Origin of the sequence: Streptococcus parasanguinis (genome assembly GCF_019929185.1) — a bacterium.
Classification (GTDB): domain Bacteria; phylum Bacillota; class Bacilli; order Lactobacillales; family Streptococcaceae; genus Streptococcus; species Streptococcus parasanguinis_O.
On sequence record NZ_JAHZPC010000007.1, the window covers coordinates 1 to 57671 of the forward strand.

At 39.8% G+C, this 57671-nt stretch carries 52 protein-coding genes (1 of these 52 running past the window's edge); 14 read left to right on the forward strand and 38 right to left on the reverse strand.

Features of this window, described 5'->3' with window-relative positions; all coding sequences use genetic code 11:
• Positions 1-77 precede the first annotated feature (77 nt).
• The 5 genes from nrdI to malQ form a co-directional block, all read right to left on the reverse strand.
• Positions 78-533, reverse strand: coding sequence for a class Ib ribonucleoside-diphosphate reductase assembly flavoprotein NrdI (nrdI, locus tag K1I56_RS05640; protein WP_045760033.1), 456 nt, complete (start codon positions 531-533; stop codon positions 78-80).
• Positions 534-594: 61 nt separating this feature from the next.
• A complete protein-coding gene (locus K1I56_RS05645) occupies positions 595-1110 on the reverse strand; it encodes an ABC transporter permease (protein WP_024055259.1) in 516 nt (171 codons plus the stop codon).
• A 426-nt stretch (positions 1111-1536) separates the two neighbouring features.
• A complete protein-coding gene (locus K1I56_RS05650) occupies positions 1537-5280 on the reverse strand; it encodes a GbpC/Spa domain-containing protein (protein ID WP_223325491.1) in 3744 nt (1247 codons plus the stop codon).
• 688 nt (positions 5281-5968) lie between these two features.
• Positions 5969-8227, reverse strand: a complete 2259-nt coding sequence (gene glgP, locus K1I56_RS05655; RefSeq protein WP_223325492.1) for a glycogen/starch/alpha-glucan family phosphorylase — start codon at positions 8225-8227, stop codon at positions 5969-5971.
• Positions 8228-8270: 43 nt separating this feature from the next.
• A complete protein-coding gene (malQ, locus tag K1I56_RS05660; protein WP_223325493.1) occupies positions 8271-9800 on the reverse strand; it encodes a 4-alpha-glucanotransferase in 1530 nt (509 codons plus the stop codon).
• A 447-nt stretch (positions 9801-10247) separates the two neighbouring features.
• Between malQ and K1I56_RS05665 the strand changes: the two genes are divergently transcribed.
• From K1I56_RS05665 to pulA, 6 genes are all read left to right on the forward strand, one after another.
• Entirely contained in the window at positions 10248-11504 is a 1257-nt protein-coding gene (locus tag K1I56_RS05665) for an extracellular solute-binding protein (RefSeq protein WP_023919928.1), read from the forward strand.
• A 127-nt stretch (positions 11505-11631) separates the two neighbouring features.
• Positions 11632-12927: a sugar ABC transporter permease gene (locus K1I56_RS05670; protein ID WP_223325494.1), complete on the forward strand. Its 1296-nt coding sequence runs from the start codon at positions 11632-11634 to the stop codon at positions 12925-12927.
• 1 nt (position 12928) lies between these two features.
• Positions 12929-13771, forward strand: coding sequence for a sugar ABC transporter permease (locus K1I56_RS05675; protein ID WP_031574714.1), 843 nt, complete (start codon positions 12929-12931; stop codon positions 13769-13771).
• Positions 13772-13914: 143 nt separating this feature from the next.
• Entirely contained in the window at positions 13915-14727 is an 813-nt protein-coding gene (locus tag K1I56_RS05680; protein ID WP_223325495.1) for a DUF1189 family protein, read from the forward strand.
• Between the two features lie 11 nt (positions 14728-14738).
• Positions 14739-15722 carry a LacI family DNA-binding transcriptional regulator gene (locus K1I56_RS05685; protein WP_223325496.1) on the forward strand — a complete coding sequence of 328 codons (984 nt, stop codon included), beginning with the start codon at positions 14739-14741 and terminating at the stop codon, positions 15720-15722.
• Between the two features lie 8 nt (positions 15723-15730).
• A complete protein-coding gene (gene pulA, locus K1I56_RS05690; protein ID WP_223325497.1) occupies positions 15731-17806 on the forward strand; it encodes a type I pullulanase in 2076 nt (691 codons plus the stop codon).
• Between the two features lie 29 nt (positions 17807-17835).
• Here the strand turns inward: pulA and K1I56_RS05695 are convergent, their stop codons facing one another.
• The 11 genes from K1I56_RS05695 to K1I56_RS05745 all read right to left on the reverse strand — a co-directional run bounded on the left by K1I56_RS05695 (position 17836) and on the right by K1I56_RS05745 (position 28624).
• Positions 17836-18777, reverse strand: coding sequence for a YitT family protein (locus K1I56_RS05695; RefSeq protein WP_021154122.1), 942 nt, complete (start codon positions 18775-18777; stop codon positions 17836-17838).
• Positions 18778-18852: 75 nt separating this feature from the next.
• Positions 18853-20607: an aspartate--tRNA ligase gene (aspS, locus tag K1I56_RS05700; protein WP_223325498.1), complete on the reverse strand. Its 1755-nt coding sequence runs from the start codon at positions 20605-20607 to the stop codon at positions 18853-18855.
• Positions 20608-20704: 97 nt separating this feature from the next.
• On the reverse strand, positions 20705-20932 hold the full coding sequence (locus K1I56_RS05705) for a hypothetical protein (RefSeq protein WP_223325499.1): 228 nt from the start codon (positions 20930-20932) through the stop codon (positions 20705-20707).
• A 252-nt stretch (positions 20933-21184) separates the two neighbouring features.
• Entirely contained in the window at positions 21185-22453 is a 1269-nt protein-coding gene (dltD, locus tag K1I56_RS05710) for a D-alanyl-lipoteichoic acid biosynthesis protein DltD (protein ID WP_223325500.1), read from the reverse strand.
• A complete protein-coding gene (gene dltC / locus K1I56_RS05715) occupies positions 22446-22685 on the reverse strand; it encodes a D-alanine--poly(phosphoribitol) ligase subunit DltC (RefSeq protein WP_024055455.1) in 240 nt (79 codons plus the stop codon). Before dltC ends, dltD begins: the two co-directional genes overlap by 8 nt.
• A 14-nt stretch (positions 22686-22699) precedes the next feature.
• Positions 22700-23953 carry a D-alanyl-lipoteichoic acid biosynthesis protein DltB gene (dltB, locus tag K1I56_RS05720; RefSeq protein ID WP_070664966.1) on the reverse strand — a complete coding sequence of 418 codons (1254 nt, stop codon included), beginning with the start codon at positions 23951-23953 and terminating at the stop codon, positions 22700-22702.
• A complete protein-coding gene (dltA, locus tag K1I56_RS05725; RefSeq protein WP_223325501.1) occupies positions 23950-25500 on the reverse strand; it encodes a D-alanine--poly(phosphoribitol) ligase subunit DltA in 1551 nt (516 codons plus the stop codon). Before dltA ends, dltB begins: the two co-directional genes overlap by 4 nt.
• Before the next feature lie 18 nt (positions 25501-25518).
• A complete protein-coding gene (locus tag K1I56_RS05730) occupies positions 25519-25647 on the reverse strand; it encodes a teichoic acid D-Ala incorporation-associated protein DltX (RefSeq protein ID WP_003002102.1) in 129 nt (42 codons plus the stop codon).
• A 169-nt stretch (positions 25648-25816) separates the two neighbouring features.
• The gene (locus K1I56_RS05735) at positions 25817-27076 is read right to left on the reverse strand and encodes a S41 family peptidase (RefSeq protein ID WP_223325502.1); all 1260 of its coding nucleotides are present in this window, start codon (positions 27074-27076) and stop codon (positions 25817-25819) included.
• A 92-nt stretch (positions 27077-27168) separates the two neighbouring features.
• Entirely contained in the window at positions 27169-27852 is a 684-nt protein-coding gene (locus K1I56_RS05740; RefSeq protein WP_223325503.1) for a DUF4956 domain-containing protein, read from the reverse strand.
• Positions 27845-28624 (reverse strand): polyphosphate polymerase domain-containing protein, encoded by a 780-nt coding sequence (locus tag K1I56_RS05745; RefSeq protein WP_049475077.1) that lies wholly within the window; start codon positions 28622-28624, stop codon positions 27845-27847. Before K1I56_RS05745 ends, K1I56_RS05740 begins: the two co-directional genes overlap by 8 nt.
• Positions 28625-28838: 214 nt before the next feature.
• Here K1I56_RS05745 and K1I56_RS05750 point away from each other — a divergent pair, with 214 nt between their 5' ends.
• Positions 28839-30086, forward strand: a complete 1248-nt coding sequence (locus K1I56_RS05750; RefSeq protein ID WP_223325504.1) for a carbohydrate-binding domain-containing protein — start codon at positions 28839-28841, stop codon at positions 30084-30086.
• An 89-nt stretch (positions 30087-30175) separates the two neighbouring features.
• Positions 30176-30859, forward strand: a complete 684-nt coding sequence (locus tag K1I56_RS05755) for a DUF4947 domain-containing protein (protein WP_049495738.1) — start codon at positions 30176-30178, stop codon at positions 30857-30859.
• An 86-nt stretch (positions 30860-30945) separates the two neighbouring features.
• On the opposite strand, the gene K1I56_RS05760 is transcribed toward K1I56_RS05755, so the two are convergent.
• Entirely contained in the window at positions 30946-33741 is a 2796-nt protein-coding gene (locus K1I56_RS05760) for a YhgE/Pip domain-containing protein (protein WP_223325505.1), read from the reverse strand.
• 133 nt (positions 33742-33874) lie between these two features.
• On the opposite strand from K1I56_RS05760, the gene K1I56_RS05765 reads away from it, so the two are divergent.
• Positions 33875-34408, forward strand: coding sequence for a TetR/AcrR family transcriptional regulator (locus tag K1I56_RS05765; protein ID WP_003001962.1), 534 nt, complete (start codon positions 33875-33877; stop codon positions 34406-34408).
• A 201-nt stretch (positions 34409-34609) separates the two neighbouring features.
• Here K1I56_RS05765 and rpsD read toward each other — a convergent pair whose 3' ends face one another.
• From rpsD to apf, 13 genes are all read right to left on the reverse strand, one after another.
• Complete coding sequence (rpsD, locus tag K1I56_RS05770; protein WP_003002210.1) at positions 34610-35221, reverse strand: 30S ribosomal protein S4; 612 nt, start codon at positions 35219-35221, stop codon at positions 34610-34612.
• Between the two features lie 205 nt (positions 35222-35426).
• Positions 35427-36158: an ABC transporter ATP-binding protein gene (locus K1I56_RS05775; protein WP_223325506.1), complete on the reverse strand. Its 732-nt coding sequence runs from the start codon at positions 36156-36158 to the stop codon at positions 35427-35429.
• Entirely contained in the window at positions 36151-37146 is a 996-nt protein-coding gene (locus K1I56_RS05780) for an ABC transporter substrate-binding protein (RefSeq protein ID WP_223325507.1), read from the reverse strand. Before K1I56_RS05780 ends, K1I56_RS05775 begins: the two co-directional genes overlap by 8 nt.
• A 56-nt stretch (positions 37147-37202) precedes the next feature.
• On the reverse strand, positions 37203-37961 hold the full coding sequence (locus K1I56_RS05785; protein ID WP_223325508.1) for an ABC transporter permease: 759 nt from the start codon (positions 37959-37961) through the stop codon (positions 37203-37205).
• A 210-nt stretch (positions 37962-38171) separates the two neighbouring features.
• Positions 38172-38444 carry a Veg family protein gene (locus tag K1I56_RS05790; RefSeq protein ID WP_003009183.1) on the reverse strand — a complete coding sequence of 91 codons (273 nt, stop codon included), beginning with the start codon at positions 38442-38444 and terminating at the stop codon, positions 38172-38174.
• A 1-nt stretch (position 38445) separates the two neighbouring features.
• Positions 38446-39804, reverse strand: a complete 1359-nt coding sequence (dnaB, locus tag K1I56_RS05795) for a replicative DNA helicase (RefSeq protein ID WP_223325509.1) — start codon at positions 39802-39804, stop codon at positions 38446-38448.
• A gap of 25 nt (positions 39805-39829) precedes the next feature.
• A complete protein-coding gene (gene rplI, locus K1I56_RS05800; protein ID WP_049498739.1) occupies positions 39830-40282 on the reverse strand; it encodes a 50S ribosomal protein L9 in 453 nt (150 codons plus the stop codon).
• On the reverse strand, positions 40279-42255 hold the full coding sequence (locus K1I56_RS05805) for a GGDEF domain-containing protein (RefSeq protein ID WP_486387769.1): 1977 nt from the start codon (positions 42253-42255) through the stop codon (positions 40279-40281). The genes rplI and K1I56_RS05805 overlap by 4 nt, the downstream gene beginning before the upstream one ends.
• A 198-nt stretch (positions 42256-42453) precedes the next feature.
• The gene (gene mnmG, locus K1I56_RS05810; RefSeq protein ID WP_223325511.1) at positions 42454-44364 is read right to left on the reverse strand and encodes a tRNA uridine-5-carboxymethylaminomethyl(34) synthesis enzyme MnmG; all 1911 of its coding nucleotides are present in this window, start codon (positions 44362-44364) and stop codon (positions 42454-42456) included.
• A gap of 8 nt (positions 44365-44372) precedes the next feature.
• Complete coding sequence (locus K1I56_RS05815) at positions 44373-44828, reverse strand: NUDIX hydrolase (protein WP_021154145.1); 456 nt, start codon at positions 44826-44828, stop codon at positions 44373-44375.
• 146 nt (positions 44829-44974) lie between these two features.
• Positions 44975-45397, reverse strand: coding sequence for an SseB family protein (locus tag K1I56_RS05820; RefSeq protein WP_049471774.1), 423 nt, complete (start codon positions 45395-45397; stop codon positions 44975-44977).
• 21 nt (positions 45398-45418) lie between these two features.
• Positions 45419-46540, reverse strand: a complete 1122-nt coding sequence (mnmA, locus tag K1I56_RS05825; RefSeq protein ID WP_049492732.1) for a tRNA 2-thiouridine(34) synthase MnmA — start codon at positions 46538-46540, stop codon at positions 45419-45421.
• A gap of 204 nt (positions 46541-46744) precedes the next feature.
• Positions 46745-47287, reverse strand: coding sequence for an aggregation-promoting factor (gene apf, locus K1I56_RS05830; protein WP_223325512.1), 543 nt, complete (start codon positions 47285-47287; stop codon positions 46745-46747).
• 228 nt (positions 47288-47515) lie between these two features.
• Here apf and sdaAB point away from each other — a divergent pair, with 228 nt between their 5' ends.
• Genes sdaAB through K1I56_RS05845 form a run of 3 tightly spaced genes read left to right on the forward strand, consistent with a single transcriptional unit; the run spans position 47516 to position 49700 of the window.
• The gene (gene sdaAB, locus K1I56_RS05835) at positions 47516-48187 is read left to right on the forward strand and encodes an L-serine ammonia-lyase, iron-sulfur-dependent subunit beta (protein WP_003002135.1); all 672 of its coding nucleotides are present in this window, start codon (positions 47516-47518) and stop codon (positions 48185-48187) included.
• A 9-nt stretch (positions 48188-48196) separates the two neighbouring features.
• The gene (gene sdaAA, locus K1I56_RS05840) at positions 48197-49069 is read left to right on the forward strand and encodes an L-serine ammonia-lyase, iron-sulfur-dependent, subunit alpha (RefSeq protein WP_223325513.1); all 873 of its coding nucleotides are present in this window, start codon (positions 48197-48199) and stop codon (positions 49067-49069) included.
• A gap of 1 nt (position 49070) precedes the next feature.
• Entirely contained in the window at positions 49071-49700 is a 630-nt protein-coding gene (locus K1I56_RS05845) for an HAD hydrolase-like protein (protein ID WP_201087700.1), read from the forward strand.
• A gap of 24 nt (positions 49701-49724) precedes the next feature.
• Here the strand turns inward: K1I56_RS05845 and K1I56_RS05850 are convergent, their stop codons facing one another.
• The 8 genes from K1I56_RS05850 to yfmF all read right to left on the reverse strand — a co-directional run bounded on the left by K1I56_RS05850 (position 49725) and on the right by yfmF (position 56510).
• Positions 49725-50375: a LysM peptidoglycan-binding domain-containing protein gene (locus K1I56_RS05850; RefSeq protein WP_003002250.1), complete on the reverse strand. Its 651-nt coding sequence runs from the start codon at positions 50373-50375 to the stop codon at positions 49725-49727.
• A gap of 157 nt (positions 50376-50532) precedes the next feature.
• Positions 50533-51330: an energy-coupling factor transporter transmembrane component T family protein gene (locus K1I56_RS05855; protein ID WP_024054768.1), complete on the reverse strand. Its 798-nt coding sequence runs from the start codon at positions 51328-51330 to the stop codon at positions 50533-50535.
• The gene (locus K1I56_RS05860; RefSeq protein WP_021154152.1) at positions 51323-52165 is read right to left on the reverse strand and encodes an energy-coupling factor transporter ATPase; all 843 of its coding nucleotides are present in this window, start codon (positions 52163-52165) and stop codon (positions 51323-51325) included. The genes K1I56_RS05855 and K1I56_RS05860 overlap by 8 nt, the downstream gene beginning before the upstream one ends.
• Positions 52150-52974, reverse strand: coding sequence for an energy-coupling factor ABC transporter ATP-binding protein (locus tag K1I56_RS05865; RefSeq protein ID WP_070587638.1), 825 nt, complete (start codon positions 52972-52974; stop codon positions 52150-52152). The genes K1I56_RS05860 and K1I56_RS05865 overlap by 16 nt, the downstream gene beginning before the upstream one ends.
• Positions 52975-53514, reverse strand: coding sequence for a CDP-diacylglycerol--glycerol-3-phosphate 3-phosphatidyltransferase (gene pgsA / locus K1I56_RS05870; RefSeq protein WP_223325514.1), 540 nt, complete (start codon positions 53512-53514; stop codon positions 52975-52977).
• A 31-nt stretch (positions 53515-53545) separates the two neighbouring features.
• Positions 53546-53953: a helix-turn-helix domain-containing protein gene (locus K1I56_RS05875; protein ID WP_003002050.1), complete on the reverse strand. Its 408-nt coding sequence runs from the start codon at positions 53951-53953 to the stop codon at positions 53546-53548.
• A 26-nt stretch (positions 53954-53979) separates the two neighbouring features.
• Positions 53980-55254, reverse strand: a complete 1275-nt coding sequence (gene yfmH, locus K1I56_RS05880; RefSeq protein WP_223325515.1) for an EF-P 5-aminopentanol modification-associated protein YfmH — start codon at positions 55252-55254, stop codon at positions 53980-53982.
• Between the two features lie 8 nt (positions 55255-55262).
• Positions 55263-56510 (reverse strand): EF-P 5-aminopentanol modification-associated protein YfmF, encoded by a 1248-nt coding sequence (gene yfmF / locus K1I56_RS05885; protein ID WP_003002080.1) that lies wholly within the window; start codon positions 56508-56510, stop codon positions 55263-55265.
• Between the two features lie 155 nt (positions 56511-56665).
• On the opposite strand from yfmF, the gene yaaA reads away from it, so the two are divergent.
• Both yaaA and recF read left to right on the forward strand, forming a co-directional pair.
• The gene (yaaA, locus tag K1I56_RS05890; protein ID WP_024054765.1) at positions 56666-57028 is read left to right on the forward strand and encodes a S4 domain-containing protein YaaA; all 363 of its coding nucleotides are present in this window, start codon (positions 56666-56668) and stop codon (positions 57026-57028) included.
• Positions 57028-57671 carry the 5' portion of a DNA replication/repair protein RecF gene (gene recF / locus K1I56_RS05895; RefSeq protein ID WP_031574793.1) on the forward strand. It continues 451 nt past the right edge of the window, so 644 of the gene's 1095 nt are visible here — the first part of the coding sequence; its start codon is at positions 57028-57030; its stop codon lies off the right edge, out of view. Before yaaA ends, recF begins: the two co-directional genes overlap by 1 nt.

Sequence of the window (57671 nt, forward strand, 5' to 3'; positions counted from 1 at the left end):
CCTACTCAACTGTGCGGAGGTGGGACGACGAAATCGAATTCTAACGAATTACCGATTTCTGTCCCACTCTCTTTATTTTAAAGATGATACAAATCTTCTACAATAGCGGCTACTTTTTTAATATCTCCCAACATCCCCCGCATTTCAAAATCGGCTAACATAGGGAAACCAAAGCGTTGGCTGTATTGCTTAGCGGTTAAACAATATTGATTGTTAAAATTCCGATTGCCTGATCCAACCACTCCTAAGCACTTACTGGCATTGTCTCCATAAGCAATAAAATCCGCGACATCTGTCGTCAAAATTTCCACATCGCCATTGTCAACACCATTTCCACCCTCCAAATAGGTTGGCAAAAAAGTGATAAAAGGGTTGGTCATTTCAAAGAAGGGCTGGCCCTCTTTGACCAGGTCTTTCACATGCACTTTCTCGATTTCAAGTCCGGGATGAGCTTCCAGCAAATAGTCACTTAAGCGACGGACAAAACTCTCTGTATTTCCACTCAGACTAATATAAACAAAGGATACTTTCATCTTTTTTCTCCAATCAAGAAGCTCTCTTATCCTCTAAGAGAGCTCCCTTTAAACTTATCTATTATGCCCTAGCTTGAGCTTTTCTCAAACGCAAGGTTTTATACAAAACAATTCCAAGGAAGAGAAGGGATAAAGCAGTCAAGAGTAACAAAGCAATGGACGAAGATGCCAGATATCGTTGGCGAAGCGCTGAGTTTGAAAAACTAGCTAATAGTGGACGCCCTGCAAAATAATTATAGCAAGAGAAGGCTTGACTTAACAAAATCTGTCCCATATAAGTATAATGAGCTGTTAACAGATCCTGCTTCATAAAGAGAAAATAGAAAGTTGCCAGCAAAGCAATCAGAATCAGGGAAACAAATAAAAAGGTTAGTGGAGACTGATTGAGTTGGGCTGATTTCTCATAATATGTCACATAGTCAGCCTTGTCTTGAGCCGTTGTTAAACCAAGTTGTTTAGCAAAATCATCTGTCAACTCAAAACTCTTTGAAGCTCCAAAGGTTGAAACAGCTGAAGTCAGGGTTCCAACCGTAGAGAAAAATAACAGGATATAAAGATAGATAGGTTTCTTTTTCATACAAACTCCTTTTCATTTCTTACACCCTATTATATCGCGATACAGATAGAAAGGCAAGCGCCTCAAAACCGTGGAAGCACTTGCCTGATCACTGATACGTTCAAATGAAATTCATTTGGAAAAGTAATGTGTGCAAAAGATGAAAAGCCATCGCAACTGTATCATTGGAATGATTAGAGATATAACGGAGTCCTATAAACTTTCATTCGAACACCACCAGTATACCTCATTCTCTTCTTCTTGTGTCATCCATTTCTATTCTGCTTCATTTCGACACGATTTGGTCTATAAAAGCCATTTCCTCTCCTTATCCAAAAACTATTCTGTTCTATTTCTCAACTATTTGGTCATCACTCCATCAAAAAAGCCAGAAGGACTTGCCTTCTGACTTTCTTTATTTAGATGAATGAACGAAAGAAACAAGAATTAATCTTCTTTTTTCTTGCGTGCAAGACCCAATCCAAGCAATCCAGCCATCGCACCTGCAAGAACAGCTGCAGTTGAGCTTTCTGTACCTGTATTTGGAAGCGCAGGTGTTTGTGGTTGCGCAGGTTGTACAGGCTGTTCCGGAACTTCAGGAGTTGGTTCGGTTGGAACCTCTGGAGTTGGTGGAACGATTGGTGTAGGTGGAACAATTGGTGTTGGTGGGTTGTATGGAGTTGGTGGAGTTGGAGGAACTGGTGTTGGTGGGGTTGGAATATCTGTTTCCGTTACCACTTTATTCTTATGCCATTTCACTTCAGCTGATTGAGGTTCCTCAGTTTTAGGGATTGTTTTGTATTTTGGTTGCTCAGGGGCTTTTGGTTCAATTGGAGAAACTGGAGAAACCGGTGCGACTGGTGTTGGTGGAGTCGGTTCTTTAATTTTTTCAATTTCCTCCTTCACCGGTTTAACTGGCGCCACTGGAGATACCGGATTCAATGGAGTAGGCAATGTTGGTTTTTCTTCATTTAATTTTGGCTCTACTGGAGCAACTGGAGCAACTGGGGCTGGCGGAATGACAAATGAACCTGGATTTTTTGGAAGACCAACATTTGAGTTGATTGCGAACCAATAAACAGTAGGTTGTCCAGCAGCATTAGCACCTTTAGCAGTAAAGACTAGGTGACCATCAGACATCTTCAAGCCTGCTCCACCGTAGTAGAGGTATGGAGAAGATGGATCATCCCAACCACGAAGAGTCGCTGAAGATTCCCCATTAAAGACGGCACCATGTTCAACGTATTGGTTATCTCTTTCAGATGTTACCTCTTTAGTAGCAGAATCATAAGAAACACTTGAGTTTGGAATTTTAATGTATTTATTATTTCCAATATTTACAGACTCTTGGTGCTCCACATTTTCAAATTTCTTCTTAGGCGTGAAAGTAATTTGACCTGTAGTGGCATCTACTTTGTATGAGCCAAGAACATCATCCTTACCTTCAAAAGTAAATTCTTCTGTACCAATAGAATGACCATTTCCTCCACCCGAAGTATTAACAGATGTTGCATCAATCACAGTTTCTTCACTAACTGCGAATTCGCTGCCATTCCATGTTGCTTTTTGTGCCACAATCTTGATTGGATTTTCAGCAGAGATTGTCACATCAGCCGTACCAAAGTCTGCTTTTCCATTTTTAACAACAACCGCATTGTTTTCAATGCTCATTGATGAACCATCTGCATATGGGTTCCAAGTTCCACGAACGGTATTCCCATTTTTGTCTTTAGCTTCTACTGTAAGGGTACGAGGTTTATCCCCACTATCTACATATGAAGCACCTGTCCAGTGGTTGAGGGAGTTCAACGCTACAATCGCATTGTGTTGGGTCAAATCAAACTTATTGCCATTACCGTCATAAAATTCAACATCAACAGCAACCTTAACAGGTTTGTCTTGATCATCTGTTGAAGCACCGACTGTTAGTGTTACAGTTGGGTCATTACTTACTGCTGCAATTCCCTTCCCATCCTTTGATGGGAGACTCAAAATCTCATAGCGGTAAATCACGCGCTTAATTGGATGCATATCCGTATTTTCACGCATACTGGACTGATTCAAGTTATCATAAGTAACGACAAATTTGTCGCCTTCTTTAACTTGAATGTACTCAGTTTTATTATTCTCCCAAGGACTAGTCGCTACAATATCTGAAGCTGTCAATTCATTGGAATCATACTGATGCACATTGCTTTTATTCAAGCGTTCTTGAGCTTCACGAGTGAGGTAAGTACTGATGCCGTCGATAGTATGAGTTGCACCGTCTTCACGTTGGAAGGTCAAATCTTGAGCAGTTTCAACATCTTTCAGTTCTTGGAAACCATTGTCATTCATATATTTTTCATACGCTTCTTTAGCATCTTTGTATTGAGCCAAAGCTGTTTCTAAACTTGCAAGTTTAGCTTGATAAAGTTTTGCATATTGTTCATTCACAGCATCATAACTTGATTTTGCTTTATCATAAGCTGCTTTTACAGCCACAAACTCAATTTCGTTTGAAGCGTACTTAGCTTTTGCTTCCTCAAATGCTTTCTTATCTTCCTCATACTGAGATTTAGTATTTTTATATAAATTTTTTGCAGCTGTTAAATCTTTTGCTTTTTTTGTAAGTTCCTTAGTAGGTTTTCCGTCTTTGTCTTTTTCTACTTCTTTTTCTTCATCTTCTTCAATCGTATTACTTTCTACAATATTAACTGTTGCATTTTTGTAGATTGCTTTAATTTCTTTTTCGAATTTGTTAAATTTGTTTACTACTGTATCGTATTCAGTTTTAGCTTTAGCATAAGAAGTTGCAGCCGTATCATATTCTAATTTATCTTTTGCATACTGTTCTTGTGCTTTTTGATAATCTGATACCGCCTTATTATATTCTTCAGTAGCTTTGTTATATTTCGCCATTTCTGAATCATACTGTGTTTTTGCAATATCATAACTTGATTTTGCTACATCGTATGCTGTTTTAGTTGAATCATAACTAGCCTTGGCTGTTTCATATGATGTTTTCTTATCATTATAATTTTCAGCATCTACATCATATTTTGCTTTTGCAGTTTCATATGCTGATTTCTCTGCTTCATATTTAGCTTTCAGCGCAGCATATTCCGCCGAATCTGTCCCACCAGTAGATGTTGCAACATTATAAGCCACTAGAGCAGTATCGTATGCTGTCTTAGCTTCATTATATGCTGCTAGATCTTGTTGGTATTGTTTTTCAGCTGCAGTATATTCTTTAGTTTGTTGATCGAATTTATTCTCAGCAGCTGCTTGAGCAAGTTTATTTTTTTCAAACTCTGCTTTTTTAGATTCGTATGATTCTAATTCCTTATCATATTGAGCTTTAGCTACATTATACTGAGCAAGAGCGGCATCGTAAGAAGTTTTTGCAGTATTGTACGATGCTGTTGCATCGGTAAAACTCAACTCATTATCAGCATATTTTGCTGCATCTGTTTCATATTTAGCTTTACTAGTTTCATAAGTTGCTTTTGCAGCTTCGTATTGCTCCTTAACTAGTTTATAGGAATCAGAGTCTTTACTTGAAGTTGAAGTAGAAGCTGCTTTATATGCTGCTAAAGCTTCTTCATATGCTTTTTGGGATTCTGCGTAAGAAGCTTTTGCTTTTTCATATTCAGCTTTTTGAGCCTGATATGCCAATAAATCATTCTGGTATTCAGTATTAGCTTGATCGTAGTCAGCCTTTGCTTTAGCATTTTCAGCTTCTACTTGCTTTTGTTTAGCTAATTTTGCTTCATACTCAGCTTTGGCCTTTTTGTAGTTTTCAACGACTGTATTGATTTCAGCTGTTTGAGCTTTGTTATCTGCTTCTGCTGCTGCGATAGATGGTTGGATTTTTTCAGCCTCTTCTGTAACGGTCACACCTTCTGTAGCTGCATCTGCTTTTGCTTTCTCAAGTTCTGGTGATTCTACATAAGTAGTCGTAACTGTTTTATTTCCTTCTGTAACACTTGTAGATGTCAACTTAGAACTTGTTGCAACAGCTGCATCGCTTGTTGCTGTATCCGTAGTAGTTGCTTCAGTTGCAGGCGCTGTTGTCTCATCTGCTTTCACTTCTGCTCCGTAGGTATTAACAGTAGCCAATCCAGCGATGGCTAATGAAACAACACCGACTGATAACTTACGAATTGAAAATTTTTCCTGCTTCGAAACATGTTCACGATAGCTTTTCATTTTCAAAACTCTCCTTTTTATGTTTAAAAAAATCTCACTGTAGAGGCAAAAATATGCTACTTTCAGTTAAATCTATTGTATCACAATCAACCATTTTAAAATATTTGTTGATTTAATTTTTTATTTTACTTTAAAGATATAACAACTTGAAACGCCAAACTTTCAAGTTCTTCTTCATCTTTTAGTTGAAAATATATGTAAACAGACTTGAAAAAACCTTTATTTTCAAAGGTTTTCAGGCCGCTTTCTCTTTTTATAAATTTCACCGGAAGACTTTTTAAGGGGAAGTATTTTTTTATACTAATAGATTAGATTTGACCTACAAAACAAAAAATTATGTAACATTTTCCCTTTTTAGGTCCGTAAAATTCAAAAAAACAACAAATTTTAAGGAATCAGCCATTGCTTGAAACCCCTTACCTAAACCTTAGTTAGAGCTATTTTTTGGGGACGGTTATTCCCTTTTATTTCGAAAAACGGGCACATCGTTTTTTCTTTTTCGATGTCTCCTTCACTTTATTTCAGAAAGCAACATGAAAATCAAGGGCAAATTGAAAGAAAATCTCCTCCCACACTCATGCACCATCTGTAGCTACGCTCCTCCCAATCTCTAGTCCTTTCCAATTTCCTCCCCCAATTCTATAAAAAAAGACCAGGGTCCTAAGAACCTTGGTCTAATAACTAGTGATTAGTTTAAGTGCCAGATGTCTTCGTTATACTGAGCGATCGTACGGTCAGATGAGAAGAATCCTGCTTTAGCAATGTTAACGATGACTTGATCCAACCATGCATCACGGTCTTCGTAGTCAGCCAACATGCGTTCTTTGGTGACAATGTAGTCTTCCAAGTCAAGAAGAGTCATGAACCAGTCTTTGTTGATCAATTCATTGTGAAGACGAGTCAAGCGTTCTTTGTCCCCAACAGCAAGAACGGCATCGCTGATAATGAAGTCCACCAATGGTTTGATAGCTTCACGTTCATAGAAGTCCGCTGATTTGTATGCTGATTTCTCATATAGATCGATTACAGTTTCTGAATCTTCACCGAAGATGTAGATGTTGTCACGTCCAACCAATTCAGCGATTTCCACGTTTGCTCCATCCATAGTACCAAGTGTCAACGCACCATTCAACATGAATTTCATATTACCAGTACCTGAAGCTTCCTTAGAAGCAAGGGAGATTTGCTCAGAAATATCGCTAGCTGGGATCAAGTAGCTTGCAGCAGTTACGTTGTAGTTTTCTACCATAACAACTTGCAAGTGTGGAGCTACCGCTGGATCGTTTGCAATCACTTCAGACAAGCATAGGATCAAGTGGATGATATCTTGTGCAATGGTGTAGGCAGGAGCTGCTTTACCACCAAAGAGAACAGTGATTGGACGAGCAGGGATATTTCCAGCTTTGATGTCCAAGTATTTGTGGATCACATACAAAGCGTTCATTTGTTGACGTTTGTATTCGTGAAGACGTTTGATTTGGGTATCAAAGATAGAATTTGGATTGATTTCCACACCTTGATGGTCTTTCAAGAAACGAGCCAATTTGCGTTTGTTGTGAGACTTGATGTTTTCCAATTTGGCTTTGACTGCATCTTTATCTTCATAAGAAAGAAGGTCTTCCAATTTAGATGCGTCATGGTGCCAGTCACGTCCGAGGATATCATCCAAGTAGTGTGACAAGGTTGGGTTAGCATGCATGAGCCAACGACGGAATGTGATACCGTTTGTTTTGTTGTTGAATTTTTCAGGGTAAATGTCGTAGAAGGCTTTCAACTCAGAATTCTTCAAGATTTCTGTATGGAGAGCTGCAACCCCGTTTACACTGTATCCGTAGTGGATATCCATGTGGGCCATGTGTACGCGATCATTCTCATCAATGATTTGAACAGCTGGATCTTTGTATTCAGCGCGAACACGGCGGTCCAATTCTTCAATGATTGGTACCAAGTGAGGAACCACTTCTTGCAAGAATTCAAGTGGCCATTTTTCAAGGGCTTCCGCAAGGATTGTATGGTTAGTGTAAGCCGTCATGCTACGAACGATAGAGATGGCTTCATCCATTCCAATACCACGTTCTGTCAAAAGACGGATCAATTCAGGGATGACCATTGATGGGTGAGTATCGTTGATTTGTACAACAGCATAGTCAGCAAGGTCATGCAAGTTGCTTCCTTTTTCGATGGCTTCGTCGATGATCAATTGTGCACCATTTGATACCATGAAGTATTGTTGGAAGATACGGAGCAATTCCCCTTGACGGTTACTATCATCTGGGTACAAGAAGAGGGTCAAGTTGCGAGCGATATCTGTCTTGTCAAAGTTAATACCATCTTCAATAATAGATGAATCAACTGAATCCAAGTCGAACAAACGCAAACGGTTCTTGGTATCAATCTTGTAACCAGGGACGTCGATATCATAAAGGGTAGAAGTCAATGTGAAGTGTGCAAATGGCACTTTGTAGCTACGACTTGAACGAACGAGCCAGCTTTGGTCAGTCAACCATGCGTTTGGAATTGTTTCTTGTTGGTTGTTTTTAAATACTTGTTGGAACAAACCAAAGTGGTAGTTCAAACCAACCCCATCCCCTGTCAAACCAAGGCTTGAGATAGAGTCGATAAAGCAGGCTGCCAAACGTCCCAAACCACCGTTACCAAGTGATGGTTCCAATTCCACTTCTTCTACTTCGATCAAGTCTTTACCAGCATCTGACAATTCTTTTTTAACATCGTCGTAAAGACCCAAGTTGATCAAGTTGTTAGACAAGAGTTTACCAATCAAGAACTCAGCTGAGATATAGTAAACTTTTTTCTTACCAGTATTTAATTTCTTTTGGGCACTTGCTTGCTTGGTGTAATTTAGCAAGGCAATGTACAATTCTTCATTTGAACATTCTGCAATTGTTTTTTGGTGATGATCAATCACATATTTTTGTAATGATTCCATGTTTTAAAGTCTCCTTTGTTTCAACAATTTTAATAGGGAAAGATTATTTTTCTGCTTTCTTAACTTCTTTTTTCAAATCTTTGTTTTCACGACGATAGATCGTAGTGAAATCAAGCAATTCTTGCTCGACAGCTGGAGTCAATTGATCCGCTGTCATCCGCCATGACCAGTTACCACCAAGAGTTGATGGGAAGTTCATCCGAGCTGAACCATCCAACTCAAGCAAGTCTTGCATCGTAGCAATCGCCATGAAGCTGACGGAAGCAAAGACGGTACGAAGCATAGCATGTGGAACAGATTCATACTCTTTCCGGTTGGTATAACGAGCAAGGTACTCACGAGTTGGATCGTCGATTTCATTGCGGTACCATCCAAGAACTGTGTTGTTATCATGTGTTCCAGTGTACATCACAGAGTTGTTTGGTGCCAAGTGAGGGCTATCGATACTTTCATCGTCAGGATTGAAGGCGAATTGAAGAATCTTCATTCCTGGGAAGCCAGTACGTTCGCGAAGCTCAATGACTTCATCCGTCATAAAGCCAAGGTCCTCAGCGATGATGTTCAAATCACCGAGCTCTTCCTTCACGGCTGCAAAGAGTTTGTAGCCAGGACCTTTGACCCATTTACCTGGTGCTGCAGTTTCAGAACCAGCAGGGATTTCCCAGTATGATTCGAAACCACGGAAGTGGTCGATCCGAACGATGTCATAGATCTTGAAGCTTTCACGCAAGCGTTCAATCCACCATTGGTAGCCATCTTTGTCCATTGCTTCCCAGTCATAGATTGGGTTCCCCCAAAGTTGACCAGTTGCTGAGAACTCATCTGGCGGGCATCCTGCAATGCAAGTTGCTTTTCCGTTTTCATCTGTTTTGAAGAGATGAGGATTAGCCCACATGTCGCTTGAATCTTCTGCTACATAGATTGGCATATCTCCCACAATTTCAATGTGGTGGTCGTTAGCATAAGCTTTCAAGGCCAACCATTGTTGGAAGAAGAAGAATTGAGTCACACGATGGTAAGTCAATTTATCAGCCAATTCTTCACGGTATTTAGCCAAAGCTTTTGGCTCACGCGCACGAATAGCTGCATCTGGCCACTCTGTCCAAGCTTTCAAATCAAAGTGTTCTTTAATAGCCATGTATTCTGTGAAGAGCTCCAACCAAGAAGCATTGGCTTCACAAAATTCTTGGAATTCTTTTTGATCACTTGATTTTAAGAAATTCGCAACTGCTTTTTCAAGCAAGGGACGACGTTGTTCGAAAACCTTTGCATAATCCACTTGAGTAGGATCTTGACCAAAGTCCACTCCTTTAAGGTCTGCTTCTGTCAACAAACCTTGTTCGATCAAAAGATCGAAATCAATAAAATGAGTGTTCCCAGCAAAAGCTGAGAAAGATTGGTATGGAGAATCTCCATAACTGGTTGTACCAAGCGGCAAGATTTGCCAGTAACGTTGCTTGGTCCGAACGAGGAAATCAACAAAATCATATGCTGATTGTCCGAATGATCCGATTCCGTATTGTCCAGGAAGGGAAGAAATGTGCATCAAAACACCACTTTGACGTTTTTTCATGGGTTACCACCTCTTTTTATTTCTTTGAAGCCTGCGATTCGGTGCACGGTATGGGTATCGTTGCAGAGTCGTATCCAGCTCTCAAGCGGCTCTACTCTTTGTTAAAATCGAACAGGCGCAACTCAGTTTACGCAATTTTTGCGAAAACGTTTGCGTACCATGTCATTATAAACTTTTTCCATATTTTCTGCAAGGGGTTTCTTAAAAACTTTTTAACTTTTTTCAGAATGTCCTCACCCCCCTAGTGTATTCTTTCCTTTGCCTAATGTCAACAAATTTAATGTATTTTATAGAAGAAAGTTCGGAATTAAAATATTTTTAAAAAATTTTCTCAAAATCACTTGCAAACGTTTTCGCCTTGTGATATACTTAAGTCGTTTTAGGAAAACGTTTGTCTAAAACGGTTTCTAATTATTATCTTTTTTTATTCTTTAGGAGGAATAAATCATGAAACGTACAATTTTACGTAGTGCTGCTGTACTTGGTACAGTTGGTTTTGCCGGCTTCTTACTTGCTGCTTGTAGCAATAACTCATCAGGTTCTTCTGAGGCAAGTAAAGAAATCAACGTCTATGTAGACAAAGGCTACAAATCTTATGTTGAAGAAGCTGCAAAAGCTTTTGAAAAAGAAAATGGCGTAAAAATTAACATCAAGACTGGTGATGCTCTTGGTGGATTGGATAACCTTTCTCTTGATAACCAATCTAAAAAAGCTCCAGACGTTATGATGGCACCATACGACCGTGTAGGTGGTCTTGGTAGCGATGGTCAATTGGCTGAAGTGACATTAAACAAAGATAGCCATACAGATAAAACAACTGAAGCTCTTGTAACAAACGGTGGTAAAGTTTACGGTGCACCTGCTGTCATCGAAACATTGGTTCTCTACTATAACAAAGATCTTGTAAGCGAAGCTCCAAAAACATTTGGTGATCTTGAAAATCTTGCAAAAGATAGCAAGTACGACTTCGCTAGCGAACCTGGTAAAACAACTGCCTTCTTAGCTGACTGGACAAACTTCTACTACACTTACGGTTTACTTTCAGGTAACGGCGGTTATGTGTTTGGTAAAGACGGTACAGATCCTAAAGATATTGGATTGAACAACCAAGGTTCTATCGATGGTATCGAATATGCAAAAACTTGGTATGCTAAATGGCCAAAAGGTTTGCAAGATACAAAAGCTGCTGCTAACTTCATCCAAACACAATTCCAAGAAGGTAAAACAGCTGCTATCATCGATGGTCCTTGGAAAGCTGCTTCATTGAAAGAAGCTAAAGTAAACTACGGTGTCGCAACGATTCCAACTCTTCCAAACGGAAAACAATACTCTGCCTTTGGTGGTGGTAAAGCTTGGGTTATCCCTGCAGGTGCGAAAAACCTTGATGGCGCTCAAAAATTCATTGACTTCTTGACAAGTACTGACCAACAAAAAGCTTTGTTTGACAAGACCAATGAAGTTCCTGCCAACACAGAAGCTCGTAAATATGCGGTTAGCAAAAACGATGAATTGACAACTGCCGTTGTTGATCAATTCAAGAATGCTCAACCAATGCCAAATATCTCAGAAATGAGTGCTGTTTGGGATCCAGCTGCTACTATGCTTTTCGATGCTGTAAGTGGTAAAAAATCTGCAAAAGCATCTGCTGACGATGCAGTGAAATTGATTAAAGAAACCATCGAACAAAAATTCGGTAGCAAATAAGACAGTTTTTAGGTGTGAGTAAGAGGTTGGAGACAAAGTCCCAACCTCTTATGTTCAATTTTCAAGCACAACTTACTGTCTGACTTGTCTTCTTGCTCTCTAGCAAGGACATTATAAGGAGATTTGAATGACTACAGAACAAAACCCTAAAAAGGCTATGTGGCTCTCTTTGATCCCGGGTCTTGGGCAAATTTATAACAAACAAAAAACCAAAGGCTATATTTTTCTTGCCGTAACCATTCTCTTTCTCGCCTATTTCCTAGGAATTGGAGCTGGAGAATTAGCGAAATTGGTTACACTTGGAACCGTCCGTGGACAAGATAATTCTCTCTTTATCTTGATTCGTGGCGCCTTCCACTTGATCATCACTGTTGTTTACTTCCTATTTTATGCCTTAAATATTAAGGATGCTGGAACAGTTGCTAAACGCATCAACAACGGGATTGCCGTTCCAAAAACCTTGAAAGAAATGGTTCAAGCCATCTATGAAAATGGCTTCCCATATTTATTGATTATTCCTTCATACATTGCTATGACATTTGCGATTATCTTCCCAGTTTTAGTAACTTTGATGATCGCCTTTACCAACTACGACTTCAAACATACCGCTCCAACAACCTTGCTTGATTGGATCGGGTTCCAAAACTTCACTAATATGTGGACCTTGAGTACCTTCCGCTCAGCCTTTACATCGGTTCTTGGCTGGACCTTGATTTGGGCACTCGCAGCTTCTACTCTTCAAATCGTACTCGGTATCTTGACCGCTATTGTTGCAAACCAACCATTCGTAAAAGGAAAACGAATCTTTGGGGTTATCTTCTTGCTTCCTTGGGCTGTTCCAGCCTTCATCACTATCCTAACTTTCTCAAATATGTTTAACGATAGTGTCGGTGCTATCAATGCACAAGTTATCCCATTGTTTGCGAAGATCTTCCCATTCTTAGATGGCATTTTGATTCCTTGGAAAACAGATCCTACCTGGACAAAAATTGCTTTGATTATGATGCAAGGTTGGCTCGGCTTCCCTTACATCTACGTCTTGACTTTAGGGATTCTTCAATCTATTCCAAACGATCTTTACGAAGCTGCTTATATTGATGGTGCCAACGGTTGGCAAAAATTCCGCAGCATCACTTTCCCAATGATTATGGCTGTTGCAGCTCCAACTTTGATCAGTCAGTACACCTTCAACTTTAATAACTTCTCCATCATTTACTTGTTTAACGATGGGGGACCTGGTTCTGTCGGAGGAAACGCCGGATCTACAGATATCTTGATCTCATGGATCTACAAGTTGACAACCAATTCTTCTCCTCAATATTCAATGGCCGCAGCGGTAACCTTGATTATCTCTGTGATTGTGATCTCAATCTCTATGGTTGCCTTCAAGAAACTACATGCATTTGATATGGAGGATGTATAAAATGAAAAATTCAGTTCAATTTAAACGCCGCCTCAATCATTTCTTGACATACCTGTACATGGTGGTTCTTTCAATCGTTATCATTTATCCATTGTTGATTACGGTTCTATCAGCCTTCAAATCAGGGAATGTCAGTGCCTTTACACTTGATTTTAGTGGCAATCTTAGTTTTGATAACTTCTCAAAACTTTTCTCTGAAACTCATTATGGCACTTGGTATATGAACACCTTGGTTATCGCCATTATCACCATGATTGTACAAACAAGTATCGTTACCTTCGCAGGTTACGCATACAGCCGTTACAATTTCTTGGCGCGTAAACAAAGTTTGGTCTTCTTCTTGATTATTCAAATGGTCCCAACCATGGCAGCCCTCACAGCCTTCTTCGTTATGGCTTTGATGCTGAATGCCTTGAACCAACCTTGGTTCTTGATCTTCCTTTATGTTGGTGGTGGTATTCCAATGAATGCCTGGTTGATGAAGGGATACTTCGATACTGTTCCAATTTCCCTCGATGAATCTGCGAAATTGGATGGAGCTGGACACTTCCGTCGCTTCTGGCAAATCGTCCTTCCTCTTGTTCGTCCAATGATTGCTGTTCAAGCGCTTTGGGCTTTCATGGGGCCTTTCGGAGACTATATCTTGTCTAAATTCTTGCTTCGTGACGAAGTGAACTATACGGTAGCCGTTGGTCTTCAAACCTTTATCAGTGACCAAAAAAATCAAAAAATCGCCTTCTTTGCAGCCGGTGCTATTTTGATCGCGGTTCCAATCTGTACCTTATTCTTCTTCCTACAAAAGAACTTTGTTTCAGGCTTGACAGCTGGTGGAGATAAAGGATAAAATAGAATCTTATTTCAAGCACATTTTATTTTTAAGTTAAGGGTAGTATGGTGGATGCTTTACTACCCTTCGTTAAGAATAAAATCAATCAAAGAGATTTCTCTTTGCATTTCTGATACTCTTATGTTTAGAAAGGTCATCTTATGCCCTATCCTTTTAATTATTTTGCAAGTATCTTCCATTTCCGCTCTTCTTTTGCAAACCGCAAAAAACTGAGCTGGTTCCAAATGATTTTTACTTCTTTCTTTCTAATCTCTATCACACTATTACCTGTGGCTCTGCAAAATGCTCAACTCAAAACCTATCCTTTGACAACCTTTGTCAGCGATGTGTTTGATCCTTTATCAACAGACGTTATGAAAGATATCCAAGAACACGTCGTGATCAAAGACCAAGAGCTCACCTATACAGGGACTAACCCTGTACACAAGACTTCAAAAGGACAGGTTATCTTAGGCCAAGAGGCAAAGGCTAGTGAAGGCAAGGAGTTAACACTCCATTTTGATCGCAAACAATTGATTATCTCAAAAGAGAATAAAGAACTCGCTACAGTCTCATACCAGGCTATTAATCAAGAGAGCCTTCGGGATAAAAAAAGCTTCACTCAAGCTATCTCTAGCGATTGGTTTCGCGACAATCGACTCCCTGTCAGTCTCTTTCTCGTGATTTTCTCTGGCTTCTTATCGACAGTCAATTATTTGATTCTCATCGTAGGGGCATCTTTCTTCCTCTACTTGACACGAAAATCTCGACTCTTTTCACTACAAACTTTCAAGGAATGTTTCAATTGTATTCTGAATTGCTTGGGACTCCCTATTTTACTGAGTGTCTTCATCAGTTTACTATTCCATCAAGTATTTACTACGACGATCATGATCCAAAATGTCTTATTTGTACTCTATCTTGCTATGGTGTTTTATAAGACCCACTTCCGTGATCCAGACTATCACCGCTAGGAGGTTTTCTCATGCGTGTTACCATCAAAGATGTGGCGAAACTCGCTGGCGTCGCGCCTTCAACTGTCACGCGCGTCATCCAAAATAAATCCACGATTAGTGATGAAACAAAAAAACGAGTCCGTGAGGCCATGGTCGAGTTGGATTACCATCCCAATCTTAATGCTCGCAGCCTTGTCAGCCAATCTAGTCAAGTCATTGCTTTGGTTCTTCCAATCGATAGTGACGTTTTCTACCAGAATCCTTTCTTCCCAACTGTTTTAAGAGGAATTACCCAGATCGCGTCAGACAATGATTATGCCATCCAAATCTGTACGGGGCAAAATGAAGAACGGCGGCTCGACAACCTCAAACAACTCATCTACGGAAATCGTGTAGATGGTTTGATTTTCCTTTATTCCAACCCGAATGATCCCCTCGTTGAATTTGCGATCAAAGACAAGTTCCCCTTCCTCATTCTCGGAAAGGCAGCTTCACCTTTTGTATCACTAGTGGATAATGATAATATCAAGGCTGCATTTGATGCGACGGATTATTTCATTCAACAAAACTACCGAAAAATTGCTTTTATCGGGGGAAACAAAGAACTGTTCGTATCTCAAGACCGCTACGAAGGTTATAAAGAAGCCCTCCAAAAAGCAGGGATTCCTCTCGATGAAAAACTGGTTCATTTCTCATTTGGTTTTATGTTGGAAGACAATTCTTATCAAATGATGGAGAGCCTTCCCCTAGCAGAGTTAGATGCCATCATGACAACCGATATTCTCGTTGCTGAAGGGGTGCGCCAATACCTATTAGAACACCAGCTGACAATCCCGATTATTTCCTTTGATTCGATTAAGCCACGACTCGATATTGAAGCCTATATTGACATCAATGCAGTGGAACTCGGACGCGAATCTGTTCGAACGATTCTACAAATTATCAAGGATCACAAAGAAGGAAAAACCGTTTGCTACCGTCAATTGATTGACCATATCATTACGAAACTTTAGGAGTCTTTATGTCTACATTTACTGCTTATTTAGATGACCAAGACCTGATTCTTATCCAAAAAGGAGAGGAGCATATCCTTCCTTTTTATTTGGAAACGAACCAAGGTCATCTTGCCTTAATCCCTGTCAAAACGTCAAGTGCAGCGACTGACACAGGAGACTATTTCTTAAGCCCTATTCCGCTTGAACTCGGAGAAGAGTACACCATCTACGATGCTGCTGGAAATTCTTCTATTCTCCACTATCGTCAAATTGTTCGCAAACCCATTTTTGATCAAACCTTCACCTATACTGGAGAGGATCTAGGAAGTTTCTACACACTACGTCAGACGCAATTTAAATTCTGGGCACCCATTTCGCAAGATGTGACCCTCCATATCGAAGATCAGGTCTATCCAATGAATCGTACAGAAAACGGTGTCTGGGAACTCGTGCTCAAAGGGGATTGGGAAGGAGCTGCCTACCACTATGAGTTTCGTGTCAATGGCCTAGAACGTCGGATTCATGATCCCTATGCTCTATCCTCTTTAGCGAACTCTGGAGATAGCTTGGTCATCGACCGGAAGAAGATCACACGTCCTATCAGGCGTGCTGCTCGTCAATTAGACCCGACAGAAGCAATCATCTACGAGATGAGCGTTCGGGATTTCTCTGTCCAAAAAGAGGCTGGCTTTAAACACCCGGGTAAGTTTAAAGGTTTAACAGAATCGCCCCAACTAAATGGCCAGATCCTTGGATTTGATTACCTTCAAAAACTGGGCATTACCCATGTACAGTTACTTCCAGTTTACGATTTCGGTAGTGTCGATGAAGAGGATCAATGGAAAGCCTACAACTGGGGCTATGATCCTGTTCAATACAATGTTCCAGAAGGCAGCTATGCGAGTGAGCCTAACGATCCTTATGCGCGAATCCTAGAGCTCCAAGACACCATTGACACCTATCACCGGGCCAATCTGAGTGTCATCATGGATGTAGTCTACAATCACGTCTACCAGGCAGATGAGTATGCTTTTGAACAGATCGTTCCTGGTTATTTCTACCGCTATAATGCAGAGGGAGAGCGGACCAATGGAACCTTCTGCGGAAATGACGTGGCAAGTGAACGCTCCATGGTGAGACACTATATCAAGCAATCTCTCAAACAATGGGTTTCCCTCTACGGCTTTGATGGTTTCCGCTTTGATTTGATGGGAATCCTAGACATTCAAACCATGACAGAGATTGCAGAAGAACTCCGTGAAATCTATCCTAACATCTATCTCTATGGGGAAGGGTGGAAGATGGATACCGGCCTCTCTGAAGATCAGCTCGCTCACCAATATAATTCGAAACGATTACCAGCCTTTGGCTTTTTCAGTGATAACTTCCGGGATACGATCAAGAGAACACTTGTAGCCGGTCACCGTCGTGAGAGTCAACATTCTGCGAATGATTTTGCGAACATTCTAACGGCGAATGTCGGGAAGCTAGGGCCTGCTCATTTCACCCAACCGCAACAAGCCATTCAGTACGTCGAATGTCACGACAATGCAACTGTTTTTGATTATTTCCAACTTGAAAAGGAAGAGATTCGTCTAGAAGATCGAAAAGCTCTCTCACGATTAGCTCTTCATTTAGTGTTACTAGCTCAAGGAGTGCCGTTTATCCATGCTGGTCAAGAATTTTATCGCACAAAAGGGCTCGAAGACAACACCTATAACTTGCCAGATAGTCTCAACCAATTGGACTGGACATCCCTTTCAAAATGCCAAGAAGAAATTGCTTTTCTTGAAGAATTGATTGCTTATCGGAAATCACAGCCACTCCTTCGTTTGAAAAAAGGGCAAGAGATTCGCGACTACTGTGATGTCAAATGGTTGTCTGATCATCATTTGATCTACACGATTGAGAAAGATCGTGAAAAAATAACGATTCTTGTCAATATCGGTGATCAAGAACAGACCTATCAACATCCGAGCGATAGTCAGCTGTTATTTGCCTATCCTCATGCCAACCTAAAAACCCCTATTCCTAAAGGAAAGGAACTTTCTATTCCTGCCCATAGTTGGCTCCTTCTCCATGAAACTGAATCAACAAAATAAAGGTCACCACAATGTGGTGACCTTTATTTTTATTCTTCTGTTTCCACAAAGCGTCCAATGATATGAACGTTTTCTGAAATGGTGATAAAAGCCTGAGGATCAGCTTTTTTCATAATATATTTGAATTCATTAAACTCTGCACGCGTAATAACTGTCAACAGAACCGCTTTTTCCTGATGGTTATAGGTTCCCTCTGCATTGTGGATAATGGTCGCTCCACGATGCAATTTTTTATGGATCTTTTCAATAATGGCATCTGGCTGGCTCGTTACGATCATTGCCTGCATCCGTTTTTGCTTGGTAAAGACAGCATCCGTTACTCGACTCGATACGAAGATGGTAATCATAGAGTAAAGAGCATACTTCCAACCAAAGGTCAGACCAGCGATCAACATAATGGTCCCATTGACCAAAAAGGAGATACTGCCGACATTCTTTCCTGTCCGTTTTCGAATCGTCAAACTGACAATATCCGTTCCTCCACTGGAAATGTTGTTCCGAAGAGCAAAACCAATCCCTGTTCCCATGACAACCCCACCAAATAGGGCATTCATGATCGGATCGTTGGTCAACGTAATCACTGGCACGAACTGAATAAAGAGGGAACTCATCGAAACCGTAATAAAGGTAAAGATGGTAAATTTATGGCCAATTTGATACCAAGCCACAATCATCAAAGGGATATTGATGGCATAAAAGGTCAACGAAACCGGAATCGTAAAACCAATAAAGCGTTGGCTCAGAACAGATAAAATCTGAGCTAGACCTGTTGCACCGCTGGAGTATACATGTCCTGGTTGAAAGAAGAAGTTGACGGCAATCGCTGATAGAAAACCATACAGCAAGGAAGCTGACACTTTTTCATCGTATTTCTCACGGGAGATGCTCTTCAGCACGCGCAATAATTTAATGTTATAAGCTAGTCGCCGCACATGATAGCGAAATAGCTTATGAAAGCGAGTTTTTTTCATTTTCAATCCATCGATTAGAAGAAAAGGAAAATCTTAGAGCAACTGATTTCTAGACTTTCCTTTTTCTCTCTTGTCCTATTCTTGCTCTGCTACTTCTACTTGAAGATTTAACTCATCCAATTGTTTTTCAGAAACGACAGAAGGAGCTTGTGTCATTGGATCTGTCGCCTTGTTATTCTTAGGAAAGGCAATGACTTCCCGAATATTATCTTCACCTGCAAGAAGCATCACGAAGCGGTCCAAACCAATCGCCAATCCTCCATGTGGTGGGAAACCGTAATCCATTGCTTCCAACAAGAACCCAAATTGTTCATTAGCAGCTTCTTTTGTAAATCCAAGCGCCTTGAACATCCTTTCTTGTAAATCTTTATGATTAATCCGTAGGCTTCCTCCACCTAATTCATAGCCATTTAAGACGATATCATAGGCAATCGCCCGAACTTTTGAAAGATCGCCTTCCAATTCATGCTCTGTTTCAGCTTGTGGAAGTGTAAATGGATGGTGAGCAGACATATAACGGCCTTCCTCTTCAGACCATTCAAACATTGGCCAATCCACTACCCAAAGGAAGTTGAATTGATTGTTGTCAATCAAGTCAAGCTCTTTCGCAAGACGAACACGCAAAGCACCAAGTGTTGCATTGGCTACTTCAAGAGTATCTGCTACAAAGAGGACTAGATCTTTGTCTTCTAATTGTAAAGCAACTGTCAAGTCACTTGTCAATTCTGTCAAGAACTTCGCAACAGGACCGTTCAAGGCACCTTCAGCATATTTCACCCAAGCAAGACCTTTTGCACCATATTGCTTCGCAACTTCTGTCAATTTATCGATGTCTTTACGAGAGTAATGATCCGCTGCACCTTTGACAACGATCGCCTTAACTGCTGGAGCTTCTGAAAAGACTTTGAAGTCTACACCCTTGACAAGCTCTGTCAAGTCTTGAAGCAACATTTCAAAACGTGTATCTGGTTTATCTGAACCATATAAGGCCATGGCATCATCATAATTCATCCGTGGGAATGGGAGTGTTACCTCAATTCCCTTGGTTTCTTTCATGACACGTGCAATCAAGCCTTCTGTGATATCTTGGATTTCTTGATCACTCAAGAAAGAGGTTTCCAAGTCGACCTGTGTAAATTCAGGTTGACGGTCTCCCCGTAAATCCTCATCCCGGAAACACTTCACGATTTGATAATAGCGGTCAAATCCAGCATTCATCAACAATTGTTTTGTAATCTGAGGACTTTGTGGAAGGGCATAGAAATGGCCTTTGTTGACACGGGAAGGAACCAAGTAGTCACGTGCTCCTTCTGGAGTTGACTTAGAAAGGAACGGTGTTTCCACATCAATAAACTCTAATTCATCTAAGTAATTGCGGATTGAATGAGTTACTTTTGCACGGAGTTTGAGGTTTTCCAACATCTCAGGACGACGAAGGTCTAAGTAGCGGTAACGAAGACGAGTATCATCATTGGCTTCAATTCCATCCTTGATTTCAAATGGCGTTGTTTTGGCAGTATTAAGAACCGTAATAGCCTCTACCTTGAGTTCTACTGCACCTGTTGGCAAGTTCGGATTCGCTTGTTCACGAGCTTCCACAAGACCTGTCACTTCTACAACATATTCACTGCGGATGCTTTCAGCTGTGGCCATCACTTCTGCACTAACTGTTTCTGGATTGATCACCAATTGCATGATTCCTTCGCGGTCGCGTAAATCAATAAAGATCAAACCACCCAAGTCACGACGACGGCTAACCCATCCTTTCAAGGTAATATGAATTCCAATGTGTTCTTCACGAACACGTCCAGCATACATTGAACGTTTCATTTCTAATTAATCTCCAAACTAATATTCTTCCTTCTATTTTACCATAAAGACCAGCAGAAAGTGGCCTTTAGCTCAACTTTTTCAGTTACCAACTTCTTTAGTTATCGTGGTCAACTTCTTCCTTCTTTTTGGGATCATCGTAGAGAGTGGGGGCTATCACCTTCATTAAAGTCGCTGTCCCAAATCTCAAGACAGCTGCTGCTAGTCCAAAAATAGGGGATAAGTAACGGAAAAAGAAATCTCCCCTAAGTGCGTAGGTCATGCCACCCACAATAAAAAAGATCACAATCCCCTGAACAATTGCGTAAAACCAAATTTTTTTCACACTACTTCTCCTTTTCACATGCTAGCTGACTTATCCACCGTTTTTCATCACTTATCCACAAAAATGTGGATAACTTTTACCTATTTTCCCCTTAAAAGAGGAAGGTTCATCAGCATCAGGACCTGTTTTCATCCATTTACAAACAAGTTTCCCACAATCTGTGGATAACTTTCTTGCTCGTTTGTGACTTTCTCGTCATTCTCCTCACAAATCAAGGAGCCAGGATTCGATCCTGCCCCCTTTGATCAAACATTATTTAAATTTGTCTGGTGTCCCTTTATATTGGGCCCAGTCTTTGCTGAAGAAGCGATCATTTAGATGGTAAGTTGGTGCTTTTTCAGCTTTTGTGACAAAGGGATTGACCGCTTTATCAAAGGCTAGCCAACCATTCCATCCCATATGAATCGTATCTTCCATAAAGTAGGGCTGATCACCATCTTTAGAAAAGTCTGCAATATTGGTGAATCCTTGACTTTCCAATTGGTAACGAATCTTTTGAACAGCCTGTTCATACTTTTCTTGGCTCAAGCCTGTGTATTTCATCCATTTAGCATTGACTGGAGGAATCACAAAGATGACATTGGTCCGAGATTTAGCAAACTGGTCTAGAACCAACTGCAAGTCATTGTACTCTGGAGATTGAACATAGGATTCGTTCTTTTGGAAACCTTTTAGTTTCTTCAACTTCATTTTTAAACGAGTATTGTAAAAATGATTGCTGATTCCAAGGTCGTTGTTATTGGTTTTGACTTTTGCTTCAGCCGTTGCAATTTCCTCCAATTTCTCATATGAGAATTGATCTGGCAAATCTTGTAGACGTTTTTTGACCTTCTTATCGTAATTCCCGTTTGTACGAGTAGCGAGATTGCTAAATAAGGCATCTTCGCGCTGAACAAGATGGGAAACAAGCTGGTTCAAAGACTGATCAAATCTTGAAATTTTCTTTCCTTGAGAAATGTTCGTCACAACACTTTGAAAGGCGACATTTGGATACTGTTGCAACAGGCGTTTCGCGGCATACTGGGATGCAGCATCCTGTTGGTGATTGGCAATAAAGCTATTCAACTGATCGCTATTAAAGAATTGTTGAAAGGCAGAGGAATCATAGCCCTTCTTGGTAAACCATTGCGGAGAAACCACATAAACAGCTGTATTGTCCTTAAGTTCTGGCAAAATCTGTTGCATTCCAAAATACTGGTTCAAAGAAGCCGCACCACGTTCTCCTAAAAAGTAGGGTCTGTAATTACGGTCATATTTTTCAGCCAAAACTGCTGGATGCACCACATCAAAACGCAACCATTCACTTGAGCCGAAATAAGGAACAAATCGATGCTGTGGATCCGAAAGTGCTTCTTGCTTCTTTGTACGACTCTTGAAGCCTTCTGCATTCAGACTAACCGCAGCTTTTTTCTCTTCAGTATAGTTGTGCTTATGATTGATTGGATAAAAGAATAATAAAGCTGCTACCATGAGGAGCGCGCAAAATACGGGCCCTAAAATCAGCCATAAACGCTTAAGCATTCTGAAGCTCCGTTACACCTTCTACGATCTTGTTAGCAGTATTCCAATCATCGCGTCCAAATTCAGATACAGGAACACGGATGCCAAAGCGACTTTCCAATTCCACAATCAATTCGACTGTTCCCATACTATCAAGAACACCCGCATCAAAGAGATCCTCATCCATCATGTCTGAGACATCTTCCATAAACAATTCGTCAATAATTTCAATTACTTGTGATTTTACATCCATTTTTTATTCTCCTTTTATTTCACTTTTGGGAACCATTGCTGATCCAAGAATCCTGAGAAGATCAGAAAGGACAGCATCACTGTATTAAAGGTGATAAAGATCCCCAAAGCCTTGGTCCAACGATTGTCCGGTATCGGATCCAATCCTTTTGCTTTTCTTTCTTTATTAATAGATTTTTTCTTTCGAATCCAGGCATCATTGATAACCATTCCAAGCCCATGGAAGAGCCCATAAGCGATATAGTACCAGGTCACTCCATGCCAGAAGCCCATGACCAACATATTAATAATGTAGGCAACATTTGAGGTCGTGATCCGGCTCTTGAACACTTTATTGCGCATCAATACCATCACGAGACGCATAAAGACAAAATCACGGAACCAGAAAGATAAACTCATATGCCAGCGGTTCCAGAATTCCTTTAAATCACGTGATTTAAAAGGACGGTCAAAGTTGATGGGACTTTTAATCCCCATCAAATTGGAGGCCGCTAAAGCAAACATCGAATACCCTGCGAAGTCAAAGAAGAGGTCAAAGCCATAAACATACATGACTCCCAGTGTTCCGATGTTGAAGAATCCACCTTGAGACAAGGCATAGGTCTGCACATGACCTAACAATAAGTGGCCAAAAATATGAGCTAGGATAAATTTATAAAGGAAGCCATACATAATGTACTTAACAGCTTGCTCCAACATATCCAATAATTCTTCGCGCTCAGGAATGGCTTTATAATCCTCATTAAAACGCTTGAAACGATCAATCGGCCCACTTGAGAAGGTCGGCATAAAGAGCATAAAACGTAAGAATTCCCAGAGCGTGAATTCTTTCAAGACACCATCTCGCATTTCGATGATCATTCCGACAGCCCGGAAGGTCAAATAAGAAATCCCTAAAAATCCAAACAAGGATTGGTGTCCATTCTTGATCGCTGGCTCTACCTTAACAAAGATCAAGGGCAAGACAGACAAGAAGGAATGAAGATAGAAAATCCACTTATTGTCCGCTTTCTGACGATAAAATTTGTAGGAATACACAATCAAGATTTGCCAGACTACGTAAAAGAGTAAGGCATAAATTTGCTTGAGATTCGAACCTGTCAGCATCAAAATGATAAAGATCAGACTCACAAGTCCTTCATATACCGGAAACCGCTTTTTGAAAAAGAGACCCACAAAGATCGGCAAAAAAGCTAGAATGAGGTAGATAAAATAGATCGGTGTTCCATAGTGTTCTAAATGAGGGAGCTGTTTCAAAAACTCGATCATCGGTTGTTAACCTCGCTAATCAACCCTTTGATGTCGATTTTCCCGTTTGGTGTTAATGGCAGGCTGTCACGATAGAGGAATTTTGAAGGCATCATATAAGACATCATAATGTTTTCTAAATCTTCCTTAATGGCTTTCGTGATATCAATCTCGCGCTCAAATTGTTCTTTGACACCCTCTTTTAAGATGACATAGGCCAAGAGATTTTGAACCTTGTGATCTTTATTATAACGCGGAACTGCGACTGCTGAGTCAATATACTTCGATTTGTTCAAGTTTTGAGAGACATCCTCTAGCTCGATACGGTAACCGTTAAACTTGATTTGGAAGTCCATCCGTCCACCATAGAGAAGGAGGCCTTCATCCGTCATAGTTCCAACATCTCCTGTATGGTAGGCTGGAAGACCTTCAAATTCGAAGAAGGCTTCTGCTGTTTTCTCTGGATTATTCATATAACCTTTTGAAACGGCTGGGCCAGATACGATGATCTCCCCTTGCTCACCATTTGGCAATTTGTTTCCTGCCTCATCAATGATGAAGGTTGGAGAATCTTCTTTGGTATAACCGATTGGTAGACGTTTCAAGGTAGCTAGCATCTCATCTGTGATAGCAACCGCCGACAAAGCAACCGTTGCTTCCGTTGGGCCATAAGCATTGATGATACGCGCATTTGGAAAACGCTCGCGCAATTTCTGAGCGGTTTTCACGGTCAACTCTTCCCCATCAAAGTAGAAATGGGTGATCCCTGGCATCTTTTCAGCATTGAAATCTTCAGATAACATGGCCATATCTGCAAAAGATGGTGTCGAAGTCCAGATAGCAATCGGAAGAGAAAAGATCGTCGCAAAGAGTTGTTTGAAGTCTTGAGTAATGGCTGATGGAAGGGCAAAAAGCGTTCCTCCAAGAGCTAAGGTCGGTGCCCAGTACATGACAGACAAGTCAAAAGAATACGGTGGTTGCGCCAACATTTGCGGACGCTCTGGCGTTGCAAATTCCTTGTCTGTAATCATCCAGTTGGTAAAGCTGAGCAAGTTATCGTGCGAAATTTGCACCCCTTTTGGTTTCCCAGTTGTCCCTGAGGTAAAGATGATGTAGTAGTTATCATCCCCTTTGACTGGATGTTGCAAGTCATAGGCATGCTGAGCCACATAAGCTTCACGCACTTGCTCCAAGGACATGATTGGAGCAGCTGGGTTTTCCAATGGAAATTCATTGATGGCAATAATCAAGCTTGGCTCTGCTACTTCAACAATGGCAGACACGCGCTCCAAGGCAGAGTGGCTATCAATTGGGATATAGGCATGGCCAGATTTTGTCAAGGCCACAAAGGTTGCTAACATTTCATATTCTTGACCACCAAAGACCACTACAGGTGACTTTTCAGGAAGTCCCATTTGGTCGATGTGGGCAGCCAAGCTATCTGAATCAGCCTTTAATTGGCCATAGGTATGCTCCTCACCAAGGACATTGTAAACCGGATAGTCTGGTTGTAGTTGCGCATAACGTTCAATTGTCTCGATCATATCAGTAATTGGTTGGTTTGACACGGCTAGGAGTCTCCTTTTCTAAAATTCGTTGTAGATAAAGCCACCCTGACCTTGACCAAGGTAACTAAAGAAATAAAGTAGGGCTAGAAAAATGGCGAAATACAAGACCGTCTGCCCGATAAATTTATAAAGTGTTTTATGTTTCATAAGTTTCACTCTTCATTTTGATTGTTACTCACTATTTTACCATTTTTTATACCAAGTAAGCAATTTTAAACATAGTGAGAATGTGGTAGAAAACGTTATCATTTCAGATCATTCAAGCCGTCTAACAAAAGTATTTTTCTTTAATCAGTTTTCTGGTTGAAATCCTATTCTATTTCACAGTCCCCTGATGAATCAACTCCAGACACTTGTCCAGATCCACGTCTCTTTCAAAATGGGTAGGTGTCCAAGGAATCTCTATATCTGGTAGAACACCCTGATCCGTCATTCCTTTACCTTGATCCACGCTTAAACAGCGAGAAGTGGGAAACATTAAACAAAAATTATCATAATCAACCGTACAACAATTAGAGTAGTCTAGAATTCCGAGAGTTGGTCGACCCACCACCGTTACCTTCTTAAACTGCTTCATCATATGGACGAAATTATCTCCAGAAGAAGCACAATAAATATCTGATAAGATAAAGATCTGTTCAGGATAGTGGGCACCTCTAACCTCTGGGAAGAATTCCTCGCTTTCTTGCTGATACGGTACATAGCCTTTCCCCCGATGGTGGATCAAATCCTCTTTCATATCTTCAAGCAGCTTAACTGTTTCAGGACTAATTTCTTCCTGTTGCATCCAGTTCTCAAAGTCTTTCAAGCGCAGGTCAACATTTCGCTCCGTGTAGAGAATTTCCATGCCATCATCATCCCAATCAATGCCTTCATAGCCCTGATCCTTCTCTAAACCTAGATGCAATAGAGGGATATATAAAGAATCTGTCCCTCCACTGTTGCGTCGGACATCAATGAGAAGAAACTTGATTTCCGTCATCATCGGTAAACACTCTTGATATACCCGACTAATAGCTCTCTCATCCATAAAGTTATCCAGACGAAGATAAAGAATCTCATCGTCTAATCGTTTCCAAAAAATATGATCCTGGATCGGTTCTCGACTGGGTACTACTTCAATGGACTTTTCTATCCCTTCTCGAAGCAGGGTGACACTCGTTGACTGAGAGACCAAATCTGCCCATTCTCTATAATGTCTTTCGGGGTTCTTGCTAATAAAATAGTCTTTATGAAGAGAAGCTATCTGATCCAAGTCACTCCCATCCAGACCTAGGATCTGATCTCCTACTTGAAGACCAGTATCTTCATTAGCTTCCTCAACATACAATTTCTGTCCATTTATTCTCAAAAGAAACCCTTTTTGACTGGCTTTTTTATCTCGAAAGGAAATATGCCCGATCACCCCAAAACTAGCTAGGTAAGCCTTAACTTGATAGAGAAAAGCATCATCTGTCATATCATCTGTAATGTTTTCTCGAAAAGGCTCTGGATCGCATCCTTTTCGATCCTTGATGGTAGATGAATCATGGGTCATAATAGAGACGACATCTTCAAAAATAGCAGTCTTTTTCATAAAAGATTCCTTCCATTTTTTAGAAACAGTATACCACTTTTTCTTAAAAAGTTCTTAAAACCCTAAAAAACTATCCTAAAGTAGGATAGCCGTTATAGATTCTTTCTTTTCTTCGCTTTCTTTGTCAGAGCGACATCACAATTTTCAATCTTGCTAATCAATAGATTGGCAAGGGCAAAATCATCGATGTTCGATTTCATATTTACCTCATAGTTCAAGGTCAGTTGTTCTCCAGCTTGGGCCGTTGTGAAAGAAATAAAGTCAATTTCTGAACAACTTTTATCTAACAACTGGCTGATTTGTTCTGCAACAGAATCTTGTTCTGAGACGGTAATAGTCAAATGGCGGCGCCGTTGATGGTCTGCCTTACTCTGTTTGTTCTCTAATACTAGCCACACCCCTAGTAAAGAGAGAGTTGATAAAATGGCCAATAAAAGATAGCCCGAACCTGCCGCTAGTCCTATAATCATGGCTAAGAAAATGGCAATCAGCTCTCTCGAACCACTCGTAGCCGAACGAAAACGAATCAAACTAAAGGTCCCTGCCACTGCAATCGAGGTTCCCAAACTTCCATTGACTAAAAAGATCACTAAGGTCATCATACAAGGAAGCAAGGTCAAACTAATGACAAACTCTCGAGTGTAAAGTGTTCGGTATTTATAGGTCCAAGATAGAGCCATCCCTAGAAAGAGGCTGACCAAAAGGGCCAGTAGTAAGCGCAAGGGATCCACCGTTGCTGTGGCATTATTAAAAATAGAATCAAATAGATTAGACATAGGCAGCACCTACCGTTTCTTGAACTGGTCTTGGGGCATAATCCAAGCCTTGTGATTTATGATAAGCACAGCTATATTTTGAAAATTTCTGTTTGACCAAACCATACTTCTCTAAAATATCCTTTAGCCATTTAGGTTCTTGGCCAGGAGCCTTTATTTCCATGATCACGAAGTCATCCTCTAGTAGAGGTTCTCCTTTCTTCCCATCAAAAAGGCTAACAGCCTGATCTCGAAAGACTAGGTTTTGATCGATTGTCACGCGAATCTTTTGATAAGGATAACCCTGAATGGATTTCTTTTCTTTGAGAGACAGACGATCATAGTAAATGAACATCCGTGGTTCCAATCGATGACCATAACGTTTGCGCAATCTCTGAATCTCTTGTACTAAGTCTGGATCTTGTATCTGATGATCTACTTTCCCATCTGTCATCAAGTTGATAATGGCTTGCGAAGTGGCGACTAGGCGGAATTTATGGCCAATTCCTTCTTCATCTTTTGACTTCACCTCTAGAAACACTGGGCTGTCTGCTTGAGGTTTTTCTATATAAGTCCGCATCCGAATTTTTTCACGGCGGTGTTGTTTTGCAAGAGCATCTTGAATGACATCAAAATTTTCCGTGTCAAAATAAATGTTTGAAATGGTTGAGGTTGGGTAATCATCTTCTACGACGTATTCTTTTAAGTCTTTGATCAAGTCCTTCACGTCATCTTTTGCGACGATATATTTTGTTTCGATTCGTTTGAAACTTGTCTCAATTGTTTTTTTCATGTTTCTTCTCCTTTAAGAGGGATCTATTGTTTCTAACCTTCAGTAAGTATGAATACGACTTACGTGCTTTCTAGTTTAATGGGACTTTCTTAACTGGTCATTAAGCCAAACTTAAAGAAAACTAAAGTTAAGGTTCCTTTCAGAAAAACTTTAGGAAACTTTCAGCTAGCAACTTTAGACTAGGAGCATATCAATTGAACGAGAGGAAAAGCTCATGAAATCAAACAAATGGAAATTTTTATTAACGGGGGCCGCAACCCTCACCTTACTGACAGCTTGCACCCAGGCGTCATCACAATCAGCTACAAAAAGCAATACTGCACAAACTACCGCTACTTCTACTTCAAAAAATAAAACAAACAATTCCAACTATTTTACAGATAAGGACAAGGACAGCTCTTATGATGAAAGCAAAGCCTCTACTGTAAAACTGTCTGGATCTTCTGCAAGTGTATCAGGTGACGGCGTTGCTGTATCTGGATCAACTGTGACCATCTCAAAGGCTGGAACCTATGTCATCTCTGGTGAATCCGATGGAGTTCAAATCAAGGTCGAAGCAGGTGACTCAGATGATGTTCACATCGTCTTGAAAGGCGTTACCATGACCAACACCAACGCGCCAATTTCTGCTACGAAAGCAGGTCATGTCTACCTGACTCTAGCAGATGGCACGACCAATACCTTGTCTGATTCAAGTTCAAACAATGATGAAGATGCCGATGCGGTGATCTTCTCTAAAGGCGACCTCACCATCAATGGTTCAGGTACGCTCAACATTGACGCTAAGAAGAACAACGGTATCAAAGCCAATGACACTCTCCATATCACAGGTGGAACCTATAAGATAACGGCTGTAGGAGATGCCTTCAACGTCAATGACGAACTCAATATCACTGGTACGACCATGACCATCGATGCAGATGAAGATGCCGTCAAGGTGGATAATGATGAAGATACTTCGGTCGGAACCATGTACCTTTCAGATAACAAAATGACCATCACTGCAGGAGACGACGGAATCCATGCTTCTGGTGATCTGATCATCGATAGCGGAACCTATGAGGTAACAGAGTCTGTCGAAGGTCTCGAAGGAAAATCGATCACCATCAACGGTGGAGATATCACCATCTATGCAACCGATGACGGTGTCAATGCAGCCAATGCTAATGCCAACCAAGATGAAATTTTCTTCACTATGAATGGTGGAACCCTCAACGTTGAAGTTGGCCAAGGCGATACCGATCCAATTGATTCGAATGGAAATATCACCGTTACCGGAGGAACCATTAAATTAACGGGTCAATCTGGATTCGACTTTGATGGTACTGCTACCTACACTGGCGGAGACATCTATATCAACGGTGAAAAACAAACGGAAATTGTCAACTCCATGCCTGGAGGCGGTGGGGCTCCAGGTGGTGGCGGACCTCAAGGCGGTGGACCTGGAGGGGGGCATCCATAATAACAAATAAAGGCAGGATTTCTTCCTGACCTTTTTTTGTTACCCTTTTTATGATAGAATAGAAAATCAATCAGCTTATCGAAAGGAACATGATGAAAAAACAGACACTCCCTCTTTTGTTCACACTCTTGCTGTCTCTTCTTTTTCTATCAGCCTGTGTGCCGGACCTTAAGATCAACTTTAAAAAAGTACCCACTGCTACCAGCTCAAAAAAGAAAACCTTTAAAAAAAGTAGCTCGAGTCGTTCTAGCCTCCCGAGTCGCTCAACCAGTTCAAATAGCTCAAGCAACTCCTCTAGCTCTCCCTCAACTACTACGGAAACCTCTTCTGACATCGTCACGACCGAAGGACTCCCTAAAAATGCTCAAGAAGCTCCAAAAGATAAGATTTATGCGACAGGGAACCTAAAAGTAGCCTACTCTAGAAATGACGATAAAATTTTTGCACAGACGCCGGATTATGAAGGATATACCACCGCTCTTGTCCAAACAATTCTTGGAAGTCCTGAAAAACAAATAACAGACCCTGCTTATATTGCCGAATCTTTTGAAAATACCGAATTAGAAAATATTAAAGGGCTCTACCACGAGGGAAAAATCACAGGGGAACAAGCTCACGCCTTTTTGATGGGAGCTGTTGATCTCAAACAAGCTTCTAAATTCGGAGTAAACTACACCATTTACACCTATAAAAACAACACTATCCAACTGGTCTTTGAAAACGACCAACTTCTCTATATTACTCCAAATCCTGATGTCGTCTTCTTTAAATAATAAACATTCTCGCTTAGACAAGCGAGAATTTTTGTTTCACATGAAACAAAAAACTCCCAACACATTCTGTTGGGAGTTCCCGAAGATTAGTCCTCTTCATATTGTTTTGGATTATAGAACCACATTCCTAGCCCTGCAAAAAGAACAATAGTCATCAGAAGGAAGGCCACTTGATTTCCAATTTCTCCTGTCATCGAAATCGTTTGACGAAGACCAGAAACGGTATAGCTCATTGGCAAGAATGGATGAATGGCTTGGAAAAATCCATTTGTCAAAGCAAGAGGATAGGTTCCTGCACTAGAAGCCAATTGCAAGAGCAAGAGGATCAAGGAAAGGAAAGCACCGACTTTTCTTTGCCATGTCGTCAAAGCTGTTACGATAGACATGAAGGCTACACTACCAATCACACAAAGGAAGAGAGTAGCCATCTCATGATTAGCTGATAAACCAATCAAGTGAACGGCACCATAGACCAAGACTCCTGCAATCACCGCAATCGTTCCGTTGACCTCAAAGCGAGATTTAAACCATGCCCAGCGACTTTCAGGATGACGACCGGATGGTAATTTTGCAAAGATCATGTTGGTTGACAAGGCACAAACAAAGAGAGCTACCGAGATCATATAAGGAGCCATTCCAACACCATTCACAGGGGTATTGTCATGGTCTGTTTTAGACAAAGTGACAGGATCTGCTAAGGTTTTAGCGTTTTCTTTTTCAGTTGTAGCCACATTCAATTGTCCCTTAGCATCGTTTAATCCTTGACTCAAGGTTTGGCTTCCTGTTGCTAATTCACCTAAACCATTTGTCAATGTTTGGCCACCCGCTGCTAATTTGCTGGACCCATCTGAGATTTGATTTGCTCCGTCAGCTAGTTTATCAGCCCCCGTCACCAATTGACCTGATTTCTCTGTCAACTGGTTAACACCTGTGACAAGTTTGTTGACACCACCTGCCAACTCTGGAGTTTTGCTGTTCAATTGCCCTACTCCATCTGCTAATTTTCCAGCACCAGCAATCAATTCACCAGATTTACTTGTCAATTGTGTTGCTCCTGAAGCCAGTTGATTCATACCTGATGTCAAAGCAGGCATCTTACCATTTAACTCACCTAGTCCAGAAGTTAATTGATTACTTCCTGCAAGCAATTCCGATGATTTACTATCTAGTTGGCCAACACCTGCTGCTAACTGACTAGCACCATCCGTTAAAGTGCTACTATTGGTCTGAAGTTGGCTTGCCCCACTAGCGATTTTATCAACACCAGCTGTATAAGCGCCGATTCCTTGACTGATGGTTTGACTAGCTGGTAACAATTGTCCACTAACTGCGGATTGGATTTTAGACAAGCCACTTGACAAGTCTGTCAAGGTTGAAGAAGCTGTCGGTAAAACTTGATTGGCTGCAGTTTGCAACTGTGTCAAGCTATTTCCTGTATTCAAACTACTTTGGATCGTTTGGATCGTTGTCAAGATCCCTTGAGCCGCCGTTTCACTCGAGCTTGGGCTAGATGAGATCGCCGCACTGATTTCCGCTTGTTGATCAGCTGTCATTGCTTGATAAGCTGCTGTCCCTTGCACACTTGCAAGGGCATTTGCACGATCCGCTTGGGCTGAAGCAAGGATTGATTGAGCTGAATTCGCAATACTCGTCAAGCCAGACGAAAGTTGACTGGTATCTACCGAAGCATTTTGAATCGCTGCATTTAATTGGTTTAAACCAGCTGCCAATTGATCAATATGAGCTGATTGGCTTGTAGAAGCTTGTAGCTGGCTTGATAATGTTTGAATACCTGATTCTAATTGAGAAACTCCATTTCGAAGAGTAGTGGATTGACTACTTAATTGACCCGCTCCCTCTGATAATGTAGCGACTCCATTTGTATAGGTCACTAAACCATTTGAAAAGTTAGATAGACCCGAATTCAATTGACGCACGCCATTGGTATAATTCCCAAGACCGTCATTGAGCGTCCCCATACCGCTGGTTAATCGACCAACTCCTGACGCCAACTGAGGGGTTTGACTCGCCATTTGATTGAGACCATTTCCTAATTGATCCACTCCGGTAGCGTAAGCCATCAATCCTGTATTAAAAGTGCCAAACCCATTATTTAATTGATTGACTCCAGATACCAAATTTGGAAGTTGACCAGCCATTTGATTGAGACCATTTCCCAATTGACCAACACCATCTGTATAGGCTGCTAGACCAGTTCGGAGAGTGGTTGCACCATCTGAAAATGCCAAGCTTGAACGAGCCAATGTATTCAAATTAGTGGTCAGTGTTTGCCCACCGTTTTCCAACTTTGTTGCACCATCTGCTAATTTAGCACTTCCATCTGCCGCTGTCCCCATACCAGATTTAAGCGATCCCATTTTGGAAAATAAAGCTGTGGTATAAGTATTGGTCACTTTTTCAGCCACTGTCTGCTGCATTTTTGTCATCGCAGAGTCGCTCATTTTTCCTGCGATAAAACTATGACCACTGGACGTTTGGTAATCAATAGTCATCTGTTCCGGATGATTGGTTAAGATGGAGCTAGCTTTTTTTGAAAGATCCTCAGGTAGCGTTACAATCATATAATAATCGCCATTTTTTAGACCATCTTTCGCAGCTTTCTCATCTACAAAATGAAAATCAAGTGAATCATTGTCCTTCAAATTGGACACCATGTCTTTTCCAATTTCCATCTTTTGTCCATTATATGTAGCAGATTGATCCTTATTGACAACCGCTACAGGAAGATCCGAAACCTGACCATATGGATCCCACATGGAAGATAGAAAAATAATATTATAAAGAGCTGGAATTAACGCAACTCCAATCATGACAATGATAAATGTCGGCTTTTTAAGAATAGCCTTCCATTCTTTCATCATATTTTTTGTCTCCTTTTTATACACAATGTCTAAATTTCTGATATAATAGATTATACAGTTTCTAGAAAATTTCACAAGTAGGAATTTTATTTTTTGGACACTGTGTATAATTTTGTGCAAAAAGGATTAACAGATGACTGAGAGCAATAAACGATTAAAAACAAAACGAAATATTGAGGAGGCGATGGTTCGACTACTCGAAAAGGAATCATTCGACCAAATCACAACGGTTGAGTTAGCACAAGAATCCGGTATTAGTCGCTCTAGCTTTTATACCCACTATCGAGACAAGTACGATATGATCGAGCGCTACCAACAAGCACTCTTTCACAAGCTTGAATATATCTTTGACAAACACCAAGACGACAAGCGTCAAGCGATTACAGAGGTGTTCGAATTTCTAACCAAGGAGCCCCTCTTTGCGGTTCTTCTGACAGAGAATGGAACCAAAGAGATCCAAACCTTCTTACGACATAAATTACAGATTCTTCTGGTTGATAGTTTGCAAGAACGCTATAGTCATAAATCATTAACAGATATTGAAAGAGTCTACAGTTCTGTCTATCTGACCAATGCCTTCTTCGGAGTCTGTCAAATGTGGGTTTCTCGCGGAAAAAAAGAAAGCCCTCAACAAATGGCTGAATTTTTAATGAAAATGTTACGGTAACAGTCTCTCCTGATCTATCTAGATCAGGAGTTTTTTATTAGAAGGTTTCAGTTTTAAGAAAACAAAAAATCCGCTTCATTTTATGAAACAGCCTTAGAGAATTTATAACTGAACAAAAAGGGGAGCAAACCCAGAAATCAACGGTTTAAGACAAAACAAAAAGCCCACTGTTGTAGGCTTTCTGCAAGTTTTTTCTTAAAATTAAAGCATTTTGTTGTAGAATTCAACGACAAGTGCTTCGTTGATTTCTGGGTTGATTTCATCGCGTTCTGGAAGGCGAGTCAATGAACCTTCAAGTTTGTCAGCATCGAATGATACGAATGCTGGACGTCCAACTGTAGCTTCAACAGCTTCAAGGATAGCTGGAACTTTAGCTGATTTTTCACGAACTGAGATCACTTGACCTGGAGTTACGCGGTATGAAGGGATATCAACGCGTTTTCCGTCAACAAGGATGTGACCGTGGTTAACGAATTGACGAGCTTGACGACGAGTAGTCGCAAGTCCAAGACGGTAAACAACGTTATCCAAACGACGTTCCAAAAGAAGCATAAAGTTGAAACCGACAGTTCCTTCTTTAACTTTAGTAGCTTGTACGAACAAGTTACGGAATTGTTTTTCACCAAGTCCGTAAGAGAAACGAAGTTTTTGTTTTTCAGCTAATTGCAAACCGTATTCTGACAATTTTGAACGGTTGTTTGGTCCGTGTTGACCTGGTACGTAGTTACGACGTGCCAATTCTTTACCTGTACCTGTAAGTGACAAGCCAAGACGGCGAGATTGTTTCCAAGATGGTCCTGTATAACGTGACATGTGAAATGTCCTCCTATAAAAATAATTTTTGTAGGAAATAACGTTTTAGACAAACCTGATTCGTTCAGAAAGCCTTCGCCCAAACAGCAAAGGTTACTTTTCTAGCTGGCTTCCTGTTGACGAGCTTCATTTTGTCCTGCTGTCATTTCGCACAAATTCTATTCTATCACGGAATAGAGACTTTGTAAAGCCCTTCAAAACAATTTCAATGAAATTCAGCCAATAATTCTACGATTCGTTTTTTATATTGCAATTGTTGCCAGTCTCTATCCGTTGCTGGATCCCATTTTAAAGGAAGATCTGCAACAATTTCTCCAGGATTATGATTCAAGATATAGACCCGGTCACTCAATGTCAAAGCTTCTTCGATACTATGAGTGATCAAAAGAGTGGTGAGACCAAGACGTTCCTTGCTTTCCAGATACCATTGATAAAGATCCTGCCTTGTCAATTCATCTAAAGCACTAAAAGCTTCATCTAATAAGAAGACAGAATGACCCAGAAGATAGGTTCTCAATAGCGCCACCCGTTGCCGCATCCCCCCACTCAGCGCATTGGGATAATGGTTGGCGATACTTCCCAACTTGAATTCCTCTAACAATTTTATAGCTGTAGATGTCGCCTCTTCCTTAGGAATTTTTTTTAATTGAAGGGGAAGAATAATATTTCCCAATACTGTCTTATGTTCTAACAACAGATCCTTTTGTAGCATATAGCTGACTTTCCCAAAAGAGATCGGGGCATCATCTACTTCTATAGACCCCTTTTGCAAGGGAAGGATCCCAGCAATTAAATTGAACAAGGTCGATTTCCCAACCCCACTTGGACCTAAAATAGATACGATTTCTCCTTTTTGCACTTCTAGTGATACATTATTTAAAACTGCTTTATCTCCAAATGAGAAACTTACATCTTTTACTGTTAAAATATCAGTCACCTACCAATTCATTTGTGAAACCTTTGTCTCTTAAGTCATTTGAGACCAAACCTTGCTCTTTTGCCCAAGCATAAAAAGCATTCCAACGTTTGGAGTCAAACTGCCCCCACTTGTCCTTATCTGAAGCATATTGACTGGAAAGATATTTTTGAGAAGCTAGAACAAAATCACGCTGGTTAGCTAAGGCAGGGGCCTGTTTGATCAAGATATCTGCTGCTTCTTCTGGATGCTCTATAGCATATTGGTAGCCTTTTTTCACCGCTTGAATGAATTTTTTTGCTTCCTCTTTATGAGACTTCAAATAGTCATTGTTAGCAATAATAACAGGCGAATAGTAGTCAAATGCAGGAACAAAATCTTTCATATAGAAGAAATTGGTCTTCATTCCCTTTTGCTCAGCCAAAATTCCATCCCAACCGTGATAAATCCAAGCAGCATCAAAGACCTTATTTTCAATCGGAGTAATGGAATTTGAATCACTATTTGGAACCAATTTTACTTGATTAAAATCAGCCCCTTCTTTTTTCATCATCGATTTGATCATTTCCAACTCAATTGGATCATTCCAGGTGCCATACCGCTTCCCAGCCAAATCCTTGGGACTTGTGATCGCTGCATCTTTTCTTGAAATAATCCCTGACGTATTGTGTTCGACGATAGCTGCAACAGCGGTAATACCCGCACCTTTATCCAATTTCTTGGCCATAGAATCTTGGAAATAAATACCAAATGGAGCTTTCCCATTGATAATCAAATCAGAACTACTGTCTTCAGGGGGAAGTTTTATATCTACATCCAGTCCTGCATCTTTAAAGTACCCTTTTTCCTTAGCTACATAGAGACCCGTATGATTGGTATTCGGGGTCCAATCTAGAATAAAATCAATCTTTTTCAAATCGCTTGACGATTGCTTGACAGAATTTTGACAAGCGCTCAAGAAAACAAATCCCAATATTATTGAGAAAAATAAACCCATTGACTTTTTCATTAGCTATACCTCTTTTACATTATTGTCAATTTAATTTTACACCATTTACAAGTTTGTCAATCCTTTTTCCATTTCAGAACGGTTCGTTCTAATTGGTCAACGAGAAACATACCGAGTAAACTAATAGCAGAAATCAATACAATGATCGCAAACATCGTATCATACTGAAATAACTTCTTCGATTGGATCATATAGACCCCCAATCCATCAAAACCTCCTAACCATTCTGAAACTACCGTACTGATAAAAGCATAGGAAACACTCACACGTAAACCTGCAAAAAAATAAGGAAGCGCTGCAGGAATTTTATAATGGACTAAGGTCTGAAAATGGTTGGCTTGCATAATCTGAAACAATCTCAAGATATCATGATCACAATGACGAAAACCATCTAAGAAACTAACTACAATGGGAAACACCACCGTAATAATGATCAAGACAAGCTTTGGAAGGATACCATAACCAAACCAAAGAACCAAGATGGGGGCTAAGGCAATCGTCGGAATCGTCTGTATGATAACCATAAAAGGATAGACTAGATCATTGACCCATTGAAAACTATCCATGACAATCGCTAAAACTGCAGCCAGAAGAACCCCTATAACTAGTCCGAGCAAGGCTACTTGAAGAGTAGACAAGCTGTGATGAAGCAGAAGCGCTCGATCCCGAACAAAGGCAGTCCCAATTTCAAGCGGTGTCGGCAATACAAATTTTGGCAAGATGTTTAAAACCCCTGCCAACTGCCATAAGACAAGAAGACTGCTAAAACCTGCAAATCCTATCAATTGTTTTGAATATCTTTTTACAAGAGACATCGTAACCTCCTTTCTCACAAATAAAAAACGCCTCCAAAATGGGAGACGGATTGCACAAGGTCACTCATAACGAAAAATACATTTCATTTGTTTCCTACGCTGGCATTACCCAGATCAGGTGCGGTCGAAGCTTACACTTCCTCTCAGACTGTACACAGACTCCCATATGTATTTATTATAATAACTGATTTAAACGATAAAAGCAAGAAATTAATCCAAATAACGAATTAAATTTTTCTCTGTTAAAATATCTGAATAGGTGTAAGACTCCACGTAGGTATTAGCTGGTTCACCTGGTAGGCTATTGTCATTCGTATACTCAATGATAAATAAAGAAGGATAGACCTCAATCAAGCGTCCGAATTTATTCTTTTGACGTTTCCGTCCATTTTCAAGCGTCATTTCGACCACTTGTCCTTCATGAGCTTTGATCTCTTCTTTAATTTTTTTCATTTTCGCAACATCTGTAAATGCATCACTCATTTTATTGATCCTCTCTCTTTGAAATGCTTGAGAATTTATTGTATTCCTTTTGGAAAATTAATTCTACTGTTCCACGCGCGCCTGAACGGTTTTTTTCGATAATCACTTCAACCGTATTATCGGGCATGCCATCTTCTTCCTCTTCACCAGCTCGATCATAATAATCATCTCGGTACAAGAAGGCAACAATATCCGCATCCTGCTCAATCGATCCAGATTCACGAATATCAGAAAGAACAGGACGTTTGTCTTGGCGCTGTTCCACACCACGTGATAGCTGACTCAAAGCAATAACGGGAACTTTTAGTTCCTTTGCCAAAATCTTTAACTGACGAGAAATTTCTGAAACTTCCTGTTGACGGTTTTCTCTTCCAGTCCCTGTAATCAGCTGCAGGTAGTCAATCAGAATAAGACCGAGATTGCCTGTTTCCTGCGCTAATTTTCTTGCTCTCGAACGAATCTCAGTGATCCGAATTCCTGGGGTATCATCGATGTAAATACTCGCATTGGCCAAATTTCCTTGAGCAATGGCATATTTCCGCCACTCTTCATCCGTCAATTGACCTGTACGAATCGAATGGGATTCAATCAAGCCTTCAGCTGCTAACATCCGGTCAACCAAACTTTCAGCACCCATTTCTAATGAGAAAATAGCCACTGTCTTATCCAACTTTGTCCCGATATTTTGAGCAATATTTAGAGCAAAGGCTGTTTTCCCTACTGCAGGACGAGCCGCTAAAATAATCAACTCTTCCTCATGTAGCCCTGTCGTCATATGGTCCAAATCGCGATAGCCTGTCGCAATACCCGTAATATCAGAGGTTTGAAGCGAGCGGGCTTCCAAGCTACCAAAATTTATATTCAAGATGTCTCGAATATTTTTAAATCCACTACGATTTGCGTTTTCACTAACATCAATCAGAGCTTTTTCAGCACCCGCAATGATTTCATCTGAAGGACTTGCACCATCATAAGCTTGATTAATACTTTCCGTTAATCGAGAGATCAATCGACGTAAGACAGCTTTTTCGGCAACAATTTTCGCGTAATACTCCGCGTTAGCTGAAGTTGGTACCGAATTAATGACTTCTACCAAATAGGAGAGACCACCAATATTTTGGAGATCCCCCTGACTATCTAAAATATTTCGAACAGTCGTCGCATCAATCGCATCCCCGCGGTCAGCTAGATCGATCATGGCTTTAAAAATCAAACGGTGCGAGTACTTAAAGAAATCGCCAGGCTCGATATATTCACGAACAAAGACCAATTTCCCCTCATCAATAAAGATGGCTCCCAACACTGATTGTTCAGCTTGGATATCTTGAGGTTGTGTTCGTAATTCCTCTATCTCAGCCATAAAAAAACCTTTCTATCGATCGTGTTTACCCTTCGTTTACACGAATATTAATCACACCTGTAACATCTTGATAAATTTTTACAGGGACGTCAATCAAACCTGTTGAACGAATTGGAGAGGCAACTTGGATATGACGTTTATCAATTTTAATGCCAAATTGTTTCTCAAGCTCTTCTGCAATCTTTTTATTGGTAATAGAGCCGAAAGTACGGCCATCTGGCCCAATTTTTTCCGTGAATTGAACAACAGTTGCTTCTTCTTCTAATTTTGCTTTAATCTTTTGCGCTTCTGCTAACAATTCAGCATGCGCTTTTTCTTCTGACTTTTGCTTTCCACGAAGCTCACCGATTGCTTGGGCATTGGCTTCTTTCGCAAGATTTTTCTTGATCAAAAAGTTTTGTGCATAACCAGTAGGCACTTCTTTAATTTCGCCTTTTTTACCTTTACCTTTTACATCCGCTAAGAAAATAACTTTCATTCTACATTCTCCTTTTCAATAGTTACTTCGTTTTCAATCGTCTCAATCAGTTGTTGACGAATACTCATCAAATCTTGACCCTCAATTTGAGAGGCTGCCGAATTGAAATGACCTCCTCCGCCAAGCTGTTCCATGATACGCTGTACATTGACTTTGCTTCGACTTCGTGCAGAAATCGAGACAGTCCCACTTTGATTGCAAGCAATGACAAAGGTTGCTTCCACCTCAGACATGGCTAGCATACTATCAGCAGCCTTACTAATCGTTACTGAATCATAGGCTTTAGTCGTATTAGCACAAGCTACGATGATATGTGGCAAAATATTTTCACCAGTCAAGATCAGTTCGTTCACTTCGCGGTACTCGTCAAACTGAATCGCAGAGATCTCCTGGATAGCTACACTATCACTACCTCTTGAGCGAAGGTAACTCGCCACATCAAAGGTCCGACTTGTAACACGTGTGGAGAAGTTCTTAGTATCCAGCATGATTCCAGCCATCAAAACACTAGCTTGAATCTTCGTCAATCGATTTTTCTTCGACTTCTGGAACTGAATCAGTTCACTAACCAATTCGCTCGCACTACTTGCTCCACTTTCAATATAGGTGATCAGAACATTTTCAGGGAAATCATCATCCCGACGGTGATGGTCAATGACAATAATCTGTTGAAATTCCTGATAAAACTCTTTAGAAAGGGTCAAGGCTGTCTTAGAATGGTCCACCATAATTAACAAAGAGCGATCCGTCACCATTTGCATGGCTTCCTCTAGGGGAAGGATTTTCGTTACCTGCTCTTCTTCTAGTTTCGCAATTGCTCTTGAAATATCACTAGCCATTGCATGCGGGTCATAGACCACATAAGAGGAAGCTAAAATATTGCTAGAGAAAAACTGCATTCCCACAGACGCTCCTAAAGCATCCATATCCAAGTTTCTATGTCCAACAATGAAGACTTGATCAACGGATTTAATCTTATCCGAAATAGCTGTCATCATAGCGCGTGTGCGAGTCCGAGTCCGCTTCACAGCCGAAGCTGTTCCCCCACCAAAGAAAATAGGGTTTTTCTGTTCATCATTTTCCTTGACAACCGCTTGATCCCCACCACGAACTTCTGCAAGGTTTAGGTTCAAGAGAGCCACCTTACCAATTTCATCATGCTCCCCATCACCGTACGAGAATCCCATACTTAGGGTGATAGGTAGCTCACGATTTTTAGCGTCTTCACGAAATTGATCGATGACTGAAAATTTTGCTTCCATCAATTGTTCCAAGACCGTGTAATCTGTAAACAAATAGAAACGATCCATCCCCACACGTCTGTAAAACATATGGTAATGAGCTGTAAACTCTTCTACAAAGTTGGCAATAAAACTATTGATATTGCTAATATCAGAATCTGAAATGACATCTTCTAAATCATCATAATTATCAACAGAGATAATACCGATAACGGGACGAGTTGTCACTAACCCCACAGTTGCTTCATACTCACTTGAAACATCAAAAAAGTAAACAACACTAGACGTCTGATCAAAGTAAACGGAATATTTCTTATCAGCTACTGTGACATAATGCCCTTTATCCTCAAACAGTGTATTGAGCAACTTTTTCAATGATTCAACATCAAAGTCTCCATCATCTGTTGAAAAAATCAATTCAGCATAAGGGTTGAACCACTCTACTTCATTCGATTCTTTATTAATCTTAATAACTCCGACAGGCATTTTATCAAGGAGAGATGCTAAGCCGCTTTCTGCCTGATGGTTAACATATTGTATCTGTTCTAATTCATCTAACTCTGAAATTTGTAACTGGTATTCAAATAAGGCAATCAATCCAGCTAAGACTAAAAAAATTGCAATGAGAGTTACATAGCCTTTGCCAAAGATTCTTAAAAAAATTGCTAAAATTGCAAATGAAATAAAACCAATTAACACATAATGGATGAACGATAAACGAAATTTTTTCATCATAAACCTCTTCTCGGAATTATACCATAAATAAAGGTAAAAAGCGAGGTTTCTCTCTATATTACATAGAAGATTGACCGGTAAAAAACTCTTTCTCCACTTCACTACCTTGTAAACAAAGTTTACAATCGTGTAAATAAAAGCAACAAATTTCAATCTATAAAATTGAGGCTGAAACATCATCTCAGCCTCATTTGATTAGTGGTTTGCTTTGTTTTTGGAGATACTCCGAGATTTACCTTCCAAGTAAACCATTAAAATAGAGATATCCGCTGGATTGACACCTGAGATACGACTTGCTTGACCAATCGTTTCTGGATTAATTAATTTAAATTTTTGACGAGCTTCGGTTGCGATGGAGTCAATATCATCCCAGTCAATATTCGCAGGAATTCTTTTTTCTTCCATACGCTTCATTTTTTCGACTTGGTCCATTGCTTTTGAAATATAGCCTTCGTATTTAATTTCAGTTTCAATCAATTCAATGATTTTATCATCCAGTTCTTCAGCTGCAGGACCAATAAATTCTACCACATCTTGGTAAGAGACTTCTGGTCTTCGCAAGAATTCTTTAGCAGTGACAGCATCTGTCAATGGTTTAAAGCCCATTGCAGCAACCTTCTCATTGGTTTCCTTTATAGGCTTTAACTTAATGCTATCCAAACGCTTCATCTCGTTTTCAAACTGATACTTCTTGGTTTCGAAACGTTGCCAACGTTCATCATCTACCAATCCAATTGCTCGTCCCATTTCTGTCAAGCGCATATCGGCATTATCATGACGCAAAATCAGACGGTATTCTGCACGGCTTGTTAACAAGCGATACGGTTCGATCGTTCCCTTTGTTACCAAGTCATCGATCATTACCCCAATATAACCATCACTGCGTTTCAAAATGAGTTCTGGTTTTCCTTGGATTTTTAGAGCCGCATTGATCCCTGCAATAATCCCTTGACCAGCAGCCTCCTCATAGCCAGACGTTCCATTGGTTTGGCCAGCTGTAAAGAGACCTGAAATTTTCTTAGTTTCCAAAGTTGCGCGCAATTGATGAGGCAAAACCATATCATACTCAATTGCATAACCCGTTCGCATCATTTCTGCCTTCTCAAGTCCCTTAATAGAATGGACGAGATCCCGTTGAACATCCTCTGGTAAACTCGTTGACAGCCCTTGAACATAGACTTCTTCTGTATTTCGTCCCTCAGGTTCTAAAAATAGTTGATGACGCTCTTTGTCAGCAAAACGGACAATTTTATCCTCAATGGACGGACAATAGCGAGGACCTACTCCCTTTACAACCCCTGTAAACATAGGCGCCCGGTGTAAATTATTTTGGATAATCTCATGGCTATGCCCATTCGTATAAGTTAACCAACAAGGAACCTGATCCTTTACATAATCTTCATCACGCGATGTATAAGAAAAATGATTTGGAGCTTCATCTCCAGGTTGAATTTCCGTTTCGTCATAATTAATTGACGAAGCCTTTACACGAGGTGGCGTCCCTGTTTTGAAACGTCCAATTTCTAATCCTAGCTGTTTGAGATTATCAGCCAAATTGATAGAAGCTAGACTATGATTAGGTCCTGACGAATACTTGAGATCTCCAATGATAATTTCTCCGCGTAAAGCTGTCCCAGTAGTGACAATAACAGCCTTTGCTCCATATTCTTGGTGAGTTGCAGTCCTTACACCAACAACCTTACCATTCTCCACCAAAATCTCATCAATCATAGTTTGGCGAAGAGTTAAATTTTCTTGATTTTCAACCGTTTTCCGCATTTCTTTTGAGTAAAGTTCTTTGTCTGCTTGAGCCCGAAGTGCACGAACCGCAGGACCTTTACCAGTATTGAGCATTTTCATTTGGATGTAGGTCTTGTCGATGTTCTTCGCCATTTCTCCACCGAGGGCATCGACTTCACGCACGACAATCCCCTTAGCAGAACCACCAATAGAGGGATTACAAGGCATAAAAGCCAGCATTTCAATGTTAATAGTCGCAAGTAAGACCTTACAACCCATACGGCTAGCAGCTAGAGAGGCTTCTACTCCCGCATGCCCCGCACCGATTACAATGATATCGTATTCTTCAATAAAATTATAAGTCATTTTTTCTCCTATTTCTCAAGATGGATGTGTCGTAATTTTCCGTCCCATTCTGGTAGGGCTGATTTTAAAAAGGCTGGTTTCAGGTCAACAGTGTGTAAATCATCTAAAGCAATCCAACGGCAAGGTAATTGCTTGGTATCTTCCTGCATGACCAAAGGTGCATCTTCTAGCAAGTCCACCAAATAATGAAATTCAATGTTATGGTAGTGGATTCCAGCTTGTTCAAAGTGATTTTCAACCACGAAAGCTAACGGACCTGCTGTAGATGTGACACCAAGTTCCTCTTTGACTTCCCGAACTACAGCATCCTCTGTAGTTTCATTGACTTGAATAGCACCTCCGATTGTATAACAGCCGTCCTCATCTTCTATGACGAACAAGCGATTATCTTTTACAATCAAAGCAGTCGCCCTCACACCAAAAACAGTAGAACCTATTTTCGTTCGAAAATCCTGTTGCCTCATTTTACTTCCTTTCGAAATCACACAAAAATAGTCAAAACTCTGAGAAGTGCAGGACAAAAAAGCCTGCAACATCCATGAGCTTTGACCATCATTTCTATTGCTTTTATTATTGTAGCAAATTGAGAAAATTTGTCAATTTAAATATACTAAGACTGACGGATTGCTTCAAAAACTCCTTTGTCAATCTCAACTGGATCAGAGAATGCATCTAGAACAATCCCTCTCACTGGAAACTTTCCTATCCTTTCTGCAGTAAATAAACAGTCCGTAAAAGGTATTTGCAGCCAAGAAAAACGATCGTAATAATCTTTAGGAATATCCTGTTCCGTCAAGAAACAAGGATAAAAGTAGTCGTCTCCCTTTCGTAGAATATCCGGTTTTAGACGAACACCTTCTTGTTCATCACTCCCATCCATTAAAGAAGCATTAAAGGGAACCCAAACTTTAGATTGCTTCAATTCCTTGAACAAAGCTTCAATTGACTCCGTCGTTTTTTCCCTCAAATACTGTTTCTTATAATCAGAGATAGTCTTTGTATTCTCTATTTTTTTCTTAAAGAACTGAAACACTTTCGTTCCTCCTAGAAAATTCTAAATATACTGACAAACTTTTCCATCCCGATAAGCATTGTCAATCAAGCCACCGCCTAGGCACTCTTCACCGTCGTAAAAAACAACAGCTTGTCCTGGTGTAATGGCTCGTTGAGGTTCTGCGAAAATCACTTCTGCCTTGTCACCTTTAACGTGTACAGTCACCTTGGAGTCAGGCTGACGATAGCGGAACTTAGCTGTACACTCTAATGTAAACTCTTCTGGCATATTTCGTGTAAAGTGAACTTGACTAGCCTGTAAACTTGTTGACATCAATGCTTCATGGTAGAAGCCTTGACCGACATAAAGAATATTTTGACTGAGGTCTTTCCCAACTACAAACCATGGAGCATTGTCTCCACCTTGTTGGCCACCAATTCCAAGCCCACCCCGTTGACCGATTGTGTAATACATCAAACCTGCATGTTCACCCATATCTCGTCCATCGATGGTCATCATTCGACCTGGTTGGGCAGGAAGATAGTTCCCTAGAAATTCTTTGAAATTCTTTTCTCCGATAAAGCAAATCCCAGTTGAGTCTTTCTTTTTAGCTGTTGCTAATCCAGCTTCTTCAGCTAGACGACGAACCTCTGGCTTTTCCAAATGTCCCAATGGGAACATGGTTTTTTGAAGTTGTTCTTGTGACAGCTGGCTTAAGAAATAAGTTTGGTCCTTCCCGTTGTCAACGCCGCGTAACATATGAACAATGCCATCTTCATCACGCGCCACACGCGCATAGTGCCCTGTCGCTACATAATTTGCACCGAGTGTCATAGCATAATCTAAAAAGGCCTTAAATTTGATTTCCTTATTACACATGACATCCGGATTTGGTGTTCGACCAGCTCGGTATTCGGCAAGGAAATATTCAAAGACACGATCCCAGTATTCTTTCTCAAAGTTGACAGAATAGTAAGGAATGCCAATTTGGTCTGCAACCGCTGCTACATCTTTGTAATCTTCTGTAGCTGTACAGACGCCATTTTCGTCTGTGTCGTCCCAGTTTTTCATGAAGATGCCGATGACATCGTAACCTTGTTGCTTTAATAATAAAGCTGTTACAGATGAATCCACTCCACCACTCATACCAACAACAACACGTGTTTTCGAGTTATCACTCATAGATTTCTCCCATCTTTTCGTTTCTCACGATTGAAGGTCGTGGTTTGCTTCAACGATTGAAGGTCGTTTTGAGCAGTTACCATTTTAACACGCTTTATAGTAGAAAACAAGCATCTTACTATTCTTTTTGTTGATCAGGATCGATGGGTTTACAAGTCTGTAAATTAAAAAAGAGTCCTATTCAAGAACTCTTTTCATACAAATTTAATACCAGCCATTTGCCAACCAGAAATTTTTAGCTGCAGACCACGATCCATAACGGTTGACAACATATTGATTGGCCACTTTTTCTTGGTTTGCAGGTGATAAATCACCATTCAAATAAGTGATAGTCAATTGGTAACGGCCATAATATTGGCCATTTTGTGCTGTATAGCTACCACTTGACTCTTTCTGAGCAATCCATTCCTTAGCAGCCGCGTCTTCCGCACTCAAGCCATCTGAAGCAGAGACAGTAGTTGTTGCTTGTGTAGTATCCGTTTTACTAGCAGGAGCTTGCTCCGTGGTTTTCTGCGTTGTATTTGCATCTTCAATCTCAAGAACTTGACCAACTGAGATGAGATTCACGTTACTAATCTTATTTTTCTTAGCAATTGCATCAACCGTTGTGTTCTTCTCTTTAGCAATAGCTGATAAAGTATCACCTGATTTTACAGTATAAGAATCTGCATTCGCTACAATTGGAAGGAAAAGTCCTGCAAGTAAACTAAGTCCAATAATATGTTTCATCATTTGTTTTTTATTCATTATTATGTACTCCTTTATTGGTATACCTCTATACTACACAAGAAATATTTCATATTTATTGAAATAATGTGTCAAATATTTCAGTCAGATGTTAGAAATACTAAAAATCCAGGATAATATAAATGCTTTAAGCCCCCTTTAAGATTTCTCAGATATTTCGGGAAAAATAGAAGAAATCATCAGCCATATCTGATATAATGAAGTAAAGTGATCACAAAGGAGCAGAGCATGAACTCTTTAAAATTCCAATCAGTTTTTGATATTATTGGACCTGTGATGATCGGCCCATCCAGTAGTCACACTGCAGGTGCTGTTCGAATTGGTAAAATTGTTTCTTCTATCTTTGGAGAGGAGCCAAAAGAAGTTGAGTTCCAATTATTTAATTCCTTCGCCAAAACCTATCGTGGTCATGGAACAGATTTAGCCTTAGTAGCGGGCATCTTAGGAATGGACACAGATGATCCTAGAATCCCAGATAGTCTAAAAATTGCACATGAACGAGGCATTCGGATTGTTTGGTCTATTCAAAAAGAAAGCAATGCTCCTCACCCAAACACAACGACTATTACTGTTAAAAATGATCATAAAACGATTTCTGTCACTGGAATCTCAATTGGTGGTGGGAACATACAGGTTACTGAGTTAAATGGCTTTGCTATCTCGCTAAATATGAATACTCCAACCATTATCATTGTTCACCAGGACGTCCCTGGAATGATCGCTCATGTGACAGAAGCTCTTTCTCGCTATGATATTAACATTGCACAAATGAATGTGACGCGGGAAAAAGCTGGAGAAAAAGCGATTATGATTATAGAAGTTGACTCAAGGAGTTGTGAAGCAGCGATCGAAGATATCCGTAAAATTCCTCATCTTCATAATGTCAACTTTTTCAAATAAGGAGTTCATATGTTTTATTCAATTGTAGACCTCGTAGAACAAGCAAGCACGCAATACGAAGGAAACGTCGCAGAGTTAATGATTGCAACTGAATTTGAACTAACTGGTCGTGAACGAGAAGAAGTCCTACGATTAATGACCCGTAATTTAGAAGTGATGATTGATTCTGTAAGGTTAGGGTTAAATGAAAACCACTCTCGTAGTGGGTTAACCGGTGGGGATGCCGCAAAATTAGATTGTTATATCAAATCAGGAAAGACTTTGTCTGACTTAACCGTCTTAACCGCAGCGAAGAATGCTATTGCCGTCAACGAACACAATGCTAAAATGGGGTTGGTCTGTGCAACACCCACTGCAGGATCTGCTGGCTGTCTTCCTGCAGTTCTCACCGCGGCAACTCAAAAATTAGGGTTAAACCGTCAGCAACAATTAGATTTTCTACTGACAGCTGGAGCTTTTGGTTTAGTCATCGCCAATAATGCTTCTATTTCAGGTGCAGAAGGTGGTTGTCAAGCAGAAGTTGGTTCTGCTTCAGCTATGAGTGCGGCAGCATTGACACTAGCTGCTGGAGGAACTCCTTATCAAGCGAGTCAAGCAGTCTGTTTTGTCATCAAAAACATGCTTGGGCTCATTTGTGATCCAGTAGCAGGACTCGTGGAAGTTCCATGTGTCAAACGAAACGCAATGGGAGCCAGCTATGCCTTCATTGCTGCTGATATGGCCTTAGCAGGCATTGAATCAAAAATACCTGTTGATGAAGTTATTGACGCCATGTACCAAGTTGGTTCTAGTCTTCCGACTGCCTTTAGAGAAACAGCTGAAGGAGGATTGGCAGTAACACCAACCGGACGTAGATTACAAAAAGAGATATTTGGAGAATAACATGCAAGCCTTGTTTTTTGATTTAGATGGAACATTAGTTGACAGTTCTAAGGGAATTACAGAGAGCTTTCAACATACATTCGATACTTTGAAGGTTCCTCAACCCGATCTCAAAACCATCCGTAGTTTTATGGGACCACCTTTGATTTCTAGTTTTGAAGCTACCCTTCCGGAAACTTTGGTAGATCAAGCAGTGACTATCTATCGCCAGTATTATCATGAAAAAGGTCAATATAAATCAACTCTATTTCCTCAGATACTAGAAGCTTTGAAAGCATTACAAGACGAAAACATTCCTCTTTATGTAACCACTTCAAAACATGAACCAGTTGCTTTACAGATGTGTCAAGATTTAGGTATCGCTAAATACTTTAAAGGAATTTATGGATCAAATTCAGATCGTATCCACAAAGCCGATGTCATTCGATACGCCTTGTCAATCAATGACCTTCCAAAAGAGGAGACAGTGATTATTGGAGACACAAAATTTGACCTCATTGGAGGTCAAACAGTTGGTATAAAAACCATGGCAGTCACTTGGGGATTTGGAGATCTTGAAGAGCTACTTCTTTACTCACCAGATTTTATTTGTCACTCTCCACTTGTCATTCTTGAGACATTAAAAAAATAGGTTTACAAATTGTAAACCTATTTTTTAATAACCCCAAGCTGATAAACCTTGTGAGCTATATGCATTGTATGCGGCCTGGATTTGATCATCAACTGTTGCAGTTGAACCCCAACCTGGCATTGTTTGGAACAAACCACTGGCACCAGAAGCATTTGCTGCATTTACTTGACCATTTGATTCACGGGCAATGATTGCTTCCCAAGTAGAAGCAGGTACACCAGTCATTTCAGCCATACGAGCAGCCGCATAAGATCCTTGTTCTCCAGCAGTATTCCCATTTGATAGAACAATTCCACCATTTGTTGATTGTGCAGAAGTCACTGCAGCATTTGCTGCATAAGTTGTTTGTTTTTGAGCAGTTTGTGCTGTTGCAGTTGCTGTAGGTGCACTTTCAGCAGGTTTTGCTTGCTCTTGTGGAGCAACTTTATCAATCATAGATTTTGAACGCTCACCTAACTCAATAATTTGTCCTGCATAGATCAAATCTTCATTGGTCAGATTGTTAGATGCAATAATATTTTCTACTGAAGTGTTATTTTCTAGTGCAATTTTTGATAGAGTATCTCCAGACTTCACTTCGTAAGTTTCAGCATTCACTGTAGCAATACCAGAAATGAAAAGTGATGCTGCTGAAAGTAGGGAAGTGACTGTCCATTGGAACTTTTTACTGTTCATGAATTCTATTCTCCTTTCGAACATAATTCTATCATACACACAAAATGTTACAGTTTATTGTAGAATATATTACAAATGTTACAAGAATATGTGAATTTAATGTAAAAAGCGCTTTGTATAGCGCTTTTTCCTTATTTTTGAACCAATACAACTAGCTCTATCCATTTTTTAGATAAAAAACTATCAACATGAGACACAGAATAACGAGCAATGCTAGGGTATCTTTTACTCCCCACTGCAGAGTCCGATAGCGTGTTCGTCCCTCACCGCCTTTGTACCCTCTCGCTTCCATCGCAATTGCTAATGCATCTGCGCGTTTAAAACTAGAAGCAAATAGAGGAATGAGGATCGGAATAAAGGAACGGATCCTTTTTAATAGATTTCCTTCACCAAAATCAACACCACGCGCCCTTTGCGCATTCATGATTCGATTCGTATCATCTACTAAGGTTGGAACAAAGCGCAAACTCATAGATAGCATTAACCCAATCTCATGAGCCGGAACCTTAATAATTTTTAGTGGTGTAAGGATCTTTTCAACAGCATCTGCTAAACTCAATGGTGTCGTCGTCACGGTTAAAATCGTCGAATAAAAAATAATTAAAATAAATCTACAAAATATGATGGCGGCTTGCATCAATCCTTGGTCGGTTAATTTAAAAAACCACCATTGATACAAAATAGTTCCTTGAGAGGTCGCAAATAATTGAAAAATAGTTGTAAAAGCAATGATAAAAATCATTGATTTTAAGCCTTTAATATAAAAACTAACCGAAATCCTCGTTAGATACATTAAAACAAAAATAAAACCAAAGAGAAGAACATTTGTCTGGATATTATTTGCCCAAAACAGAAGAAATATGAATAAAAACATTGAGAGCAACTTCCCACGAGGATCTAGTTGGTGGATAATGGAGTTTCCAGGAATATACCTTCCCAAAATCATATTATTCATGAAGTAACAGCTCCTTTAGTTCCTCAATTTTGATTGGTAGTCTGTCCAGAGGAAGTCCTCTTCGTTTCAATTGAAGAGCAAAATTCGTAATTTGTGGGACTCCTAATTGAAGTTTTTGTAAATACTCAACCTGTTGAAACACTTCCCTTGGGGATCCGTTTAGGACAAGTTTTCCCGCTTCTAAAGCAAATACAGTATCAGCAAAATTTGCTACATCATCCATCGTATGAGTTACCAGAACTAGGGTCATCCCATTTTTATGTAATGTCTCAAACAGCGCCATCAATTCCTTTCTTCCAGCAGGATCTAGACCTGCTGTTGGCTCGTCCAATACTAAAATCTCTGGTTCGATAGCTAAAATACCTGCGATCGCAACCCGTCTCATCTGTCCACCAGATAGTTCAAATGGACTTTTATCATAGATAGACTCTTCTAAACCAACGATCGCTAATTTTTCTTTGGCTATTTCCTCCGCTTTGTCCTTAGGTACCCCAAAATTCTGTGGTCCAAAGGCTACATCAGCTAGAACGGTTTCTGCAAACAGCTGACTTTCTGGAAATTGAAAAACCAAACCAACCTTTTTTCTCAGGTACTTCATTTCTTTTGGCTCAGAATGATTATCTAAAACAAAATCTTCAAATTGAATCGTTCCTTTAGTCGGACGCAGTAAACCATTTAGTAATTGCAACAAAGTAGACTTGCCACTACCAGTATGCCCGATAATGGCTGTATAAGATCCATCTTTTATTTCCAAACTAATATCAGAAAGCGCCTGCCCTTCAAAAGGACTTCCCTCTTGATAAGTATAATAGACATTCTTTAAAGAGATTCCCATAATTGGTCTAATAACTCACTTTCTGTTAGATAATCCTGTTTTAGCGGAAAATGCGAGCTGAGAGATTCTTGAACCTGCTTACTAAAAGGCTTATCTAGTCCAATCTCATTGAGGTCATTTCTTGAAAACAATTCCCGCGGCGTCATAGAAGACTCTAGTTTTCCTTTTTGAAACACGAGTGTTCGATCACTTAAGGCAATTTCGGTTAAATCATGGGTAATGGAGATAATTGTTAATTGAAATTTTTTCTGAAGTTCTCTCATTACCGCCATTAGATCCTCTCTACCTTCTGGATCTAACATACTAGTTGCTTCATCAAGGATAATAATAGTTGGTCTCAAGGCGATAATACCTGCTATAGCCACCCGTTGCTTTTGACCACCTGACAAACGAGATGGTTCGCGATCTTTAAACTCCAGCATACCAACTTGCTCAATAGCCTTCTCCACACGTTGAAACATTTCTTCCCGTGGAATTCCTTGATTTTCTAAACCAAAGGCAACATCATCTTCTACTGTCGCACCAACAAATTGGTTGTCAGGGTTCTGAAATACAATCCCAATTTTACTACGGATTTCCCATATGGTCTCACGAGTCAGTTGTTTTCCATCAACGTAAATCTCACCAGACTCAGCTTCCAAAAGGCCATCAATCAGGCGTACAACTGTAGATTTCCCACTACCATTGTGTCCAACAATCGAAAGCCACTCTCCTTGTTTCACGTGAAACGAAACCGTGTCAATTTGATACTCTTCTACTGTTTTATCGTATCGAAAGGATACATTTTTTAGCTCAATCATCTGTTTCATTTATTTAAATGTGTCTTTAAAGAGATAGCTACTTCCCTTAAAGTAGTCGTAACCAGAATAAATTGTGAAAATCAATGCAATATAAAGCAACACTTGCCCTGGAAGTGTCCAATGGCAAAGCAAAAAGATAATGGCAAACATTTGGCTAAAGGTTTTAATTTTTCCTGGCATGGCTGCAGCAAGAACTGTACCACCTGTCTCAACAAGTAGAAGACGCAAACCAGTAACAGCTAACTCACGACAAATGATAACGACTGCAATCCAAGCAGGAACCATTTTTAATTCAATCATCATGATAAAGGCTGACATGACCAATAATTTATCTGCCATTGGATCCGCAAATTTACCAAAATTACTAACTACATTCCATTTACGTGCAAGAAAGCCATCTAAATAATCTGTAATACTAGCAATTGCAAAAATAACTGCCGCTACAATATGTCCTAAGTAAGAGTGACTTAAACTTAAAATAGCAATAAAAATAGGAATCATTACAACCCGAATTAATGTCAATGCATTAGGAATATTTTCTTTTTTCATACTTCCTCCAAAAAATAAACTATCTTTACATCTATTTTACAGATGCTGTAAACTCATAAAAATATACGATATAAATCACAAAGCCAAGGATGGCAAAACTCACTAGTAGATAATACAGGATTGGTAACCAGCTCGCTTTCTGTCTTAATTTTCTTGAATGAAGCTCTTCGTCATCTACAAGTATTTCTTCATCAAATAACAATTCTTTTCCTTCACGAAAAGCTGTCAATAGGATGGACTCATCTAATCCCAAAGCCCATGCTAACTTTTTAAGATAGATCTGAGCGTAAAAGGGACTCGGTAATAGATCAAACTCATCGTTTTCCAACGCTTCTATATAAGGAATTCCAATGGCTGTTTTATTTGACACATCCTGTAAACTTAAGTGTAAATTTACTCTTGACAGTCTTAACACTTGACCAATCGTTCTCTTCTTCATGTTTTCCCTTCTTGATACATTGTTTACTACTTTTGAAAAATCATATAGTCAACCATCTCAGCCTGGTCGATGAACTGACGCCCTAATTTGATGATATCTTGTAAACTAATACCTTGTAAAATCTTTGGAAGATCATAAGAAGTGCTACCGTCTGAAAAATATTCAAACTGAGTGGCACTATACTCAAGCGAATTTAAACCTTGTAAGAAATCACCAAACATTTCGCTTTTAATCGTATCCAAATGTTCCTGATTGACATCTGGATCCTTCTCAAATTGTTTGATTGCTGACCTAAATTGATGAGATAGGGACACCGGTTCTTGAGTATCCATTGTCAAAATAACGAAATGAAATAATTCCTCAACCTCGACTTCAAGTGTCAATGAGTTGTCAATCTTCCCAGCTTCATATAAACTTTGAAACCGTTGCGAAGTCCAACCAAACATCATCGAAAACAGTAATTTCAACATCAATTTATAACGAAATTTTTCCTCTTCCTTAATGATATCATTTCCTCGAATTCCAATTGCCAACTTAGGAGTAGCAACTTCCATTCTACAAGATTGATTCAATCTTACTTCATTTTTTTCTACAGGAAAACGTTCTAACTCCACAGATGGATGAAGAGGAACTAGATCATATTCCTTTACTACTTGCAATACTTCATCAACATCAAAGTTTCCGATCACTAATAAGTGCATTTGAGAGAGATGATAGAATAGATCAAAGTTTTCACGGAGATTATCTATTGTAATGTCAGAAATAGACTCCCTAGTTCCAGCAATATCATCTGCTAACGGTGTTCCAGGATATAAATTTTCTAAAGCACCAAAAAATAATCGATAGTCTGGACTATCTTGGTACATTCCAATTTCTTGTTGAATGATTTCTCTTTCCTTAGATACAGATTTTTCTGTAAAGGAAACCTTTGAAACCATCTCCAATAACAATTGAATATTTTCAAGGACCTTTGAAGTTGTTGAGAAAAGATAACTTGTCTTTGTAAAGCTTGTAAAGGCATTACTTTCCGATCCTAAATGAACGAATTTTTTTAAATAATCTTGACCATTTTCATCTTCAAATACTTTATGTTCTAGAAAATGAGCAATTCCTGCAGGATATTGCCTTTCATCACCATTCACTAGAATTCGTGTATCCACTGAGCCAAACTTAGTTGTGATTATTCCATAGGTTTCATAATAATCTTCTTTGGGAATTAAATGAATAGTCAACCCATTTGACAAGCGTGTAAAGTATACTTGCTCACCAACTGATTCATAATATTTTTCTTTAATTTTCAATCTTTACACTACTTTCCTTCCATAAAATAAACAGACTGTAAATTAATTGTTTTTGCCACTTCAATAATTTCTTCTCTACTAACCTTATCGATGGACTCTAACCACTCTTCTAAAGAAAGGACTTTCTTTCCTAGGATCGTTTTCAAATATTCCCTTTCAATCAAGGTATTTTGCCGATCCTGTGCTAATAAGGTCGTATTCACCAACATTTCTTTTGTCAATTGAAGCTCTGACTCTGTAAACTTGCCTCGTTTTAAATCATTCAACTGTCTCATAATCAAGGTCATTACTTTCGTACGAGATTCCTTATCAATGCCTGCAAAAACTCTCATGAAGCCTGTAAAAATATCAAAATGGCTTGAGATTGTATAAGCAAGGCCTTCTTTCTCACGAATTATTTGAAAAAGTCTCGAATGCGAGAAAGCTCCCAGCATCCCATTTAATACAACTAGTGGGATATGGAGAGATTCTCCATACTGGGTAGAAAAATGGTAACCTAATTCTAAAATAGATTGTTGGTTTTGTTTTTGCTCTAACTTTTCTCTAACAACATTTGTAAAAGGTTGTTGATAGGTGACAGACAAATTGTTATCACGTGGCTTGAATTCAAACTGGTTCACTCGATCCACAATAGCGACCTCATTAAAATCGCCTATGAAAAAGAAGTCAATATTATCTAATTGGAGCATCTGGTGAAACTGTGAAAGAGAACTTTGAGCTGTCTCTTGTCTCACTAAATCAACTTTCCCCAATCTTGACATCCCGATTGTTTCGTCTTCAAAAAATAGTTGATTCAATTGCCCATGTGCATAATAATAAGGCTCTTCAATTTCTGACTCCAAATCGGAAATTGTATTTTTCTTTTCAACGTCAAATGTATCACTGTCAAAGTGATCTTCTACTACCAAAGGTGAAAAGAAGATAGTTTCTATAATGTCCAAAACTTCATCAGTAAGAACATTTTTCTTGCTCAAAAAGTCATCGCGCACAAAGGAAATATTCAAATCAACATAATGAACACGCCCCCTCTTAGAGACTGAGGTTGACAATTCTACCCCGTATAGACTCGCTAATTTTTCACGGAATAATTGTGAAGTTGGATATTTTTGATTTGCAGTTTCCATCATACAGGCTACTAAAACACGCGCAGCCACGGTATTTTCATCTAATGGCGATGAAAAACGGACCTTAATTTTATTGGTTTTAAATTTTTTTGATTGAAGAAAGTGAAGATTCACGCCCTTTACTAATTCCATTTTCATCCTCGTTCTACTCAATAGTAACTTTCATTATAACACGAAATCACACTAAAATCCTAATTCAAACTGTGAAAAAGCTCCTCAAATCACTCAACATTCTCTACCCTAGAAAAACTAAAAATATGGTATAATAACACGCAAAGAGGTGAACTATGAATTACAAATTATTTGATGACTTTATTACATTACAAGCAATCTTAAAAGAACTCGGTATTATACAGAGTGGTGGTGCAATCAAAGCTTTTCTTCAAGAAAAAGAAGTCTTTGTTAATGGTGAATTAGAACAACGGAGAGGCCGTAAACTTCGTGTCAATGATCAAATTGACATTCCTGAACTGAGCATGACTATCACCATTCTTGAACCTTCTCAAGAAGAAATAGAAGAGCATCTTAAAGAGAAGGAAGAAAAGGAACGTGTTGCTAAACTTGTCAAGCAACTCAATCAACAACAAAAGAAACAACCGACAAAGACTAACAAAAAAGAAAAAGCAATTCGCTTTCCTGGTATCTCCTAATGTGGTTAAAACACTTATCCATTCAACATTTTCGTAATTATCAAGAACTTGAAGTCGAGTTTCATCCTGGATTAAATATTTTCCTAGGTCAAAATGCTCAAGGAAAGACCAATATTCTCGAATCAATTTATTTTCTAGCTTTAACCAGAAGTCATCGAACACGAAATGATAGAGATCTCATCTATTTTGAATCCACAGATTTCAAAGTTTCTGGTCAATTACAAAGAGAAACTGGTCCCCTTCCATTAGAAATTTCCTTGACACCAAAAGGTCGGATAACTAAGGTAAATCATTTGAAACAAGCCAAATTATCGAACTATATTGGCCATATGAATGTTGTCCTTTTCGCACCCGAAGATTTGCAACTGATCAAAGGATCACCTGCAGGGCGTCGAAAGTTTATTGACATTGAATTAGGTCAGATGAAACCTCTCTACTTATCTGACTTATCTCAATACAACCATGTACTGAAACAAAGAAATAGTTATCTAAAAAATTCGGAAAAAATTGATGCTACATTTTTGGAGGTCTTAGATTCACAACTAGCTAGTTTTGGAAGTCGCGTCATCCATCATCGGCTTGAGTTTATTAAAAAATTAGAAGCTAAAGCAAAAGAAAAACATACTCGACTTTCTGACAACAA

Coding starts and splice junctions, on each gene's coding strand:
- K1I56_RS05815 (WP_021154145.1), bottom strand. CDS start 44,828: ATGAGGCAACAGGATTTTCGAACGAAAATAGGTTCTACTGTTTTTGGT.
- K1I56_RS05730 (WP_003002102.1), bottom strand. CDS start 25,647: ATGAAACATAAAACACTTTATAAATTTATCGGGCAGACGGTCTTGTAT.
- dltC (WP_024055455.1), bottom strand. CDS start 22,685: ATGGATGTAAAATCACAAGTAATTGAAATTATTGACGAATTGTTTATG.
- K1I56_RS05790 (WP_003009183.1), bottom strand. CDS start 38,444: ATGAGTGATGCATTTACAGATGTTGCGAAAATGAAAAAAATTAAAGAA.
- K1I56_RS05675 (WP_031574714.1), top strand. CDS start 12,929: ATGAAAAATTCAGTTCAATTTAAACGCCGCCTCAATCATTTCTTGACA.
- K1I56_RS05760 (WP_223325505.1), bottom strand. CDS start 33,741: ATGATGAAAGAATGGAAGGCTATTCTTAAAAAGCCGACATTTATCATT.
- K1I56_RS05855 (WP_024054768.1), bottom strand. CDS start 51,330: ATGAATAATATGATTTTGGGAAGGTATATTCCTGGAAACTCCATTATC.
- aspS (WP_223325498.1), bottom strand. CDS start 20,607: ATGAAACGTTCAATGTATGCTGGACGTGTTCGTGAAGAACACATTGGA.
- mnmA (WP_049492732.1), bottom strand. CDS start 46,540: ATGAGTGATAACTCGAAAACACGTGTTGTTGTTGGTATGAGTGGTGGA.
- K1I56_RS05755 (WP_049495738.1), top strand. CDS start 30,176: ATGATGAAAAAACAGACACTCCCTCTTTTGTTCACACTCTTGCTGTCT.
- K1I56_RS05665 (WP_023919928.1), top strand. CDS start 10,248: ATGAAACGTACAATTTTACGTAGTGCTGCTGTACTTGGTACAGTTGGT.
- pgsA (WP_223325514.1), bottom strand. CDS start 53,514: ATGAAAAAAGAAAATATTCCTAATGCATTGACATTAATTCGGGTTGTA.
- K1I56_RS05670 (WP_223325494.1), top strand. CDS start 11,632: ATGACTACAGAACAAAACCCTAAAAAGGCTATGTGGCTCTCTTTGATC.
- K1I56_RS05780 (WP_223325507.1), bottom strand. CDS start 37,146: ATGAAAAAGTCAATGGGTTTATTTTTCTCAATAATATTGGGATTTGTT.
- K1I56_RS05740 (WP_223325503.1), bottom strand. CDS start 27,852: ATGTCTAATCTATTTGATTCTATTTTTAATAATGCCACAGCAACGGTG.
- yaaA (WP_024054765.1), top strand. CDS start 56,666: ATGAATTACAAATTATTTGATGACTTTATTACATTACAAGCAATCTTA.
- sdaAB (WP_003002135.1), top strand. CDS start 47,516: ATGAACTCTTTAAAATTCCAATCAGTTTTTGATATTATTGGACCTGTG.
- sdaAA (WP_223325513.1), top strand. CDS start 48,197: ATGTTTTATTCAATTGTAGACCTCGTAGAACAAGCAAGCACGCAATAC.
- dltB (WP_070664966.1), bottom strand. CDS start 23,953: ATGATCGAGTTTTTGAAACAGCTCCCTCATTTAGAACACTATGGAACA.
- K1I56_RS05805 (WP_486387769.1), bottom strand. CDS start 42,255: ATGAAAAAATTTCGTTTATCGTTCATCCATTATGTGTTAATTGGTTTT.
- K1I56_RS05745 (WP_049475077.1), bottom strand. CDS start 28,624: ATGAAAAAAACAATTGAGACAAGTTTCAAACGAATCGAAACAAAATAT.
- K1I56_RS05735 (WP_223325502.1), bottom strand. CDS start 27,076: ATGAAAAAGACTGCTATTTTTGAAGATGTCGTCTCTATTATGACCCAT.
- K1I56_RS05875 (WP_003002050.1), bottom strand. CDS start 53,953: ATGAAGAAGAGAACGATTGGTCAAGTGTTAAGACTGTCAAGAGTAAAT.
- K1I56_RS05765 (WP_003001962.1), top strand. CDS start 33,875: ATGACTGAGAGCAATAAACGATTAAAAACAAAACGAAATATTGAGGAG.
- yfmF (WP_003002080.1), bottom strand. CDS start 56,510: ATGGAATTAGTAAAGGGCGTGAATCTTCACTTTCTTCAATCAAAAAAA.
- K1I56_RS05850 (WP_003002250.1), bottom strand. CDS start 50,375: ATGAACAGTAAAAAGTTCCAATGGACAGTCACTTCCCTACTTTCAGCA.
- apf (WP_223325512.1), bottom strand. CDS start 47,287: ATGAATAAAAAACAAATGATGAAACATATTATTGGACTTAGTTTACTT.
- nrdI (WP_045760033.1), bottom strand. CDS start 533: ATGAAAGTATCCTTTGTTTATATTAGTCTGAGTGGAAATACAGAGAGT.
- K1I56_RS05860 (WP_021154152.1), bottom strand. CDS start 52,165: ATGGGAATCTCTTTAAAGAATGTCTATTATACTTATCAAGAGGGAAGT.
- K1I56_RS05785 (WP_223325508.1), bottom strand. CDS start 37,961: ATGTCTCTTGTAAAAAGATATTCAAAACAATTGATAGGATTTGCAGGT.
- rpsD (WP_003002210.1), bottom strand. CDS start 35,221: ATGTCACGTTATACAGGACCATCTTGGAAACAATCTCGCCGTCTTGGC.
- K1I56_RS05845 (WP_201087700.1), top strand. CDS start 49,071: ATGCAAGCCTTGTTTTTTGATTTAGATGGAACATTAGTTGACAGTTCT.
- K1I56_RS05695 (WP_021154122.1), bottom strand. CDS start 18,777: ATGAAAAAAACTCGCTTTCATAAGCTATTTCGCTATCATGTGCGGCGA.
- rplI (WP_049498739.1), bottom strand. CDS start 40,282: ATGAAAGTTATTTTCTTAGCGGATGTAAAAGGTAAAGGTAAAAAAGGC.
- dnaB (WP_223325509.1), bottom strand. CDS start 39,804: ATGGCTGAGATAGAGGAATTACGAACACAACCTCAAGATATCCAAGCT.
- pulA (WP_223325497.1), top strand. CDS start 15,731: ATGTCTACATTTACTGCTTATTTAGATGACCAAGACCTGATTCTTATC.
- K1I56_RS05865 (WP_070587638.1), bottom strand. CDS start 52,974: ATGAAACAGATGATTGAGCTAAAAAATGTATCCTTTCGATACGATAAA.
- K1I56_RS05645 (WP_024055259.1), bottom strand. CDS start 1,110: ATGAAAAAGAAACCTATCTATCTTTATATCCTGTTATTTTTCTCTACG.
- dltD (WP_223325500.1), bottom strand. CDS start 22,453: ATGCTTAAGCGTTTATGGCTGATTTTAGGGCCCGTATTTTGCGCGCTC.
- glgP (WP_223325492.1), bottom strand. CDS start 8,227: ATGGAATCATTACAAAAATATGTGATTGATCATCACCAAAAAACAATT.
- mnmG (WP_223325511.1), bottom strand. CDS start 44,364: ATGACTTATAATTTTATTGAAGAATACGATATCATTGTAATCGGTGCG.
- K1I56_RS05685 (WP_223325496.1), top strand. CDS start 14,739: ATGCGTGTTACCATCAAAGATGTGGCGAAACTCGCTGGCGTCGCGCCT.
- K1I56_RS05650 (WP_223325491.1), bottom strand. CDS start 5,280: ATGAAAAGCTATCGTGAACATGTTTCGAAGCAGGAAAAATTTTCAATT.
- K1I56_RS05680 (WP_223325495.1), top strand. CDS start 13,915: ATGCCCTATCCTTTTAATTATTTTGCAAGTATCTTCCATTTCCGCTCT.
- malQ (WP_223325493.1), bottom strand. CDS start 9,800: ATGAAAAAACGTCAAAGTGGTGTTTTGATGCACATTTCTTCCCTTCCT.
- K1I56_RS05750 (WP_223325504.1), top strand. CDS start 28,839: ATGAAATCAAACAAATGGAAATTTTTATTAACGGGGGCCGCAACCCTC.